This is a genomic window from Pararhizobium mangrovi, from assembly GCF_006516965.1.
Lineage (GTDB): Bacteria > Pseudomonadota > Alphaproteobacteria > Rhizobiales > Rhizobiaceae > Pararhizobium_B > Pararhizobium_B mangrovi.
Map to the genome: position 1 here is coordinate 281,778 of NZ_VHLH01000001.1, position 56,488 is coordinate 338,265.

General features: G+C 64.8%; 55 protein-coding genes, 1 other RNA gene and 1 pseudogene (2 of these 57 only partly in view). 42 read left to right on the forward strand and 15 right to left on the reverse strand.

The features are described from left to right. Window positions 1–195, forward strand: the final stretch of a protein-coding gene (gene lon / locus FJU11_RS01325) for an endopeptidase La (RefSeq protein WP_141165194.1). 2,229 nt of this gene lie to the left of the window's left edge; only the last 195 of its 2,424 coding nucleotides appear in the window; its start codon lies beyond the left edge, outside the window; the stop codon is at window positions 193–195. 199 nt (window positions 196–394) lie between these two features. Continuing rightward, window positions 395–667, forward strand: a complete 273-nt coding sequence (gene hupB / locus FJU11_RS01330; RefSeq protein ID WP_141165195.1) for a DNA-binding protein HupB — start codon at window positions 395–397, stop codon at window positions 665–667. Between the two features lie 229 nt (window positions 668–896). Here the strand turns inward: hupB and FJU11_RS01335 are convergent, their stop codons facing one another. After that, window positions 897–2,087 carry a cystathionine beta-lyase gene (locus FJU11_RS01335; protein ID WP_235890722.1) on the reverse strand — a complete coding sequence of 397 codons (1,191 nt, stop codon included), beginning with the start codon at window positions 2,085–2,087 and terminating at the stop codon, window positions 897–899. 311 nt (window positions 2,088–2,398) lie between these two features. Here FJU11_RS01335 and FJU11_RS01340 point away from each other — a divergent pair, with 311 nt between their 5' ends. The 4 genes from FJU11_RS01340 to FJU11_RS01355 all read left to right on the forward strand — a co-directional run bounded on the left by FJU11_RS01340 (window position 2,399) and on the right by FJU11_RS01355 (window position 7,035). Next, complete coding sequence (locus tag FJU11_RS01340) at window positions 2,399–3,421, forward strand: amino acid ABC transporter substrate-binding protein (RefSeq protein ID WP_141165197.1); 1,023 nt, start codon at window positions 2,399–2,401, stop codon at window positions 3,419–3,421. Between the two features lie 202 nt (window positions 3,422–3,623). Beyond that, a complete protein-coding gene (locus FJU11_RS01345) occupies window positions 3,624–4,820 on the forward strand; it encodes an amino acid ABC transporter permease (RefSeq protein WP_141165198.1) in 1,197 nt (398 codons plus the stop codon). Between the two features lie 4 nt (window positions 4,821–4,824). Continuing rightward, a complete protein-coding gene (locus FJU11_RS01350) occupies window positions 4,825–6,204 on the forward strand; it encodes an amino acid ABC transporter permease (RefSeq protein WP_210242820.1) in 1,380 nt (459 codons plus the stop codon). An 81-nt stretch (window positions 6,205–6,285) separates the two neighbouring features. Further along, entirely contained in the window at window positions 6,286–7,035 is a 750-nt protein-coding gene (locus FJU11_RS01355; RefSeq protein WP_210242824.1) for an amino acid ABC transporter ATP-binding protein, read from the forward strand. Between the two features lie 35 nt (window positions 7,036–7,070). Here FJU11_RS01355 and FJU11_RS01360 read toward each other — a convergent pair whose 3' ends face one another. Together FJU11_RS01360 and FJU11_RS01365 are read right to left on the reverse strand one after the other, a co-directional pair. Then, the gene (locus FJU11_RS01360) at window positions 7,071–8,255 is read right to left on the reverse strand and encodes an FAD-dependent monooxygenase (RefSeq protein WP_141165200.1); all 1,185 of its coding nucleotides are present in this window, start codon (window positions 8,253–8,255) and stop codon (window positions 7,071–7,073) included. Window positions 8,256–8,278: 23 nt separating this feature from the next. Then, complete coding sequence (locus FJU11_RS01365) at window positions 8,279–8,524, reverse strand: zinc-finger domain-containing protein (protein WP_141165201.1); 246 nt, start codon at window positions 8,522–8,524, stop codon at window positions 8,279–8,281. A 119-nt stretch (window positions 8,525–8,643) separates the two neighbouring features. Between FJU11_RS01365 and FJU11_RS01370 the strand changes: the two genes are divergently transcribed. From FJU11_RS01370 to FJU11_RS01380, 3 genes are all read left to right on the forward strand, one after another. Then, on the forward strand, window positions 8,644–9,417 hold the full coding sequence (locus FJU11_RS01370) for an alpha/beta fold hydrolase (protein WP_141165202.1): 774 nt from the start codon (window positions 8,644–8,646) through the stop codon (window positions 9,415–9,417). Window positions 9,418–9,526: 109 nt separating this feature from the next. Further along, the gene (gene cysE, locus FJU11_RS01375; protein ID WP_141165203.1) at window positions 9,527–10,366 is read left to right on the forward strand and encodes a serine O-acetyltransferase; all 840 of its coding nucleotides are present in this window, start codon (window positions 9,527–9,529) and stop codon (window positions 10,364–10,366) included. Between the two features lie 81 nt (window positions 10,367–10,447). Further along, the gene (locus FJU11_RS01380; protein ID WP_141165204.1) at window positions 10,448–10,651 is read left to right on the forward strand and encodes a DUF3126 family protein; all 204 of its coding nucleotides are present in this window, start codon (window positions 10,448–10,450) and stop codon (window positions 10,649–10,651) included. A 38-nt stretch (window positions 10,652–10,689) separates the two neighbouring features. On the opposite strand, the gene FJU11_RS01385 is transcribed toward FJU11_RS01380, so the two are convergent. From FJU11_RS01385 to ssrA, 3 genes are all read right to left on the reverse strand, one after another. Continuing rightward, the gene (locus tag FJU11_RS01385) at window positions 10,690–10,911 is read right to left on the reverse strand and encodes a ribbon-helix-helix domain-containing protein (RefSeq protein WP_141165205.1); all 222 of its coding nucleotides are present in this window, start codon (window positions 10,909–10,911) and stop codon (window positions 10,690–10,692) included. Between the two features lie 60 nt (window positions 10,912–10,971). After that, window positions 10,972–11,493: an SspB family protein gene (locus tag FJU11_RS01390; RefSeq protein ID WP_141165206.1), complete on the reverse strand. Its 522-nt coding sequence runs from the start codon at window positions 11,491–11,493 to the stop codon at window positions 10,972–10,974. Window positions 11,494–11,567: 74 nt separating this feature from the next. Next, window positions 11,568–11,934: a transfer-messenger RNA gene (gene ssrA / locus FJU11_RS01395) on the reverse strand. 157 nt (window positions 11,935–12,091) lie between these two features. On the opposite strand from ssrA, the gene FJU11_RS01400 reads away from it, so the two are divergent. The 7 genes and pseudogenes from FJU11_RS01400 (at window position 12,092) to FJU11_RS01430 (ending at window position 18,537) form a co-directional block, all read left to right on the forward strand. Next, window positions 12,092–12,592 carry a YciE/YciF ferroxidase family protein gene (locus FJU11_RS01400; RefSeq protein WP_141165207.1) on the forward strand — a complete coding sequence of 167 codons (501 nt, stop codon included), beginning with the start codon at window positions 12,092–12,094 and terminating at the stop codon, window positions 12,590–12,592. A gap of 156 nt (window positions 12,593–12,748) precedes the next feature. Next, window positions 12,749–13,543: a thymidylate synthase gene (locus FJU11_RS01405; RefSeq protein WP_141165208.1), complete on the forward strand. Its 795-nt coding sequence runs from the start codon at window positions 12,749–12,751 to the stop codon at window positions 13,541–13,543. A 14-nt stretch (window positions 13,544–13,557) separates the two neighbouring features. Continuing rightward, complete coding sequence (locus FJU11_RS01410; RefSeq protein WP_141165288.1) at window positions 13,558–14,079, forward strand: dihydrofolate reductase; 522 nt, start codon at window positions 13,558–13,560, stop codon at window positions 14,077–14,079. Window positions 14,080–14,252: 173 nt separating this feature from the next. Beyond that, a complete protein-coding gene (gene hflK / locus FJU11_RS01415) occupies window positions 14,253–15,407 on the forward strand; it encodes an FtsH protease activity modulator HflK (RefSeq protein ID WP_141165209.1) in 1,155 nt (384 codons plus the stop codon). Further along, window positions 15,404–16,270, forward strand: a pseudogene (gene hflC / locus FJU11_RS01420) (protease modulator HflC); the annotation flags it as partial. The gene hflK and the pseudogene hflC, both read left to right, overlap by 4 nt. Window positions 16,271–16,618: 348 nt before the next feature. Next, window positions 16,619–16,804, forward strand: a complete 186-nt coding sequence (locus tag FJU11_RS01425) for a DUF2065 domain-containing protein (RefSeq protein ID WP_141165210.1) — start codon at window positions 16,619–16,621, stop codon at window positions 16,802–16,804. 134 nt (window positions 16,805–16,938) lie between these two features. After that, entirely contained in the window at window positions 16,939–18,537 is a 1,599-nt protein-coding gene (locus FJU11_RS01430) for a DegQ family serine endoprotease (RefSeq protein ID WP_141165211.1), read from the forward strand. Between the two features lie 68 nt (window positions 18,538–18,605). Here the strand turns inward: FJU11_RS01430 and serB are convergent, their stop codons facing one another. Continuing rightward, window positions 18,606–19,493 carry a phosphoserine phosphatase SerB gene (gene serB / locus FJU11_RS01435; protein ID WP_141165212.1) on the reverse strand — a complete coding sequence of 296 codons (888 nt, stop codon included), beginning with the start codon at window positions 19,491–19,493 and terminating at the stop codon, window positions 18,606–18,608. A gap of 40 nt (window positions 19,494–19,533) precedes the next feature. Between serB and miaA the strand changes: the two genes are divergently transcribed. Beyond that, window positions 19,534–20,445: a tRNA (adenosine(37)-N6)-dimethylallyltransferase MiaA gene (miaA, locus tag FJU11_RS01440; protein ID WP_235890726.1), complete on the forward strand. Its 912-nt coding sequence runs from the start codon at window positions 19,534–19,536 to the stop codon at window positions 20,443–20,445. A 56-nt stretch (window positions 20,446–20,501) separates the two neighbouring features. Then, window positions 20,502–21,275, forward strand: a complete 774-nt coding sequence (locus FJU11_RS01445; RefSeq protein WP_141165214.1) for a GGDEF domain-containing protein — start codon at window positions 20,502–20,504, stop codon at window positions 21,273–21,275. Between the two features lie 135 nt (window positions 21,276–21,410). Here the strand turns inward: FJU11_RS01445 and FJU11_RS01450 are convergent, their stop codons facing one another. Continuing rightward, window positions 21,411–23,369, reverse strand: coding sequence for an ATP-binding protein (locus tag FJU11_RS01450; RefSeq protein ID WP_235890728.1), 1,959 nt, complete (start codon window positions 23,367–23,369; stop codon window positions 21,411–21,413). A gap of 304 nt (window positions 23,370–23,673) precedes the next feature. On the opposite strand from FJU11_RS01450, the gene FJU11_RS01455 reads away from it, so the two are divergent. The 4 genes from FJU11_RS01455 (at window position 23,674) to FJU11_RS01470 (ending at window position 27,712) form a co-directional block, all read left to right on the forward strand. After that, window positions 23,674–25,431 (forward strand): acetolactate synthase 3 large subunit, encoded by a 1,758-nt coding sequence (locus FJU11_RS01455; protein WP_141165289.1) that lies wholly within the window; start codon window positions 23,674–23,676, stop codon window positions 25,429–25,431. 41 nt (window positions 25,432–25,472) lie between these two features. Next, the gene (ilvN, locus tag FJU11_RS01460) at window positions 25,473–26,045 is read left to right on the forward strand and encodes an acetolactate synthase small subunit (protein ID WP_141165216.1); all 573 of its coding nucleotides are present in this window, start codon (window positions 25,473–25,475) and stop codon (window positions 26,043–26,045) included. A gap of 45 nt (window positions 26,046–26,090) precedes the next feature. Further along, on the forward strand, window positions 26,091–26,684 hold the full coding sequence (locus FJU11_RS01465; protein ID WP_141165217.1) for a LysE family translocator: 594 nt from the start codon (window positions 26,091–26,093) through the stop codon (window positions 26,682–26,684). A 65-nt stretch (window positions 26,685–26,749) separates the two neighbouring features. Next, window positions 26,750–27,712, forward strand: a complete 963-nt coding sequence (locus FJU11_RS01470; RefSeq protein ID WP_210242821.1) for a threo-3-hydroxy-L-aspartate ammonia-lyase — start codon at window positions 26,750–26,752, stop codon at window positions 27,710–27,712. Between the two features lie 45 nt (window positions 27,713–27,757). Here FJU11_RS01470 and FJU11_RS01475 read toward each other — a convergent pair whose 3' ends face one another. After that, a complete protein-coding gene (locus FJU11_RS01475) occupies window positions 27,758–28,705 on the reverse strand; it encodes a 5'-nucleotidase, lipoprotein e(P4) family (RefSeq protein WP_141165219.1) in 948 nt (315 codons plus the stop codon). A 182-nt stretch (window positions 28,706–28,887) separates the two neighbouring features. Here FJU11_RS01475 and FJU11_RS01480 point away from each other — a divergent pair, with 182 nt between their 5' ends. From FJU11_RS01480 to FJU11_RS01510, 7 genes are all read left to right on the forward strand, one after another. Then, entirely contained in the window at window positions 28,888–30,015 is a 1,128-nt protein-coding gene (locus FJU11_RS01480; RefSeq protein WP_141165220.1) for an ATP-dependent DNA helicase, read from the forward strand. A gap of 145 nt (window positions 30,016–30,160) precedes the next feature. Next, window positions 30,161–30,910: a pyridoxine 5'-phosphate synthase gene (locus tag FJU11_RS01485; RefSeq protein ID WP_141165221.1), complete on the forward strand. Its 750-nt coding sequence runs from the start codon at window positions 30,161–30,163 to the stop codon at window positions 30,908–30,910. Window positions 30,911–31,086: 176 nt separating this feature from the next. Further along, entirely contained in the window at window positions 31,087–32,301 is a 1,215-nt protein-coding gene (locus FJU11_RS01490; RefSeq protein ID WP_141165222.1) for a multidrug effflux MFS transporter, read from the forward strand. A gap of 134 nt (window positions 32,302–32,435) precedes the next feature. Then, window positions 32,436–33,773 carry an NAD(P)/FAD-dependent oxidoreductase gene (locus tag FJU11_RS01495; protein WP_141165223.1) on the forward strand — a complete coding sequence of 446 codons (1,338 nt, stop codon included), beginning with the start codon at window positions 32,436–32,438 and terminating at the stop codon, window positions 33,771–33,773. Window positions 33,774–33,963: 190 nt separating this feature from the next. Next, complete coding sequence (locus tag FJU11_RS01500; RefSeq protein WP_141165224.1) at window positions 33,964–34,644, forward strand: TetR/AcrR family transcriptional regulator; 681 nt, start codon at window positions 33,964–33,966, stop codon at window positions 34,642–34,644. Window positions 34,645–34,661: 17 nt separating this feature from the next. After that, on the forward strand, window positions 34,662–35,681 hold the full coding sequence (gene ilvC, locus FJU11_RS01505) for a ketol-acid reductoisomerase (RefSeq protein ID WP_141165225.1): 1,020 nt from the start codon (window positions 34,662–34,664) through the stop codon (window positions 35,679–35,681). Window positions 35,682–35,763: 82 nt separating this feature from the next. Then, window positions 35,764–36,468, forward strand: a complete 705-nt coding sequence (locus tag FJU11_RS01510; protein WP_141165226.1) for an NUDIX hydrolase — start codon at window positions 35,764–35,766, stop codon at window positions 36,466–36,468. Window positions 36,469–36,484: 16 nt separating this feature from the next. Here FJU11_RS01510 and FJU11_RS01515 read toward each other — a convergent pair whose 3' ends face one another. From FJU11_RS01515 to FJU11_RS01525, 3 genes are all read right to left on the reverse strand, one after another. Further along, entirely contained in the window at window positions 36,485–37,546 is a 1,062-nt protein-coding gene (locus tag FJU11_RS01515) for a phytoene/squalene synthase family protein (protein WP_141165227.1), read from the reverse strand. Further along, the gene (locus tag FJU11_RS01520; protein WP_141165228.1) at window positions 37,546–39,042 is read right to left on the reverse strand and encodes a phytoene desaturase; all 1,497 of its coding nucleotides are present in this window, start codon (window positions 39,040–39,042) and stop codon (window positions 37,546–37,548) included. The genes FJU11_RS01515 and FJU11_RS01520 overlap by 1 nt, the downstream gene beginning before the upstream one ends. Before the next feature lie 292 nt (window positions 39,043–39,334). Next, on the reverse strand, window positions 39,335–39,544 hold the full coding sequence (locus FJU11_RS01525; RefSeq protein WP_141165229.1) for a hypothetical protein: 210 nt from the start codon (window positions 39,542–39,544) through the stop codon (window positions 39,335–39,337). Between the two features lie 159 nt (window positions 39,545–39,703). Between FJU11_RS01525 and FJU11_RS01530 the strand changes: the two genes are divergently transcribed. From FJU11_RS01530 to FJU11_RS01545, 4 genes are all read left to right on the forward strand, one after another. Beyond that, window positions 39,704–41,146: a phospholipase D-like domain-containing protein gene (locus FJU11_RS01530; protein WP_235890729.1), complete on the forward strand. Its 1,443-nt coding sequence runs from the start codon at window positions 39,704–39,706 to the stop codon at window positions 41,144–41,146. 311 nt (window positions 41,147–41,457) lie between these two features. Continuing rightward, window positions 41,458–43,569, forward strand: a complete 2,112-nt coding sequence (locus tag FJU11_RS01535) for an FUSC family protein (protein WP_141165230.1) — start codon at window positions 41,458–41,460, stop codon at window positions 43,567–43,569. Next, window positions 43,566–43,769 carry a DUF1656 domain-containing protein gene (locus FJU11_RS01540; RefSeq protein WP_141165231.1) on the forward strand — a complete coding sequence of 68 codons (204 nt, stop codon included), beginning with the start codon at window positions 43,566–43,568 and terminating at the stop codon, window positions 43,767–43,769. The genes FJU11_RS01535 and FJU11_RS01540 overlap by 4 nt, the downstream gene beginning before the upstream one ends. Window positions 43,770–43,799: 30 nt before the next feature. After that, complete coding sequence (locus FJU11_RS01545; protein ID WP_181407998.1) at window positions 43,800–44,705, forward strand: efflux RND transporter periplasmic adaptor subunit; 906 nt, start codon at window positions 43,800–43,802, stop codon at window positions 44,703–44,705. A gap of 28 nt (window positions 44,706–44,733) precedes the next feature. Here FJU11_RS01545 and FJU11_RS01550 read toward each other — a convergent pair whose 3' ends face one another. Next, window positions 44,734–45,864, reverse strand: a complete 1,131-nt coding sequence (locus FJU11_RS01550) for an AI-2E family transporter (protein ID WP_181407999.1) — start codon at window positions 45,862–45,864, stop codon at window positions 44,734–44,736. A 121-nt stretch (window positions 45,865–45,985) separates the two neighbouring features. After that, entirely contained in the window at window positions 45,986–46,888 is a 903-nt protein-coding gene (locus FJU11_RS01555) for a sugar kinase (RefSeq protein WP_141165234.1), read from the reverse strand. A gap of 136 nt (window positions 46,889–47,024) precedes the next feature. On the opposite strand from FJU11_RS01555, the gene FJU11_RS01560 reads away from it, so the two are divergent. Together FJU11_RS01560 and FJU11_RS01565 are read left to right on the forward strand one after the other, a co-directional pair. Next, a complete protein-coding gene (locus FJU11_RS01560; RefSeq protein ID WP_141165235.1) occupies window positions 47,025–48,032 on the forward strand; it encodes a cation diffusion facilitator family transporter in 1,008 nt (335 codons plus the stop codon). Window positions 48,033–48,153: 121 nt separating this feature from the next. Continuing rightward, entirely contained in the window at window positions 48,154–48,531 is a 378-nt protein-coding gene (locus FJU11_RS01565) for a hypothetical protein (protein ID WP_235890730.1), read from the forward strand. A gap of 58 nt (window positions 48,532–48,589) precedes the next feature. On the opposite strand, the gene FJU11_RS01570 is transcribed toward FJU11_RS01565, so the two are convergent. Beyond that, window positions 48,590–49,036 carry a BLUF domain-containing protein gene (locus tag FJU11_RS01570; RefSeq protein ID WP_181408000.1) on the reverse strand — a complete coding sequence of 149 codons (447 nt, stop codon included), beginning with the start codon at window positions 49,034–49,036 and terminating at the stop codon, window positions 48,590–48,592. 156 nt (window positions 49,037–49,192) lie between these two features. Here FJU11_RS01570 and FJU11_RS01575 point away from each other — a divergent pair, with 156 nt between their 5' ends. The 7 genes from FJU11_RS01575 to FJU11_RS01605 all read left to right on the forward strand — a co-directional run. Then, on the forward strand, window positions 49,193–50,041 hold the full coding sequence (locus FJU11_RS01575) for an IclR family transcriptional regulator (RefSeq protein ID WP_141165237.1): 849 nt from the start codon (window positions 49,193–49,195) through the stop codon (window positions 50,039–50,041). A 38-nt stretch (window positions 50,042–50,079) separates the two neighbouring features. Then, a complete protein-coding gene (locus FJU11_RS01580; RefSeq protein WP_235890731.1) occupies window positions 50,080–51,237 on the forward strand; it encodes a zinc-dependent alcohol dehydrogenase in 1,158 nt (385 codons plus the stop codon). Between the two features lie 147 nt (window positions 51,238–51,384). Continuing rightward, on the forward strand, window positions 51,385–52,278 hold the full coding sequence (locus FJU11_RS01585; RefSeq protein WP_268935180.1) for an FAD binding domain-containing protein: 894 nt from the start codon (window positions 51,385–51,387) through the stop codon (window positions 52,276–52,278). Then, window positions 52,271–54,157, forward strand: a complete 1,887-nt coding sequence (locus FJU11_RS18500) for a molybdopterin-dependent oxidoreductase (RefSeq protein ID WP_141165239.1) — start codon at window positions 52,271–52,273, stop codon at window positions 54,155–54,157. The genes FJU11_RS01585 and FJU11_RS18500 overlap by 8 nt, the downstream gene beginning before the upstream one ends. Beyond that, a complete protein-coding gene (locus FJU11_RS18710) occupies window positions 54,154–55,161 on the forward strand; it encodes a xanthine dehydrogenase family protein molybdopterin-binding subunit (RefSeq protein WP_141165240.1) in 1,008 nt (335 codons plus the stop codon). The genes FJU11_RS18500 and FJU11_RS18710 overlap by 4 nt, the downstream gene beginning before the upstream one ends. Before the next feature lie 126 nt (window positions 55,162–55,287). Beyond that, complete coding sequence (locus FJU11_RS01600; RefSeq protein ID WP_141165241.1) at window positions 55,288–56,256, forward strand: tripartite tricarboxylate transporter substrate binding protein; 969 nt, start codon at window positions 55,288–55,290, stop codon at window positions 56,254–56,256. Window positions 56,257–56,315: 59 nt separating this feature from the next. After that, window positions 56,316–56,488, forward strand: the beginning of a protein-coding gene (locus tag FJU11_RS01605) for a tripartite tricarboxylate transporter TctB family protein (protein WP_141165242.1). It continues 319 nt past the right edge of the window; 173 of the gene's 492 nt are visible here — the first part of the coding sequence; its start codon is at window positions 56,316–56,318; the stop codon falls past the right edge of the window.

The following is a 56,488-nucleotide window of genomic DNA, read 5'->3' on the forward strand; positions in this document are numbered from 1 at the left end:
GCCAAGGACCTTCCGGAGATCCCCGACAACGTCAAGAACAGCCTCGAGATCGTGCCGGTCGCGCGGATGGGCGAAGTGCTCCAGAACGCGCTCGTACGCATGCCACAGCCGATCGAATGGGAGCCGACCCTGGACGAGAAGCCCCGGCTTTCCGGCGGTGAGTCGGTCGAGGACGGGCCCTCCGTCGCTCACTGAGAGGCGGATGCAGGCACTTTTTTCGCATTGGAAGGCCGGCGCGGCATCGCGCCGGCCTTCATTTTTGCCACACCATAGTGGAAAGCCGCGAAAACTGCGGTTGTCACCTCTTTACGTGCGTTGAGCTTTGGGTAACTCCAATTAAACTCGCGTGCACCTTCTCGGAGAGTGTTCAAACCAAGCAGGAAAGGTGGGATTGATGAACAAGAACGAACTCGTTTCGACCGTCGCCGACAAGGCGGGGATCGCCAAGACAGAGGCTGGCTCGGCCGTCGACGCCGTATTCGAGGCGATCACCTCGGAGCTGAAGAACGGCGGCGACGTGCGTCTCGTCGGCTTCGGCAACTTCAGCGTTTCGCGCCGGGAGGCTTCCAAGGGCCGCAACCCGAGCACGGGTGCCGCGGTCGACATTCCGGCACGCAACGTCCCGAAGTTCACGGCAGGCAAAGGCCTCAAGGACGCCGTCAACTGATTACACGTTGAGGATTGGCGAGGAGGGGCGCCCCTCATCCGGCAGCAGCGACCACGTGGAGGATCGTCGGCCATCGAGAAAGACCGGTGACCGACGCCTCGCGGATCGTGAAGCAACGACGCGACTGCCCGCGTTGCAGAGCCCATGCATCGCTTGAAGTATGCCGCCGGCCATAAAACGTGGCCGGCCTGCCTTTCATGAAGGCCGTCGGGCCGCAGAAGTTGCGCGCTCAGACGCTCGCCGTGGCTTCGAGCGCGCGGTCGAGATCGCGCATCAGGTCGTCGGGATCTTCCAGTCCGATCTGCAGGCGCATGACCGGACCCTCTTCCGGCGGCTTGGCGACCGTCCGGTCGTCGAGGCTCGCATGGACGGCGAGGCTTTCAAAGCCGCCCCAGGAATAGCCGAGACCGAAGATTTCCAGTGCGTCGAGGAAGGCGTGCGCCTTGGCCCGGTGCGTTTCGGGGTCCGGGGCGTCGAGGACGATCGAAAAGATGCCGGAGGATCCGGAAAAGTCCCGCTTGAAGATCGCGTGGTCGGGGTGGCTCGCCAAACCCGGATGAAGCACACGCGCTACGCCCTCGGCCTTTTCCAGCCGTTCGGCGAGATCGAGCGCGCTCAGGCGGTGACGCTCGAGCCGCACGCCCATGGAACGAAGACCCCGCATGACGAGGTAGCAATCGTCCGGCCCCGCGCATACGCCGAGGGTCAGCTGCGACTGGCGAAGGTCCGCCCAGGCCGCTTCGTTGGCCGAGACGGTGCCGAGCAGGACGTCCGACGCGCCGGAGGGGTATTTCGTGGCGGCGTCGATCGACAGGTCGACGCCGAAGTCGAGGGCGCGGAAATAAAGCGGCGTCGCCCAGGTGTTGTCCATCGACACGAGCACGCCGCGCGCGTGCGCGGCGTCGACAATCGCGGGAATATCCTGCATCTCGAACGTGTTGGAGCCGGGCGCTTCGGTGTGGACGAGCTTCGTGTTGTCGCGGATCAGCTCCGCGATGCTGGAGCCGATGCGCGGGTCGTAATAGGTCGTCTCGACACCCATGCGCTTCAGCATCGTGTCGCAGAAATTGCGCGTCGGGGAATAGACCGAATCGACCACGAGCACATGGTCGCCTGCCGAAAGCACGCCGAGGAAGGGCACGGTGATCGCCGCCAGCCCCGAGGGCACGATGATGGTGCCTGCCGAACCTTCCAGTTCGTCGATCGCGCTCGCGAGCGCTTCGGTCGTCGGCGTGCCGCGCAGGCCGTAGGTATATTTCTGGTCGCGCGCCTCCATGGTGCGCGCATCGGGATAAAGCACGGTCGAGGCGTGGACGACCGGCGGGTTCACGAAGCCGTGGAAGCCGCGCGGCTCGTAGCCGGCATGCGCGAGACGCGTATTGGCGCCCTTCTTTTCTGTCGTTTTCGCCGTGTCGGCCATTCTGTTCCCCGATGTTCGTCTCTTGAACTGATGTGGCATGAAAGCGACCGCTCATGCGCTCGCTCGAACATTAAGCAGGTGCAGCAAAAATGAAAGGCGGGACGCTGTTTTACACGGCAGAAACGCGAATTTCGGCGTTTATCGGGTGATTTCTGTCTGTGTGAACTTGACGTTCAGGGGGCTTTCGTCCTGTGATCCCCATTCGGAATGCAACGGCGGCGAGGCTTTCTCCCCGCCGTCCGTTCGTTCCGCAGGAGCACGTGCACCTCGACGAAGGTGCGCGGACAGGGGAACAGGAGAGGTTCTATCGTATGAAAAAAACGCTTCTTACGGCAGTCGTCAGTGCGGCGGTTGTCTTCGGTTACGGCCTGCAGGCCGCGACGGCCGCCACGCTCGACGACGTCAAGAAGAAGGGCTACCTGCAGTGTGGCGTGAGCCAGGGCCTGCCCGGCTTCTCGAGCACGGACGACAAGGGCAACTGGTCGGGCATCGACGTCGCGTTCTGCCGGGCGGTGGCTTCGGCGATCTTCAACGATCCGCAGAAGGTCAAGTTCACGCCGCTTTCGGCCAAGGAGCGCTTCACCGCCCTTCAGTCCGGCGACATCGACCTGCTCGCACGGAACACGACCTGGACGATGAGCCGCGACACGCAGCTCGGCCTGAACTTCTCGGTGGTCAACTACTTCGACGGCCAGGGCTTCATGGTCCGCAAGGACATGAACATCTCGTCGGCCAAGCAGCTTTCGGGCGCCTCGGTCTGCGTCAACACCGGCACGACCACCGAACTCAACCTCGCGGACTATTTCCGCTCCAACAACATGGACTACGAACTCGTCGCCTTCGAGAAGTCCGACGAGGTCGTGAAGGCCTATGATGCGGGGCGTTGCGACGTCTACACGACGGACAAGTCCGGCCTTTACGCCCAGCGGCTGAAGATGAAGGACCCCGACAACAACGTCATCCTGCCGGAAACGATCTCGCAGGAGCCGCTCGGTCCGGTCGTGCGCCAGGGTGACGACCAGTGGCTGAACATCGTCAAGTGGACGCACTACGCGCAGCTCGAGGCCGAACTCTACGGCGTCAACAGCAAGAACGTCGACAAGATGAAGAGTTCCGACAATCCGAAGATCCAGCGCATTCTCGGCCAGGAAGGCGATTTCGGAACGGATATCGGCCTCGACAAGGACTGGGCGTACAACATCATCAAGGACGTCGGTAACTACGGCGAGGTCTTCGCGGAGAATCTCGGTCCGAAGACGGAGCTGAAGATCGACCGCGGCCAGAACGCGCTGTGGACGAACGGCGGCCTGCAGTACGGCATGCCGATCCGCTAGGAACGTGCAGGGACCGGCAGCGCGCCGGTTCGAGACGGGGCCCGGGCGGGATAATTCCGCCCGGGCCTGCCAACCAAGGAAGATCCGCTCCGGGACGAGCGGGCGGGGAACACCAGCCGCTGTCGACAGGTGCATGGGAACACGAAGGGCCGAACAATGGCCCGACGCACCCGGCGAGCGGTTCGAAACAAAGTGAGGCTGCATGGCGCTGCAGGACGTTTCGCGGAACGCCGGGCCGCCCAAGGTCGCGTTCTTCAACGACCCGAAGATCCGCGGCTGGGCGTACCAGATCGTTCTTCTGGCCATCGTCGTCTATATCGTCGTCGTCGGCCTGGAAAACATGTTCGCCAACCTTCGGGCGGCGCACATCGCTTCGGGCTTCGGCTTTCTGGAAGATACGGCCGGCTTCAGTGTCAGTCAGGCGCTGATCCCTTACACCCAGGGTGATTCCACCTATCTCGACGTCTATCTCGTCGGTCTCCTGAACACGCTGCTCGTGTCGATCATCGGCATCGTCTGCGCGACGATCCTCGGCTTCATCGTCGGCGTCTGCCGGCTGTCGCGAAACTTCCTGGTGCGCGGCGTTGCCTCGGTCTATGTCGAGGTGTTCCGCAACATTCCGCTGCTTCTGCATATCTTCATCTGGTATTTCGGCGTGCTGCGGCTCCTGCCGAGCCCACGGGACAGCGTTTCCCTCGGGGTATTCGGCCTTCTGAACAATCGCGGCATGTTCGTGCCGAGACCGGTGTTCGGCGCGCTGTCCTGGATCCCGATCCTCGCCTTCGTCGTCGGCATCGTCGCGTCGATGGTGCTTTTGCGCCGGGCGAAGGCGCATCAAATGCGCACCGGCGAGCGCCGTCCGATCGGCAAATGGGTCGCCGCCCTCGTGCTCGGCCTGCCGATCGTCGCCTTCTTCATCGCCGGCCTGCCGCTGAGCTTCGATCTGCCCAAGCTCGGCACGTTCCGACCGACCGGTGGCACGACGGTGCTTCCCGAGCTGATCTCGCTCTTCCTGGCGCTTGCGAGCTACACGGCCGCCTTCATCGCGGAAATCGTGCGCGCCGGCATTCTCTCGGTCTCGACGGGCCAGACGGAAGCGGCCTATTCGCTCGGCCTGCGGCCGCGCACGACGCTGCGGCTCGTCGTCATTCCGCAGGCGCTCAGGGTCATCATCCCACCCCTGACGAGCCAGTATCTGAACCTGACGAAGAATTCCTCGCTGGCCGTCGCCATCGCCTATCCGGACCTCGTCTCCGTCTTCGCCGGCACCGCGCTCAACCAGACGGGGCAGGCGGTCGAGATCCTGATGATGACGATGCTGACCTATCTCGCCATCTCGCTGATCACGTCGGCGGGCATGAACTGGTACAACGCGAAGATGTCGCTGGCGGAGCGCTGAGATCATGAGCGGCATCGAGGAACACACCGATATGAGCTTCGTGCGCGGCGAGATGCTTTCCGAGGCAGCGCCGCCGCGAAGCGGCGACGGCATGCTGCATTGGGTGCGCCGAAACCTCTTTTCGAGCTGGATCAACGCGATCGCTACCCTGATCGCCATATATATCGTCATCAGCATCCTCATTCCGGCGGTCGACTTCGTGTTGATCGACGGGGTCTGGCAGGGGGGCGGGCGCAAGGTCTGCCTTACCCAGGCGCAGGGCGGCGCGCAGCCGAACGGCTGGTTCGGGGGGTGCTTCGCCTATGTGCGAACCTATTTCCCGCAGTTTATCTACGGGCTCTATCCGATCCCGCAGCGCTGGCGGGTGGACGTCGTCTTCGTCCTCTTCTTCGCGAGTCTTGCGCCGCTTCTCGTGCCGGCCGCGCCCTTCAAGCGCGCGAACATCATCTTCATGCTGGTGGTCTTCCCGGTCACGGCCTTCGTCCTCCTGACCGGCGGCCATGTCGGCTGGAACGGCTTCCTGATCGCCGGTTCCGCGCTCGGCCGGTCCTTTCCGGCCTTCGTCGTCGACTATCTGATCCTCACCGCCGTGATCATGGGCATCGCCTATGCCATCGTGCGCGGCACCCAGGGCAATCCGAAACCGGTGCTGCTTTCGATCGGCGTCGTCATGGCGGTGCTTCTCGTCCTCGTCGCGATCACCGCAATCGATTTTGGGCTGCCCTATGTCGAAACCGCGCGTTGGGGCGGGCTGCTCGTCACGCTGGTGATCGCCGTGACCGGCATCGCCGTCTCGCTTCCGCTCGGCATCGTGCTCGCTCTCGGGCGCCGATCGGTCATGCCCATCGTGCGCCTCTTTTCGATCATCTTCATCGAGTTCTGGCGCGGCATCCCGCTCGTTACGGTACTCTTCATGGCCTCGGTCGTGCTGCCGCTCTTCCTGCCGGACGGCGTCAATTTCGACAAGCTGGTGCGTGCGCTGGTGGGCGTGGCGATGTTCTCGTCCGCCTATATGGCCGAGGTCATCCGCGGCGGGCTTCAGGCGATCCCCAAGGGCCAGTACGAGGGTGCGAAGGCGCTCGGCCTGAGCTTTTGGCAGATGATGGGCAACGTCGTCCTGCCGCAGGCGCTGAAGATCGTCATTCCCGGCATCGTCAACACCTTCATCGGCCTCTTCAAGGACACGACGCTGGTGCTCATCATCGGCCTGTTCGACTTCCTCGGGCAAATTCAGGCGAGCTTTTCGGACTCCGACTGGGCGACCCCCGTTCAGGCGATCACCGCCTACAGCTTCGCTGCCGCAGTTTATTTCGTCTTCTGCTTCTCGATGGGGCAGTATTCACGCTACATGGAGCGTCGCCTGGATACGGGCCATCGCTCCTGAAACCGGCCTCGCTCGAAGAAAATCGGGAAAGAACGCACCATGTCAGACGCCGCCGTCGAAACCCGCGCCGAACCCACGCAGATGGAGGTTTCCGATACCGAAGTCGCCATCGATATCGTCGGCATGAACAAGTGGTTCGGCGATTTCCATGTGCTGCGCGACATCAATCTGCGCGTCATGCGTGGCGAGCGCATCGTCATCGCGGGGCCGTCCGGTTCGGGCAAGTCGACGATGATCCGCTGCATCAACCGTCTCGAAGAGCACCAGAAGGGGCGCATCGTCGTCGATAACATCGAACTTACCGACGACCTGAAGAAGATCGACGAGGTGCGCCGCGAGGTCGGCATGGTGTTCCAGCACTTCAACCTGTTTCCGCATCTGACGATCATGGAAAACTGCACGCTGGCGCCGATCTGGGTGCGCAAGCTCTCCCGCAAGCAGGCGGAGGAAACGGCGATGCATTTCCTCGAGCGCGTGCGCATTCCCGAACAGGCGAACAAGTATCCGGGCCAGCTTTCCGGCGGCCAGCAGCAGCGCGTGGCGATCGCCCGGGCCTTGTGCATGAACCCGAAGGTCATGCTCTTCGACGAGCCGACGTCGGCGCTCGATCCGGAGATGATCAAGGAAGTGCTCGACACGATGGTCGGCCTTGCCGAGGAAGGCATGACCATGCTGTGCGTCTCGCACGAGATGGGTTTCGCGCGGCAGGTCGCCAACCGCGTCATCTTCATGGATCAGGGCCAGATCGTCGAGCAGAACGCGCCAGCGGAATTCTTCGACAACCCGCAGCACGAGCGCACGAAGCTCTTCCTGAGCCAGATCCTGCACTGATCGCGATCCTGCACTGATCCCGGGGCGATCACCTTTCAGGAAAATCCGGGAGGGCGGTAGCCGTAAAGCCAGTCGAGATCGCCGGCGAGCCGTTCGGCCGGCCGGCCGGCGAGCACGAGGTTGCGACCGAAGCGGAAGGGGCCGCGTGCGTGATAGGCGAAGCGGTTGAAGGCCGTGCGGGCCCGTACGCGCCGCACCCGTTCGCGACGGCGCTGGACGAAATCCCCCAGGGCATCGACACCGGATCGCTCGAATGTCGCGGCGAGGTCGTAGGCGTCCTCGATCGCCATCGCCGTACCCTGCGCTGCGAAGGGCATCATGGCGTGCGCCGCATCGCCGATTGGGATGACCCTGCCGGCCGCCCGCCACGGCGTCTCGTCTACCTCATAAAGGGGCCAGGCGGTGGGCTCGCGTGCCGTTTCGAGAAGCGTACGGATCGAAGGATGCCAGCGGGCGAAGGCTTTCGCGACGGCGTCGCGATCGGCGGTCGTGCCGGCGGCCGCATGCCGGCCGTTTGCCGGTGCATTGCCGGGAACGAGTGCCACGACGTTGATCGTGTCGAGCCCGTCCACCGGATAGGCGACGAGATGGCTGCCGGGTCCGAGAAGGGCCGTGGTCGTGCCGTGCTCGACGATGCCGGGCGGCAGTGCCCGCGCGTGCGCGAGCAGACGCCACGCGACCATGCCTGCGTACCGCGCCGGCGCGCCGCGCGGCATCGATCCGCGCACGGCCGACCAGACCCCGTCGGCGGCGACGACGAGATCGGGCTCGATGCCGATCGTCGATCGTATGGCGCGGCAGAGCGCCGGCGGCGAGGCGGCCTCGACATGGCTGTCCGTCAAGATCCGGCAATCCGGCATCGATCGGGCTGCATCGAGCAGCACCGTCTGGAGGGCTGCCCGGTGGATCACCCCGTAAGGCGCACCCCAGCGGTCTCTGGCGAAGGCGCCGGCCGGCACCTGCGCAAGCGGACGCAGCGACAGGCCCGAGACGAGCGAGACGTGATCGATCTCCTGCCAGCGTGCAGCCACCGCTTCGAGCAGGCCGAGCCGGTCGAGGATCGCCGCCGCGTTCGGAGAAAGCTGAACGCCGGCGCCGACTTCGCTCAGCGCCGGGGCCTGCTCGAGGACGGTGACGGCGAAACCACGCAGCGCGAATGCGATCGCCGCCGTCAATCCGGCGATGCCGGCACCGACGACGGCGATGTGCCGTTTGGTCATGAAATCGTGCCCGACCTCCGGGATCAGGCGGCCTGGTCGATGTATTCGCAGCCCTCGGGGCGCGTTTCGTCCCACTTCAGCGACGCATCGTACCGGTAGAGCGTCGAGCAGTACGGACAGACCTTCTCGACATCGTCGCCCATGTCGAGGAATTCGTGCGGATGGTCGAAGGGGGGACGTGCGCCGACGCACATGAATTCCTTCACGCCGATCTCGACGGCATCGTGTCCGGCGTCGTTCTGGTAGTGGGGTATCGAATGGCCGGCCATGGCGCGCACTCCCGTTTGCCGTTTGTTTTTCGTGCCGGAGCATATAGATGGCGATGGGGAATGTGTAGACGTTTCGCCGCAATCGCGCCGCGACAAGCCGGCTCACTGAGGGGCAAGCCATGAACCTCGACCGCGTACCGATGGACCGCTTCGGCCATGACGGGCTCGATCTCGCCTATTTCGACGCGGGCGACCCGGCCGGTCCGCCCGTCCTCCTCATCCACGGTTTCGCCTCGACGGCCAACGTCAACTGGGTCTTTCCGGGCTGGCTGAAGACGCTCGGCGAGGCGGGGTACCGGGTCGTGGCGATCGACAATCGCGGACACGGCGAAAGCGACAAGCCGCACGTTTCCTCGGCCTACGAGACGGCGACGATGGCCGGCGACGCCTTTGCTCTGCTCGACCATCTCGAAATCGGTTCGGCGCACGTCATGGGCTATTCGATGGGCGCACGGATCACCGCGACGATGATGCTCGAGGATCTCGCCCGCGTCCGCTCGGCGGTCTTCGGCGGGCTCGGCATCGGCCTCGTCGAGGGCGTCGGCGACTGGGATCCGATCGCCGAGGCGTTGCTTGCCGAGGATCCGGGAGCGATCACGGACGAGACGGGGCGCATGTTCCGCAGCTTCGCCGACCAGACGAAGAGCGATCGCAAGGCGCTCGCCGCATGCATTCGCGCCGCGCGCACGACGATCAGCGCCGAAGAGGTCGGGCGGCTCGATGCGCCGGTCCTGATCGGCGTCGGCACGAAGGACGAGATCGCCGGCTCGCCGGAGGCCCTGGCCGAACTCATGCCGCAGGCGCGCGCGCTGGAGATCCCGCGCCGCGACCACATGCTGGCCGTCGGCGACAAGGTCTTCAAGGCGGCGGTCGTCGACTTTCTGGCGCAATGAACCCTTAACCGGCCGGCCTTCGATCTGGCGCCGATTTGCCGCCCGGCATTTAACTGACGGTCCGGCTGGCCTATCTTATCGCGCAAGCGAGTTGACGAGGAGAGCGGCGATGCACGCCGAGTACGAACGGACCCCGAGCGAGACGGTCCAGACGATGGACCCGATCTGGAACGCGGTTCGCCAGGAGGCCGAGACCGCGGTCGCGCACGATCCGGTCCTGTCGACCTTTCTCTACGGCAGCGTGCTGAACCACGCTTCGCTGGAGGACGTGATCATCCATCGCGTCAGCGAACGGCTCGATCATCCAGAAGTGCCGGCCTGCCTGATCGCCAAGGCTTTCCACGAGATGGCCGAAAGCGATCCCGGCTGGGGTTCCGTCCTTCGCGTCGACATTCAGGTCGTCTACGACCGCGACGCGGCGTGCGAACGGTTCATCGAACCGGTTCTCTACTTCAAGGGATTCCACGCGCTGCAGACGCACCGCCTCGCGGCCTGGCTGCACGGGCAGGGACGCAAGGATTTCGCGCTCTACCTGCAGTCGCGGTCCTCGGCCGTCTTCCAGGTCGACGTCAATCCGGCGGCAAAGCTCGGCAAGGGCATCTTCATCGATCATGCGACCGGCGTCGTCATCGGCGCGACCGCAAGGGTCGGCGACAACGTCTCGATCCTTCAGGGCGTCACGCTCGGCGGTACCGGCAAGCAGGGCGGCGACCGGCACCCCAAGATCGGCAACGGCGTGCTGATCGGTGCCGGCGCGAAAGTGCTCGGCAACATCGAGATCGGCCATTGTTCGCGCATCGCCTCCGGCTCCGTCGTGCTGAAGCCGGTGCCGGCCAATACCACGGTCGCCGGCGTGCCGGCGCGCGTCGTGGGCACGGCCGGGTGCGAGGAGCCGTCCCGCGCGATGGACCATCTGCTTGCTTCCTCTTCCGAGGCGGAAAAGGGCTGATTTAGCCCGTCGGCGCGTTTGCTTTCGCCACGGTGGCATGCGAGAAGCGCGAGCCATTGCCCGACCATACGGAGAACCGATTTGAAGCCCGACGAACTCAAGAAGCTCGACGCCTATTTCAAGAAAACGTTCAATCCGAACATGGCGGTCCGGGCACGTCCGAAGAAGGACGATTCCGCCGAGGTCTATATCGGCGAGGAGTTTCTCGGCGTGATCTTCCGCGACGAGGAGGACGGCGACCTGTCCTTCAATTTCTCGATGGCGATCCTCGAAATCGATCTGTGAAAAACGCCCGCCGGCACGGCTCGGCGGTCACCCCGACATCATGCCTTGCCGGCAGCCGTCGCCTCGGCCGCTTCGAGGACATGGACGCGCACGGCCGACGACAGATTGTCCGTCGGCGCGCGTGCCGCGTCGATCTCGGCGATGAGGCCGGCGGTCGAAAGTCCGCGTTCGGCCGCAAGCCGCGTCAGCGCACTCCAGAACGCATCCTCGAGCGACAGGCTGGTGCGGTGGCCGTTGATCGTGACGGATCGCTTGTGCATGGCGTGGTGAAGCGCGTTCGCGCGCACTGACCCGCGGATCGGCTTCGCGTATCCTGCGGCTCAGTTCTTCTTTCGGAAGGAATCGAGCGAGACGACGTCGGCGCTGGCGTTGTCGTCGGCCGCCTTTTCGCCCTTGTCGTTCTCCTTCGCCTCGCCGGGTTCGGTCCCGGCGGCGACGGGCAGGGTCGCGATCTCTTCCGGAACGCTTTCCTCGTCGGCACCGGCCGTCGGATCGAACTCGAGTTCGAAATTGACCGACGGGTCGTAGAAACCGCGCACGGCCGAAAACGGCACGATCAGGCGTTCGGGAATGTCGGAGAAGGAAAGGCCCACCTCGAACTGGGTCTCGCTGACCTTCAGTTCCCAGAACTGGTGCTGGATGACGATCGTCATCTGCTCGGCGTACTTCTCCTTGAGCTGCGGAGAGATGCGCACGCCCGGCGCGTTCGTCAGGAAGGTGATGAAGAAATGATGGTCGCCGGGAAGGTGGCCCGTCGACGCGACCTCGGAAAGAACCTTCCGGATTACGCCGCGCAACGCTTCCTGAGCCAGAATGTCGTAACGGATATGGTCCTGTGACATGCGCGTCCCGTTCTCGCCTTCGTTCCCTGACCGGCGCCGCGATCATAAAGCAGGTATAGACCATACCGGCAATTAGTGGAGGCTTCTGTTGCCAGGTGCCTCCGAACCCCGCCTGACAGTGCGACCCGTCAGGACTTCATTTGAAGCGTTCGCACCGCTTACGCGGCGAGACGTGCTTCCGCATAGTTGTCGTTAGCAACTACTAGTTTGACCCGATAACGGTGGTATCATGCCGGGCAAAAAGTCGATCTTTACACCCTCGTCGATCCTGGTTCGCCCCCATCACAAGCCGGCCGCGGCCGCTCTGCTTTCGCCGGTTTGTGGTGGAGGCGCCGGGTACTGCCCCCGGGTCCGATAGGTTTATTGCATCGCCCGTTTATTGCCATAGTCGCCGAAGCGACGCCTCCGCATATAAGGGTTTCCCGCGCCCGTGAAAAGGGGCCGTTTCGGTACGATGCGCGCATTGCGCATGAGGGCGAAGAACCGCATTGCGCATGGCTACGAAGAAACCGGCCGATCGCGCGCCGAAACGCGGAACCGAACGGATCGACGGCTGTTTCCATCGTGTGGCTGGGGTTGCCTGTCAGGAGACCTAACGATGGCAAGTCACAACACACTGGACGATCTTTTCCTCGATACGCTCAAGGACATCTACTACGCCGAGCGGCAGATCCTGAAAGCGCTGCCGAAGATGGCCAAGGCCGCCCATTCGGAGGAGCTCAGGATGGCCTTCGAGGAGCACCGTCACGAGACCGAGGGCCAGGTCGAACGGCTGCAGAAGGTGTTCGACGTCCTCGGCAAGCCTGCCCGCGGCAAGACCTGCGAGGCGATCCAGGGCATCATCGAGGAAGGCGAGGAGATCATGTCCGATTTCAAGGGCACGCCCGCGATCGATGCCGGCCTCATCTCTTCCGCGCAGGCGGTCGAGCATTACGAGATGGCGCGCTACGGCACGCTCAAGCGCTGGGCGAAGATCCTGAAGATGACCGAGGCGGTCGAGCTGCTCGACGCGACGCTGAAGGAAGAGGCCGCCGCCGACGAAAAGCTGACGAAGCTTGCCGACGCCTCCGCGAACGAAACGGCGAAGGCTGCCGCCTAGGGCGTTTGCGACCCGTCGGGAAGCGCTGCGAGCGGTGTAGCGAGGTCGCAACGCAAAGGGCCCGCGAGCCGACCTATCCACAGGGTTGATGGCCGCTCCGCCTTTCGCACGATGGCGGAGCGGCTATCTTCCGCGCGCAATCGCGGGGGCGAAACGATGCAGCAATATCTCGATCTGATGCGATGCGTGCTCGATCGCGGAACCGACCGCGGCGACCGCACCGGCACCGGCACGCGCTCGATCTTCGGGCATCAGATGCGTTTCGATCTCGAAGACGGCTTTCCCCTCGTCACGACGAAGAAGCTGCACATGCGCTCGATCGTGCACGAGCTTCTGTGGTTCCTGCGCGGCGAGACGAACATCGCCTACCTTACCGAGAACGGCGTGCGGATCTGGGACGAGTGGGCCGACGAAAACGGCGATCTCGGGCCGGTCTACGGCGCGCAGTGGCGCTCGTGGCCGGCACCGGACGGCCGGCAGATCGATCAGATCGCGGCGGTCGTCGAAGGTATCCGCACCAACCCGTATTCGCGCCGGCACATCGTTTCGGCCTGGAACCCGGCGCTCGTCGACGCGATGGCGCTGCCGCCGTGCCATTGCCTCTTTCAGTTCTACGTCGCCGACGGCCGGCTTTCCTGCCAGCTCTACCAGCGTTCCGGCGACATCTTTCTCGGCGTGCCCTTCAACATCGCCTCCTACGCGCTGCTGACGATGATGGTCGCGCAGGTGACGGGGCTGAAGCCGGGGGACTTCGTGCACACGCTCGGCGACGCGCATCTCTACGCGAACCATTTCGAGCAGGCGCGCGCGCAGCTCGAACGGCAACCGCGGCACCTGCCGACGATGCACATCGATGCGAACGTCACGGACCTCTTCGCCTTCCGCTACGAGCATTTCACGCTGGAAGGCTACGATCCGCATCCGCACATCAAGGCGAAGGTCGCCGTTTGAGCCGGTCGTCGACGATGCAGGGCGGAATACGCATCGAGATCGTGCTGGCGATGGCGCAAAACGGCGTCATCGGGAGAGACAACGCGCTGCCGTGGCGTCTTTCGGCGGATCTGAAGCGCTTCAAGGCGCTGACGATGGAAAAGCCGCTGATCATGGGGCGGCGCACCTTCGAATCGCTGCCCGGCATCCTGCCCGGCCGTCCGCACATCGTGCTTACGCGCGATGCGGACTACGTGGCGGAAAAGGCCGAAGTCGTGCACGATTTCGACGCGGCGGTCCGTCTCGCGGCGAAACTCGCCCGGGAGCAAGGTGCGGAGGCCATGTGCGTGATCGGCGGGCGCGCACTCTTCGAACGGGCGATCGGAGAGGCGGATAGCGTTCATCTCACCCATGTTCAGGCCGATGTCGAAGGCGATACGCGCATGGCGGATCTCGATCTTTCGGCCTTCGATCGGGTAAGCGAGACGTGCGTGCCCGCCGACGAGAAGAACGAATTTCCTACGCGCTACGTCGAATATCGCTGCCGGCTGACGTGAAATTTACCCATTCGACTGGAATTCGACCAAGATGAAACCGGCGCTCGTTGAAAGCGCCCGGTCGCGTCCTTATAACCGCCGCAACGCAAATTGCGGGTTCACGGGGCCGATGACGTTCGGGCATGCCGTGTGCGCGTCTCGCGTGCCGACAGGAACGAAGGGTGAGGTTGTGAATGCCCTGGAGCAGTCAGAACGGCGGCGGTGGCCCATGGGGCGGCGGCGGTAACAAGGGCCCCTGGGGGCAGGGACCACAGCCGCCACGTGGCGGCGGAGGCGGTGGCGGCAAGCCGCCGGACCTCGACGAGATCATCCGTCGCGGCCAGGATATGCTGCGCCGTGCCACGCCCGGTGGCGGAAGCGGCGGAGGGGCGCTGATCGGCCTGATCGTCGTCGTCTTCCTCCTCGTCATCTGGCTTTCGCAGGCGATCTACACGGTTCAGCCCGACCAGCGCGGCGTCGAACTTCGCTTCGGTGCTCCGAAGCAGGAGATCGCCATGCCCGGGCTGCACTTCCTGTGGTGGCCGTTCGAAACGGTGGATCGCGTGCCGATCGTCGAGCAACAGATGGCGATCGGTTCTGCGGGCGGCGGTACGAGCTCGGGGCTGATGCTGACCGGCGACCAGAACATCGTCGAGGTGCAGTTCAACGTGCTCTACGCCGTCACCGATCCGAAGAAGTATCTCTTCAATATCGCGACGCCCGACAGCACGCTGCGTCAGGTTTCCGAAAGCGCCATGCGCGAGGTCGTCGGACGGCGTCCGGCGCAGGACATCTTCCGCGACAACCGTGCGGCGATCGCCCAGGAGGTCAAGTCGATCATCCAGAGCACCATGAACGACTACAATGCCGGCTTGAACATCAATGCCGTCTCGATCGAGGACGCCGCGCCACCGCAGCAGGTGGCCGATGCCTTCGACGAGGTGCAGCGTGCCGAGCAGGACGAGGACCGCTTCAAGCAGGAGGCGAACCAGTACGCCAACAAGAAGCTCGGCCAGGCACGCGGCGAGGCGGCGCAGCTTCGCGAGGCGGCCGACGCCTACCGGCAGAAGGTCGTCAACCAGGCGCAGGGTGAATCGCAGCGCTTCACGGCCGTGCTCGGGGCCTACCAGAAGGCACCGGAAGTGACCCGCCGCCGTCTCTACCTCGACACGATGCAGCAGGTCCTCGGCGGCAGCAACAAGGTGATCCTCGACAAGAACGCCGAAGGTGGCGGGCAGGGCGTCGTGCCGTATCTGCCGCTGCCGGAGGTCAGGGCCGGACAGGACCGTAACCAGTCCGGTTCGTCCAATACGAACCAGAGCACGCAGGGCCAGGGAGGCAACCAATGAGCAATCGTCTCCCCATCTTCCTCGGGGCGATCGTCGTCGTCCTGATCGTGCTGTATTCCTGCTTCTTCGTCGTCAACGCGCGCGAGCAGGCGATCGTGGTGCGCTTCGGCGAGATCCAGCGCGTAGAGGCCCAACCGGGGCTCTACTTCAAGCTGCCCTTCGGCTTCCTCGATGCCGATCGCGTGCAGTTCATCGACGATCGTGCGCGCCGTTTCGATCTCAACAACATCCGCGTGCAGGTCTCGGGCGGCAAGTTCTACGTGGTGGACGCCTTCGTCGTCTATCGGGTGACGGATGCCCGCAAGTTCCGCCAGACCGTCTCGGCCGACTTCGAAGCGGCCGAATCACGCCTGCGTACCCGTCTCGATTCGGCGTTGCGCCGGGTCTACGGCCTGCGCAATTTCGAGGCGGCACTTTCGGACGAGCGTGCTTCGATGATGCGCGAGGTGCGGGATCAGCTTCGCCCGGCGGCGCAGTCGCTCGGCATCACCATCGAGGACGTGCGCATCCAGCGTACCGACCTGACCGACGAGGTCTCGCAACAGACCTACGAACGGATGAAGTCGGAGCGTCTCGCCGAAGCCGCGCTCATCCGTGCCCGCGGCAACGAGGCCGCGCAGCGCATCCGCGCGGTGGCCGACCGTCAGGTCGTCGAGATCGTCTCGCAAGCCCAGCGCGATGCCGACATCTCCCGCGGTCAGGGCGACCAGCAGGCGACGCAGATCTACGGCAAGGCCTATTCGGCCGATCCGAAGTTCTACGATTTCTATCGCTCGATGGACGCCTATCGCCAGGCGCTGCCCTCGTCGAACACGACGATGGTGCTTTCGCCGGACTCCCAGTTCTTCCAGTACTTCGACAGCCCGTCTTCGGAAGGTGGCGGACCGAGCACGCTGCAGGAGGACCAGAATTCGCTGTCGCGTCTTCTCAACAGGAAGCCGAACGGCGGCAGCGGACCGAACGCTTCGAACGGCGCTGCGGGAAGCGGCGCCGCGGTGGCGGGCGATGGCACGAACGAAAACGGCTCGGGCAATGGCGGCGGCGCTTCGGCGTCCGGCTCCAGCTCGGCCGGGCAGGGCAGCGGTGGTTCGAATGCGGCCGCCGGCGGCAGCGGTAATGGCGGATCGGCCGGGGCTGCGCCGCAGACGCCGGATTCGGACGGAACGACGGGCAGCACGTCGGGCTCGTCTTCCCCGAACTGACGGCGGACCGTGACGGCGCTCTTCATCGGACTGGGCCTCTTCTTCGTGATCGAGGGGCTCGTCTACGCGCTCGCGCCGTCATTGCTGCGCGCGGCCGCGAGCCGGCTTCCCGACGTCAGCGACACGCAGATGCGCATGATGGGCGTGATTTCGCTGGCGATCGGCGTCGGCATCGTCTGGCTCGTCCGCGGCTGAGGGCGATCGCCGACGCGCTGCGCAGGCACGCCGGCCTGCTCGCGGTGGCGCAAATGTGATTGGCCAGGGCGCGATTGCGTCATATCCTTTCCCTATAGTCGTTTCTCACGCCCTACCGAGGGAGAACCGGGATCATGGCATCGAACCCTTTGTCCCGCACGTTCGCGAGACGTCTGACACTGGCATTGGCGATCGGCGGGCTGGCGTTCGCCCCGGCCGGCGCGACAAGCGCTCAGGATGCCAACAATAGCCAGGGTGGCCAATCCAACCAGGGGCAAACCGGTTCAGGGAGCGCGCAGACCGCGCCGGATACGGCGAAGAAGGTCCCGCAACCCGGCACCAACAAGCCGAGCGCACTGCAGCAGAACGGGCCGGCATCGGTCGCCGACCTTTCGGCGAAGCTCCTCGACGCGGTCGTGAACATCTCCTCCTCGCAGAACGTGGAGACGGGCGACGGCGGCAAGGTCGCGCCGCCGAAATTGCCGGAAGGCTCGCCGTTCCAGGATTTCTTCAACAAGTTCTTCGACGGCGAGGGCGGTCAGATGCCGCCGTCCGGCAAGGTCGATTCGCTGGGCTCGGGCTTCGTCATCGATCCGAGCGGCCTGATCGTGACGAACAACCACGTCATCGAGAACGCCGACGACGTCGAGGTCACGTTCACCGACGGCACGACGCGCCGCGCAAAGGTTCTCGGCATCGACGACAAGACCGACCTGGCGCTCCTCAAGGTCGATGCGAAGACGAAGCTGCCCTACGTCTCTTTCGGCGATTCCGATAGCGCACGCATCGGCGATTGGGTGATGGCGATCGGCAATCCGTTCGGCCTCGGCGGTTCGGTCACGCTCGGCATCATTTCCGCGCGCGGGCGCAACATCAACGCCGGGCCCTACGACAACTTCATCCAGACGGATGCGGCCATCAATCGCGGCAACTCCGGCGGTCCGCTCTTCAACATGAAGGGCGACGTCATCGGCATCAACACCGCCATCATCTCGCCGAGCGGCGGCTCGATCGGCATCGGCTTCTCCATCCCTTCAGAGATCGCGAGCAGCGTGATCGGCCAGCTTCGCCAATACGGCGAGACCCGCCGCGGCTGGCTCGGCGTGCGCATCCAGCCGGTGACGGACGAGATTTCCGAAAGCCTCGACATGGACCATGCCGAAGGCGCTCTCGTCGCGGGTGTGGTGAAGGGCGGTCCGGTCGACAACGGTTCGCTCGAGGCGGGCGACGTGATCGTCAGCTTCGACGGAAAGCCGGTGAAGGAAATGCGCGACCTGCCGCGCATGGTCGCCGAGACCGCCGTCGGCCAGACGGTGGACATGGTGGTGCTGCACGACGGCAAGCGCAAGACCGTCTCCGTCAAGCTCGGTCGGCTGGAAAGCGACGATGCCTCCGCGAAGGACAAGAAAAGCGACGATACGAAGAAGCAGAGCGACAATCGCATTCTCGGCATGAGCCTCGCAAAGCTCGATCCGCAGGCGCGCAAGCGTTTCGGCATCGCCGAGGACGTCGAAGGCGTGGTCGTCACCGATGTCGACCCGAATTCAGCCGCGGCCGACAAGCGGATTGCGCCCGGCAACGTCATCGTCGAGGTCGCTCAGGAACAGGTGAAGAGCCCGGACGACGTACGCAAGAGGGTCGCTTCGCTGAAGAAGGACGGCCGCCGCAACGCCCTCGTCATGATGGCCGACAAGTCCGGCGAACTGCGCTTCCTGACCGTCCAGATGGATTGAAGACGGAAGCCGTTGCGCATCCTGCGATCGCCGTCCGCGAACCGGCGACGGGATACGTCGTGTGGATTCTATTCGGCGAAGTCGGCGCGGCTGTAGCCCTGAAGATAGAGAAGCGCGGTCAAGTCGCCGTGGTCTATGCGCACCGGTGCGGCTTCTGCGACCGACGGCTTGGCATGGAGGGCGACGCCGGTGCCGGCACGCTCGATCATGCCAAGGTCATTGGCGCCGTCGCCGACGACGATCGCATCTTCGTGCGACAGGCCGTGCCGGGCGACGATGTCGTCGAGCGTGTCGATCTTCGCCTGCCGGCCGAGGATCGGCTCGGCGACCTCGCCGGTAAGCACGTCGTCGGCGACGATCAGCCGGTTCGCCCGGTGTTCGTCGAACCCGATGCGTTCTGCGATCGGCCCGGAAAAGAGCGTAAAGCCGCCGGAGACGAGGGCCGTATAGGCGCCGTTGGCGCGCATCGTCTGCACCAGTTCCCGTCCGCCCGGCGCAAGCGTGATGCGCGTTTGCAGGACGCGCGCGACGACGGAAACCGGCAATCCCTTGAGCAGGCCGACACGCTCGCGCAGGGCGGGCTCGAACGCGATCTCGCCGTTCATGGCGCGTGCGGTGATCGCCGAAACCCGATCCCTGACGCCGATCTCGTCGGCCAGTTCGTCGATGCATTCCTGGCCGATCATGGTGGAGTCCATGTCGGCGAGCAGGAAGCGCTTGCGGCGCGCATCCCCGGGCTGGACCACGACGTCGACGGCGAGGTCGCCGAGCGCGTTTTGCAGTGCTTCGCGCACCTGTGGCGCCCCGGCGTCGCTATCGAGTTCCAGATCGAGCGCGACGCCTTCGGCGAGCCATCGCCGATCCTTCGCGGAGACCGTGGCGGCTGCCGTTGCGGCGACCTCTTCGGTCAGCAGCGGGTTTGACGGGTTTGCAATGAGCGTGGCAACCAGAGCCATCGGGCGAAAGCTCCCGGGAAACGTGAAAGAGACGAGGGCGATGGAAGCCATCGTGATAGCCGGGCCGACCGCCGGCGGCAAGTCGGGTCTCGCCATGGCGCTCGCACGACGCCATGGCGGGACGATCGTCAACGCCGATTCCATGCAGGTCTACGAAGGCCTGCATATTCTGACCGCTCGCCCGGGCGAGGCCCAGATGGGCGAGGTTCCGCACCGTCTCTACGGGCACGTTCCATCGGAAGAAAGCTACTCGGTCGGCGCTTGGTATCGCGATGCGCAGGTGGTGCTTGCCGATCTGCGCACGGCCGGCCGCATACCCATCGTCGTCGGCGGAACGGGGCTTTACCTGAAGGCGCTGACGGGTGGACTTTCGGCGATGCCGCCGATTCCGACCGAACTGCGCGAAGTCCTACGCGGGCGATTGAAAAGCGAAGGACCGGAAGCACTGCACCGCGAACTGGCGCGCGAGGATCCGCAGGCTGCAGCCGGCCTCGATCCGGCCGACGGCCAGCGCATCGTGCGTGCGCTCGAAGTCGTCCGTGCGACGGGACGATCGATCGCCAGTTTCAGGGCCGAGGCAGGGTCGCCCCTCGTCGATCCCGCACGCACGCGGCGTATCCTCGTCCTGCCAGAACGTACGCGACTGCGTGCCATGATCGCTTCGCGGTTTCGCGCGATGATGGAAGCCGGCGCGATGCAGGAAGTCGCGCAGTTGCGTTCGCGCCGGCTTTCGCAGGATCTGCCGGTGATGAAGGCGATCGGCGTGCGCGAACTTTCCGCCGTTCTCGACGGCCGGATGAGCCCTGGGGAGGCCGAAGAGCGGGCCGTTACCGCCTCGCGGCAATATGCGAAGCGGCAGACGACATGGTTCCGCAACCAGCTCCCGGACGGTTGGGAAGTCTTCGAGGAGGCCAGTGCTGCCCTCGAACCGGGGATCGTCCGTGTAGATTAAGGGTATTCTAACGCGTGGGTACCTAGGATTGTCCGGAGAAAAACGGGCGAGGCACCATGCGAATCCACAAGGCGGAAGTCTTCTTCATCTTCCTGATGGCTTTCATCGCGCTCGCCGGAACCTTCAGCTTCATGGCTCACAATTCGATCGTCGCAGCGGCGACGTCGGGTCAGCCGAGCTTCTTCCCCGCCCGCAGCCTTTCCTTTCTGGGCACGATATTCTGCGGGCTCGCCGCGGTGTGCGGCATGTTCCTCGTCTATCCCGTGGTACGCCGCGGCCTGACCGAACAGGGCGAATTGCAGCAACTGACGGAACGCCTCAGCGCGCGCTCTACCAACCTCGAACACGCCGCGACGACCGACGCGCTGACGGGCACCTTCAACCGCCGCTATTTCGACCGGGCGCTCGCCGAATATCTGAAGGCGTTTCGCGATGTCGGCAAGCCGGTGGGGATGATGATCCTCGACCTCGATCACTTCAAGGCGATCAACGACACCCACGGCCACGATGTCGGCGACGACGCGCTTCGTCACGTTGCCGCCTGCCTGCTCGAGTTCGCGCGCTATCACGACGTCGTCGCGCGGTACGGCGGCGAGGAGTTCGCCGTGCTTTCGCCGAATACGACGGAACGCCAGCTCTTCGCACTCGCCGAGCGCATACGCGCGGCGATCGCCGGTCTGCGCATCGTGCACGGCGACGACCATCTTCGTCTGACGGCAAGCATCGGCATCGCCGTCTGGGACGGCTCCGAGAGCTGCGAGGATCTCTACCGGCGTACCGACAAGCAGCTCTACGAAGCCAAGCGACGCGGCCGCGACCGCGTCTGCTGATCCGGCCGGCAGCCCCGACGGAAGCGAGCGGGTTTCGTCATTCAGGCAGCGAGAATTGTCATCCGGCGTTGCTTGCGCAGCGGCGGCGTTCGGGCGTTTGCCAATGTTCGGCGGCCGTCAGATCTGCAGTGGTGATCAGCGGCGACGGGACTTACTCATCAGCCGGGCGCGAAGCTCCGCGCCGCTGAGCGGTGCGGGTTTGACCGGGGTGTCCGTCGGCGCCGTTGCTCCCGCGGGCTCGGGACGCTGGCGCGCCGGTTCGAAGCCCGGCTGGCGGGCCGGGCGCGCTTCGACCCGCGGCGCTTCGCGTTCCGGGCGTTCGGTCGGCGCTGGCGAAGCCGGCAACGAGGCCTTGGGGTTCGCAGGGCCTGCCATATAGGGATCGGCGGTGCCCGCCGGTGCGCTCGGCGCAGGCGCGGCGGCTTCCTCGGCGGCAGGCAGGGCACGCATGCGCCGCACGAGAGACTGCACGTCGATCGTGCCTGCGGTTCCAGAAGCTTCCGCGGCGTGTTCCGTCGAATGCGGCAGCTTGTGCGGCGGCAATTCGGAAAACCGCAGGCGCATCGGCACGGGAACCGCTTCGCCGAAGGCGATGGCCTCGCAATTGCCGATCGAGGACAGGAAGCTCGTCGTCGAGATCGACGAATCGGGCAGTGCCGAGCGGATGATCGCCTGGTCTTCCTCGTTGCTCAGCCGCATGGCGAAGACCGTCGAGCACTGCGACAGGATGGTCGGGTCGAGTTCGCCGGGGCGCTGGGTGATGACGGCGAGGCTTGCGCCGTATTTGCGCCCCTCCTTGGCGATGCGCGCGATCGCCTGGCGTGTCGGCAGGAAGCCGCGTGCGGGATCGGCCGGAACGTAGCGGTGCGCTTCTTCGCATACGGTGAGGATGCGCATCGCGCCGCGGCTCCAAAGCGCCACCTCGAAGGCGAGGCGGCACAGTACCGATGCGACGGAATCGACGACTTCGGACGGAATGCCCGAGAGCTGCACGGTCGTGATCGGCTTTGCGGCGTCGTCCGGGCGGAACAGCGTGGTAACGATTTCGGCGAGCGAATCCGAGATCGATGTCGACGAGAACATGAAGCGGAAGCGCGTGTCGTTCAAAAGGTTGAGCAACCGGTTCCTGATCTGGCGCAGATACGGCTTTTCCTCGCGCCCCTCGAGGCGGCCGATGCGCTCGTCGACGAGGGCGAGCAAATCGGCCATGCGATAGGGAAGGGGCGTGTCCGCCGTGAGGGACGCGCGATCGGCGCTCTTCCGGAAGAGGTTGGACTCTCCCTCGCCGTTGAAGGCGCGCTTGGCTTCGGGAATGAGTTCGCGAAGGACGTCCACCTCCTCGGCGACCGGCACCCGGCCGTGGAAGATGACGTCGACGAGTTCTTCCATGCGGAAGAGCCAGAAGGGAAGATCCAGCGTTTCGGTATCGAGCACCGCCGAAGCGTCCGGAAAGGCGGCGGCGAACTCGTTGTGGGGATCGAGGATCATGACGCGCAGCCGCTCGTCCGAACGAACGAGCTTGTCGAGGATCAGCGTCACCGCGCTCGACTTGCCGACGCCCGTCGTGCCGACGACGGCGAAATGGCGCTGCAGGAGCGAGGGGATGTGGATCGTCGCATCCATCGTCTCGTCCTGGGTGAGCTTGCCGACCACGGCGACGTCGCTCATGTCGAGGTCGTGGATCGCCTTGAGATCCTCGCTGCGCATGGCGTGGACGACGGCGCCGAGATAGGGATAGCTCGAAATGCCGGCGGAAAAGCGCGCGTGCCCTGCGTCGTCGCTACGCAGTTCGCCGACGAGCTCGACCTCGAAGCGCATGACGTTGTCGCTGCCCTCGTTCCACACGCGCTCGTCCGTCTGCATGCCGTAGACGAGGCCGGCGATGCGGTTTTCGCCGACCTGGATGGTGACGAGGCGGCCGACCGACCAGAGCTGAGAAAGCGAGGTGTCGCCTTGGGAAGCGGAGGCGGAGACGATGGCGCGCGCGCCGTTGCAGGCGATGACGCGGCCGAGCAGCCGGTTGCCGCGTTGGAACTGATCGCGTCGTTCGCGGCTGGCGTTCACCTCGGCGGCTTGTGTATCGAAATGTTCCACTGGCCGGTCTCTGCTTGCTCGAAGCCGGAGCCTACCGGCCCAAACCTTAACAGGGCCTTCAGCATGCCGGCAAAAGCCATTGACGTCGGTTGGCGATCGGGAGTACGACTGAACGATGATGAACGGACACGATGTCATTCTCGTAGTAGACGTGCGCATGGGCAGGGTGGCGTAGCCACCCGGCGACAGTACCCATGCGCAACCCAAGGCTCCTCGAAGGGGCCTTTTTTTATGCCTTGAAACGAGCGGACGGTTTGAAGCGATGACGGATGAAAAAGCGGGCACGGACGAAGGGGCAAACCGGATGACGGGTGCGGAGATGGTCGTGCGTGCGCTCGTCGACAACGGCGTGCAGCATGTCTTCGGCTATCCGGGCGGCGCCGTGCTGCCGATCTACGACGAGCTTTTCCAGCAGGAGGAGGTCGAGCACATCCTCGTTCGCCACGAGCAGGGCGCGGGCCACGCGGCCGAAGGCTACGCCCGCTCGACCGGCAAGGCAGGCGTCATGCTGGTGACCTCGGGCCCGGGCGCGACGAACGCCGTGACGGCGCTGCAGGATGCGCTGATGGATTCGATCCCGCTCGTGTGCATCTCCGGTCAGGTGCCGACGACGCTGATCGGCTCCGACGCCTTTCAGGAGTGCGATACGGTCGGCATCACGCGGCCGTGCACCAAGCACAACTGGCTGGTGAAGAACGCCGACGACCTGCCGCGCATCATCCACGAGGCGTTCCGCATCGCAACGACCGGACGGCCCGGCCCGGTCGTCGTCGACATTCCGAAGGACGTCCAGTTCGCCGAGGGGACCTATGCGCCGCCTTCGCCGGTCTTCGAACAGAAGAGCTACCATCCGCGCACCAAGGGAGACGGCGACCAGATCCGTCGGGCCGTCGAACTCCTCGCGAATGCCGAACGGCCGGTGATCTACGCCGGCGGCGGTGTGATCAATGCCGGCCCGCGCGGCAGCGAACGCCTGCGCGAGCTGGCCGCGCTCGGCGGCATTCCCGTGACGTCGACACTGATGGCGCTCGGCGCCTATCCGGCATCCGGCGAGAACTGGCTCGGCATGCTCGGCATGCACGGCACCTACGAGGCCAACATGACGATGCATGGCTGCGACGTCATGTTGTGTCTCGGCGCGCGCTTCGACGACCGGATCACCGGCCGCCTCGACGCGTTCTCGCCGGGGTCGAAGAAGATCCACGTCGACATCGATCCGTCCTCGATCAACAAGACCGTGCGCGTCGACGTGCCGATCATCGGCGACTGCGCGTCCGTGCTCGACGACATGGTTCGTCTCTGGCGGGCCGGTCCCGGCGAGCGCGGGCGGACCGATGTCGGCCCGTGGTGGGAGAAGATCGACGGCTGGCGGGCGCGCAAATCGCTCGCCTACAAGCCGAACCGCGACGTCATCATGCCGCAATATGCGCTCGAAAGACTGCATGCGGCAACGAAGGACCGCGACACCTACATCACCACCGAGGTCGGTCAGCATCAGATGTGGGCGGCGCAGTTCTACGGCTTCGAGAAGCCGAACCGTTGGATGACCTCGGGCGGGCTCGGCACGATGGGCTATGGCCTGCCGGCGGCCCTCGGCGTGCAGATCGCCCACCGCGACAGCCTCGTCATCGATATCGCCGGCGATGCCTCGGTGCTCATGACGATGCAGGAGATGTCGGCGGCCGTGCAGCACGAGGCGCCGATCAAGATCTTCATCATGAACAACCAGTACATGGGCATGGTGCGCCAGTGGCAGCAGCTCTTGCACGGCAACCGGCTCTCGCACTCCTACAACGAATCGATCCCCGATTTCGTCAAGCTCGCCGAGGCTTTCGGCGGCGTCGGCATCCGCGCGGAAAAGCCGGACGAGCTCGACGACGCCATTGCCGAGATGCTTGCCGTGGACAAGCCGGTGCTGTTCGACTGCCGGGTGGCGAACCTCGCCAACTGCTTCCCGATGATCCCGTCGGGCAGGGCGCATAACGAGATGCTGCTTCCCGACGAGGCGAGCGAGCAGGCGATCGAACAGGCAATCGAGGCGGACAACCGCTCGCTCGTTTGAGCGTCGACGAAGAAACGGCCAGGCGAAGGACGGAAGAACGAATGAACGCGCAACAGCAGCCGACCGGCTCGGCCTATTTCATCACCCGCGAGACCGAGAGCGCGGAGCGGCATACGCTTTCCGTGCTCGTCGACAACGAACCGGGCGTTCTCGCCCGGGTGATCGGCCTGTTCTCCGGGCGCGGCTACAACATCGACAGCCTGACGGTTTCGGAGACCGAGCACGACGCGCACCTTTCGCGCATAACCATCGTCACGCGCGGCACGCCGCAGGTGCTCTACCAGATCCATTCGCAGCTCGAACGCATCGTGCCGGTGCACCGGGTGGTCGACCTGACGGTCGTCGCCAAGGATCTCGGACACGAAAAGCCGCTCGAGCGCGAACTGGCGATGGTGAAGGTGCGCGGTGCCGGCGACGATCGCGTCGAGGCGCTGCGACTTGCCGACGCCTTCCGCGCGCAGGTGATCGACGCCAACAAGGACCACTTCATCTTCGAGATCACCGGTCGGGTTTCCAAGATCGAGCAGTTCATTGCGATCATGCAGCCGCTCGGTCTCGTCGAGGTCTGTCGAACAGGCGTCGCGGCGATGAACCGCGGCCCCGAAGCCATGTGACGCCCCGGTTCGACCCGCCTGCCGGTCCCTCTTCGGACGAAATCGATGACCATCGACACGCTGCTTGCCCTCTTCACCTTCGCGCTGGTCGGTGCCATCACGCCCGGCCCGAACAACGTCATGCTGCTTGCCTCCGGCGCCAATTTCGGGTTCCGGCGCACGCTGCCGCACATCCTCGGCATTCAGGTGGGGTTCGTTTCGCTCTCGGCCTGCATCGGGCTCGGCCTCGGCACGCTGCTGGCGACGTTTCCGGCCCTGCATCTTGTGCTGAAGGTCGCCGGTGGGGCCTATCTTCTCTATCTCGCCTGGCGCATCGCGACGAGCCGGTCGGCCGCCAAGGGGGAAGGTGCGGCGCGTCCCATCAGCTTCACGCAGGCGGCCCTCTTCCAGTGGATCAACCCGAAGGCGTGGGTCGTCAGCATTTCCGCCGTGGCGATCTATCTGACGCCGGAGCACCTGAGCGCGAGCATCGTCGGCCTCGTCGCCTGCTTCTTCCTCGCCGGCAGTATCGCCTCGCCGGTCTGGACCGCCTTCGGGCAGAGCCTGCGGGTCTTTCTCAGCGATGCCACGCGCCTCAAATGGTTCAACCTTGTTATGGGGCTGCTTCTCGTGCTGACGCTGGTGCCGATGCTGGACTGATCGCGGACCGATGGCGGTTGCCCGCGAAGGTGCCGTTCGGTCCGGTAACCGAGGGAAGGGTGGTCGTGAGCGAGATCCCGACATTCGACGACGTTGCGGCGGCGAGCCGGCGCATCGAGGGCCATGCCGCACATACGCCGGTACTGACGTCGCGCACGGCCGATGCGATGCTCGGCGCCCGGCTCTTCTTCAAGTGCGAAAATTTCCAGCGCACCGGCGCCTTCAAGTTCCGTGGCGCCTTCAACGCGCTTTCGAACCTCGACGCGGCGGCGCGCGCTGCCGGGGTCGTGACGTTTTCCTCCGGCAACCATGCGCAGGCGATCGCCCGTTCCGCGGCGATGCTCGGCATGGCGGCGACGATCGTCATGCCCGAGGACGCACCGGCCTCGAAGGTGGCCGCGACACGCGGCTACGGTGCGCGGATCGTCACCTACGACCGGTATGCCGAGGATCGCGAGGCCATCGGCCTGAAGCTTTCGCAGGAGGAAGGGCTGACGCTCGTGCCGCCCTACGATCATGCGGACATCGTGGCGGGGCAGGGCACGGCGGCAAAGGAACTCTTCGAGGAGGTCGGCGAGCTCGATGCGCTCTTCGTGTGCCTCGGGGGAGGCGGGCTGCTTTCCGGTTCGCTGCTTTCCGCCTGTGCGCTTTCACCTGCCTGCAAGGTCTTCGGCGTCGAGCCGGAAGCCGGCAATGACGGCCAGCGCTCGCTTCAGTCCGGCGAGATCGTCAGGATCGAGGCGCCGCGCACCATCGCCGACGGGGCGCAGACGCTCGCGCTCGGCCGGATCCCGTTCGCGATCATCCGCGAGCGCTGCGCCGGCATCACGACCGTGACGGATGCGGCGCTGGTCGAGGCCATGCGCTTCTTCGCCGCGCGCATGAAGATCGTCGTCGAGCCGACCGGGTGCCTGAGCTTCTGCGGCGCCGAGCGCATGGCGGACGAATGGCGCGATGCGCGCATCGGCATCCTCGTCAGCGGCGGTAATGTCGACGTGGCACGGCTTTCGACATTGCTGTCGGAATGAGCGCCTGACGATCCCCTTTACGGGAGATCGCCCGATTGCGCGAGGTTACTTCGTGGTTGCCGAATCACCGCTCGACGAATCGCTCGAGCCGGACGGCTGCCAGGGGCTGAGCCGGTCGATCTTTTCCTTGCGCCGCTCGTCTTCGGACTTCGACCAGTCGCCACCGAAGGAGGTCGATTCCCAGGAACCGTAGGAGGGGTTGGGCAGCATGATCCAGTCATGGCCCCAATGGTTCATGGCGTCCTTGTAGACCTGCATGCGCTGGTCGACCGAGCCGTCGGCCTTGTCGGTGAAGTCGCCGAGATTGTCGCCCATCACGAGAAGGACGCGGTAATCCTTGGCGACGACCTTGTGGCGGCTGTCCTTGTCCGAGCCCCAGTCCTTCTTCTCGTTCTTGGCGAGCACCGTGTCGACGTTGCCTCCCATGGGAAAGCCGAGCTTCTTCAGGTTGGCGCGGGTGGCCTCCTCGTTGTCGGCGCTCCGGTTGGAGATGTAGAAGATCTTCACGCCCTTGGAATCGGCGTATTTCAGGAAGTCGACGACGCCGGGCATCGCCTTCGCCTTTTCATCCTGCACCCACTTCGTCCAGTCCTTGCTCGAATAGCTCGTGCCGCGGGTGATGAGGGACGCTTCGTAGGCGGAGTTGTCGATGAACGTCTCGTCGAGATCGGCGATGATGGCGGTCGGCTCGTCCTTGAAATTGTCGCCCTGCATGTCGGGAAGAGCGGTCCAGCTCTTGTCCTTCAGCGCCTCGTCGAGCCGTATCTTCGCGAGATCGTAGATCCCTTCGACCGTCGCCTTGTATTCCACGGCGTGCTGCATCCACAGCGTCGCGTTGAGCAGGTCGTTCTGCTGGACGCTGCCCGTCTTGGCGGTATCGCCGGTCTTCGCGGTCGAGCCGGTATCGGCGGCGCCGGCCGTCAGAGTGCCGGCGAGAAGCGCCGACGCCGCGACGCAGGCGGCCAGGGTGCGGCGGGAACGGGTATCGGTCATGGCGTGATCATCTCCTTCGTGGGTGCGGATGCGCACCGGCACGAACGGTAGCCACCACGGGCATGCGGCGTCAAATGAGCGATCGAGATCGTCGTTGCGTAACGGGCCGCATTTCGCCGGCGCCCGCACGTCACCATGCGAACGCGCTTGCGCCCTGCGGGCGAATCCTGCGAGGTGCCGCCATGGAATTTTCGCCGCAACAGGACGAAGCGCTGAAGGCCGTCTCGAAATGGCTGAAGGAAGGTCGTCAGCCGATCTTTCGCCTGTTCGGTTATGCGGGCACCGGCAAGACGACGCTCGCGCGATACTTCGCCGAGCATGTCGACGGCGACGTGCAGTTCGCCGCCTTTACCGGCAAGGCGGCGCAGGTGCTGAGGCACCACGGGGCGCCGAATGCCAAGACCATCCATTCGCTGATCTACCGCCCGCGCGGCGAGGAGGCCGTGGAGGACGAGGAAACCGGGAAGACGTCCGTCTCGCCGATGTTCTCGCTGAACCGGTCGAGCCCGGTCGCCAAGGCCGCGCTCATCGTCGTCGACGAGTGCTCCATGGTCGACGAGGAACTCGGCCGCGATCTCCTGAGCTTCGGCACGCCGATCCTCGTGCTCGGCGATCCCGGCCAGCTTCCGCCGGTTTCCGGCGGCGGCTTCTTCACCGATGCCGAACCCGATTGCCTGCTGACCGAGATCCACCGGCAGGCGAGGGGCAACCCCATCATCGAACTCGCCATGCAGGTGCGCGAGGGTCGGGAGATCGCGCACGGCGACTACGGCACGGCGCGGGTGATCGACCGGCGGGACGTCGACGCCGATCTGGTGCTCGCCGCCGACCAGGTGCTCGTCGGCACCAACCGCACGCGCCGGCGCTACAACCAGCGCCTGCGCGAACTGAAGGGTTTCGACGCGATCTATCCGCAGTTCGGCGACAAGCTCGTATGCCTGCGCAACGACCAGTCGAAGGGCCTGCTTAACGGCTCGCTCTGGCAGGTGATGACGGCAGGACGCGAAACGAGCCGGCCCGGCATCAATCTCGTCGTGCGTCCGGAAGTCGACGACATGAACCGCGGCGCACAGAAGGTGAAGCTCCTGAAGGCGGCCTTCGAACCCGAAACGGGCGAGATCCCGTGGGCGCAGAAAAAGCGCTTCGACGATTTCGACTACGGCTACGCGCTGACCGTCCACAAGGCGCAAGGCTCGCAATGGGACGAGGTCGTGCTCTTCGACGAGAGCTTCGCGTTTCGCGACACGCGCGAACGCTGGCTCTATACCGCCGTCACCCGCGCTGCCGAACGGCTGACTATCGTTCGCTAGGCGGGGCTGCGAAGACGGCCGCCTTTCCATATCTTTCCGGCAGTCCGTCCGCACAATCTTTGTGCGGTCGCGGCGAACCTCTTCTCGCCTGGATCGTTCCCGGCTATGAACGATTTCCGCCCGCCCAATCAGGACCGGCCCGACGATGCCCGCTCAGCTTTCCGTCAATCTTAATGCCGTCGCCATGCTGCGCAACCGTCGCGATCTGCCCTGGCCGAACCTCGTCCATCTCGGGCGGATCGCGCTTCGATCCGGCGCGCACGGCCTGACCGTCCATCCCAGGCCGGATCAAAGGCACGTGCGCTTTTCCGACCTGCCGGACCTGCGCGCGCTGATCGACGACGAATTTCCCGAGGCCGAGTTCAATATCGAGGGCTACCCCTCCGAACCGTTCATCGAACTCGTCGAGCGGATCGAGCCCGACCAGGTCACGCTGGTGCCGGACGATCCCTCGCAGGCGACATCGGACCATGGCTGGGACTTCTGGGAAAACCACGATTTCCTGAAGCCCGTCGTCGCCCGCCTGAAGCGCGCCGGCATGCGCGTTTCGCTGTTTGCCGATGCCGGGCTCGACGAAAAGGGCATGCGGCTGGCGAGCGAGACCGGAACGGACCGTATCGAGCTCTATACGGGACCCTACGGCGCCACGCACGACGATCCTGCCGCCGCCGAGGCCGAGATCGAAAGGCTCGGCATCACGGCGGACGCCGCCGCCGGGCTCGGTCTCGGGGTCAACGCCGGCCATGACCTGACGGTCGAGAACCTGCCGCCGCTTGCAGCCCGCATCGCCAATCTCGCGGAGGTTTCGATCGGCCACGGGCTGACGGCGGACGCGCTGGAGTTCGGCATGGCGAAAAGCGTTCGCCGTTTCGTCGAGGCGTGCCGGCCCGCCTGAACGGCTTTTACCACCGTTCGACGGTGTGTCGTCGAAGCGTGACTTGACCCGCGTCGCGAACGGGTCGAAGACCGCTGCATTGTCATGCCGAGCCGAGACCCGCCGATCCTCGCGATCGATCGTTCTCGCGTCGCGCGCGCCGCGTATTTTCGCACGCTTTCCAACGAGCCTTCACGATGACCCAGAGTCTGTTCAAGACCGCACTCATTCTTGGCCTGCTCACGGCCATCGGTCCCTTCGCGATCGATATGTACGTGCCGGCGCTGCCGGCGATCGGTGAGAAACTGAACGCGGACGTGCCGCATGTTCAGGCGAGCCTGATGGTGTTCCTGGGCGCCGTGGCGCTCTGCCAGGTCTTCTACGGGCCGGTGAGTGACATGATCGGACGCAAGCCGCCGCTTTATTTCGGGCTCGTCCTCTTCATCGTCGCCTCGATCGGCGCCGCCATGGCGCCGACGATCGGCTGGCTGATCACGGCACGCATCGTCCAGGGCATCGGTGCCTGCGCGATGATGTCCCTGCCGCGCGCGATCGTGCGCGATTTCCACACCGGCCCGGAAGCCGCACGGCTGATGACGCTGCTGATGCTCGTGCTCAGCGTCTCGCCGATCCTCGCGCCGCTGACGGGCAGCCTCATCATCAAGGCGTGGAGCTGGCGCGGCGTCTTCGTCTTCATGATGCTCGCCGCCGTTCTCGGCATCTTCCTTCTCGCCTTCGCACTGCCTGAAACGCGGCCGCCCGAAAAACGGGTCGAAAGCGGCATCTCCCACGCGCTGGCAAGCTACGCCATGCTGCTGCGCGATCGCCGCTTCATGGGGCTGAGCTTCATCGGCGGCTTCGGCATCTCGAGCTTCTTCGGCTTCATCGCCAATTCGTCATTCGTCTATATCGACCATTACGGGCTCGGGCCGACGTCCTACGCGTTGTCGTTTTCCGTCAACGCCATCGCCTTCATCGGCATGGCGCAGACGACGTCCTATCTCGCCCAGCGCTACGGCTTTTCCCGCATCGTCGCGACGGCGGCGGCGGGCTTCTGCATCGTGGCAATGATCCTCTTCGGCCTGTTCGTCGCCGGGATCGACGGGTTGCCGGTGCTGATGGTCTTCCTCTTCGTCGCGTTCGGGTTCCTCGGCATCATCATTCCTTCGTCGGCGGTGATGGCGCTCGACGACCATGGCGAGATCGCGGGCAGCGCTTCGGCGCTGATGGGAACCGTGCAGATGGTCACGGCGGCGATCGTCATGGCCGTCGTCAGCGCCTTCTTCAACGGTACGGCGCTGCCGATGGTCGGTGGTATTGCCGCCTGTTCGCTCGTCGTGCTCGCGCTGTCGCTCGCCATCGTGCGTATTCCGTCGGCGAACGAATCCGTTTCCCAGGCCGCTTCCGGCTGACACGGCGAGCGCATGCGGCGAACGGGCGGATCATCCGCGCGTTCCGTGCGTTGACGCGTCGGGATGGCAGCGGTGGTGGAGCGCGACGCGTGCGCCATCGCGTCGCCATCGCCGAATGCGGAAGGGACGGGTCCATGGACGAGCGCCATCGCGTGATCATCGTCGGTTGCGGTTTCGGCGGACTTTCGGCCGCGCAGCGCCTGAAGGACGTCGACGCCGGGGTGACGCTGATCGACCGGCGCAACCACCATCTGTTCCAGCCGTTGCTCTATCAGGTGGCGATGTCGGTGCTTTCGACCGCGGATATCGCCTGGCCGATCCGGCACCTCTTCAAGGACCGGAAGAACATTCGCACGATCCTCGGCGAGGTCGTCGGTGTCGATACGCAACGCCGCGAGGTCGATCTCGCGAGCGGTGCCACGCTCGGCTACGATACGCTCGTCCTCGCCACCGGCTCGACCCACGCCTATTTCGGACACGACGAATGGGCTGTGCACGCGCCGGGCCTCAAGACGCTCGAGGATGCGACGACGATCCGCCGGCGCATCCTTCTCGCCTTCGAACAGGCGGAACTCGATCCCGATCCCGACCGCCGCCGTGCGCTGCTCACCTTCACCATCATCGGCGGCGGCCCGACGGGCGTGGAACTTGCCGGAACGATCGCCGAACTGGCGCGCGAGACGCTGCGCGGCGAGTTCTCCCGCTTTTCCGTCGACGAGGTTCGCGTCGTGCTCGTCGAGGCGGCACCGCGCATCCTTTCGGGCTTTTCCGAAAAGATGGCCGGCTACGCCGAACGCAAGCTCGAAAGTCTCGGCGTGGAGGTGTGGAAGGGACAGCCCGTCAGTGAGTGCGGGCCGAAGGGCGTCACGGTCGGCGAGAAGATGCTCGAAAGCCGCACGCTCGTATGGGCGGCCGGCGTCGAGGCGTCGCCGGCGGCGAAATGGATCTCCGCGCCGGCCGACAAGGCCGGTCGCGTCGAGGTCGAGCCGGATCTTTCCGTGCCGGGCCATCCCGAAATCTTCGTGATCGGCGACACGGCTTCCGTCAGCATGCCGAACGGCGATCCCGTTCCGGGCCTGGCGCCGGCCGCCAAGCAGCAGGGCACTTTCGTCGGCGACCTGCTGCGCGCCCGGCTGACGGGCGGCACGGAGCCGGAGCGCTTCGTCTACCATCACCGCGGCAGCCTGGCGACGGTCGGCGAGCGCGACGCCGTCGTCGAGATGGGCTGGTTCAAGCTGAAGGGCCGGCTTGCCTGGCTCCTTTGGGGCGTTGCGCATATCTATTTCCTGATCGGCACGCGCAGCCGCTTCACCGTCGCGCTCAGCTGGTTCTGGACCTACCTCTTCAGCCGCCGCAGCGCACGCCTCATCACCCAGCGCGACGCGCTGTCCGGCAAGCCGCCGGAAGGGGAGGAGACCCGCGCCGTCGACGAAGCACCACCGGGTGCTCAGGTTTCCGAAGTGACGCGATAAAGCGCCCGGCAAACCTCGGTCGTCACCCGATACGCTTGACAGCGATTCGACGCGGCTTTACTGGAGAACCGTACCGTACGGTACGCAAATTTCGGGGTATGCTGCGTATGGTGGTGTTCCGGCAAAAGCCGGACCGTTCCTTCCCGCTCAGGCAGGCGCGGCGATACCCGGTTCGCGATGGACGATCGGTTTGGATACGCAGGTCAGGGACGAGACGGGGGAAGGCACCCCGCGCTGGGGCGAACGCCAGACGGCGGTTCTCGAAGCGGCGCTCTCGCTGCTCGTCGAAGGCGGCGAGCGGGCGCTGACGACCGCCGGCCTCGCGCGGCGCGCCAACTGCTCGAAGGAGAGTATCTACAAATGGTTCGACGACCGGGACGGCCTTCTTGCCGCGATGGTCGCGTTCCAGGCCGGCAAGGTTCGTGCGCCATCGGCCGGTGAGCGACCGATGGGACGCGAAGCTTTCCGCGGCAATCTCGTCACTTTCGCCCACGATCTTCTCGACGTTTTGGCCGGCGAGGTTTCGCTTGCCATGAACCGGCTGGCGATCGGCACGGCGAGCCGCGAGGACGCGCGTCTCGGCAGGCTCGTGCTCGAACGCGGCCGGCGTCTGATCGGCATCCGCGCGGGCGCGCTCATCGAGGCCGGACGCAGCCAGGGCTTCATCGCCTATGAAAACCGGGACGACGCGTTCCGCACGCTTTACGGCCTGATCGTGCAGGACATGCACGTACGCCTGCTGCTCGGCGAAACGCTCGGCGCCGACGAGCGCGACTTCGCGCGCCGGGCGAGCAAGGCTGTCGACCGCTTCATGCACCTCTACGGCAGCGATGCCGCACGGGGGCAGACCGAAGAAACCGAAGGAAACTGAAAAGAGAGGAAATGCCAATGCGTGTCTATTACGATCGCGACGCCGATCTCAATCTCATCAAGGGCAAGAAGGTCGTCGTCGTCGGCTACGGCTCGCAGGGTCGTGCCCATGCGCTGAACCTCAAGGATTCCGGCGTGAAGGAAGTCATCGTCGCGCTGCGCGAAGGATCTTCCACCGCCCGCAAGGCCGAGGCCGATGGCCTCGGTGTCATGACGGTCGCGCAGGCGGCGAAGGAAGCCGACCTCATCATGATGGCGACGCCGGACGAATTGCAGGCCGGCATCTATACCGACGAGATCGCTCCGCATATCCGCGACGGTGCCGCCATCGCGTTCGCCCACGGGCTCAACGTGCATTTCGGCCTGATCGAGCCGAAGGATACGGTCGACGTCCTGATGGTCGCGCCGAAGGGGCCGGGCCATACGGTGCGCAGCGAGTACCAGCGCGGCGGCGGTGTGCCCTGCCTCGTCGCGGTCCAGCAGGACCCCTCCGGCAACGCGCTCGACGTCGGCCTTTCCTATGCCTGTGCGATCGGCGGCGGCCGCTCCGGCGTCATCGAGACGAGCTTCCGCGAAGAATGCGAGACCGATCTCTTCGGCGAGCAGGTCGTGCTGTGCGGCGGCCTCGTCGAACTGATCCGTAGCGGCTTCGAAACGCTGGTCGAAGGCGGGTATGCGCCCGAAATGGCCTATTTCGAGTGCCTGCACGAGGTGAAGCTGATCGTCGACCTCATCTACGAGGGCGGCATCGCCAACATGAACTACTCGATCTCCAACACGGCCGAATGGGGCGAGTACGTCTCCGGTCCGCGCATCATCACCGAGGATACGAAGGCGGAGATGAAGCGCGTGCTGAAGGACATCCAGTCCGGCCGGTTCACCTCCGAGTGGATGCAGGAGTGGCATTCGGGTGCCGCACGCTTCAAGGCGACGCGCCGCCTGAACGACAGCCACCAGATCGAGGAGGTCGGCGAGAAGCTGCGCGGCATGATGCCGTGGATCAAGTCGAACGCGATCGTCGACAAGGAACGCAACTGAGGCGTTATCGGTTGAATTAAGAGGCGGTCGGGGAGCATCGGCTTCCCGGCCGCCTTTTTTCGCGTAAGGGGCAGGAAAGCGCATGGGACAGAACGGCGAATTGCGCGCGATCGAGCGCACGCATCTGGTGCACGTTGCCGCCGGGCACCCCTTCCATGCCGCCAATCACGAAGCGGCGGAGCGGAGCTGGCGGGAGGAAATTGCCCGCAAGCCGGCGCTCTTCAATGGTCCGGTGATGCTCGCCAGTGCGGTCGATCTCGCCGAGGGGACGGTGCATGCGACCTGCCACACCGTGCCCTATTCCACCTTTCTCTACTGGCGACGGTGCCGGCCCGTAACGGGTGCCCTGCATCTCTTCGCCATGGCCGTGCCCGTCTCGTCCGACGGCGCAGTGATCGTCGGACGCATGGGACCGCAGACGGTCAACGCGGGAACGGTCTACTGCCCGTCCGGATCCTTCGATCCGGACGACCTCACGCCCGAAGGCACGTTCGACCCGGACACGAACATGCACCGCGAAGTCGCCGAGGAGACCGGCCTGGACCTCGCGCAGGCGACACCGGAGGCCGGTTACGACCTTGTCGAACTCGGCGATTTCGTCGTTATTGCGCGCCGTTTCCGCTTTGTCGAAACGGCGGACGTGCTGCTCGAACGGGCGCGTGCCCATATCGCCGAAGAAGACCAGCCGGAGCTGGCAGAGGTCATGGCCGTTCATTCCGGCGAGGCGATCACCGCGGATTTCGCTGATCATATGCATCCCGTTCTCAAGGCCCATTTCGGCGATTGAGCGGGACGGTTCCTTGTCAGGAAGCCGACGATACCGTGAAGGACGGGGAGGCAGTGCCGAAACTCGTCGAGGGTTCGTCGTAGCTTACGCTCTTGTCGTTCGGGCGCGGTCGCTTCCAAAGTTGCGGGTCGCGTTCCGGGCGCGTGGCGATCCGCGAACCGAACGCCGTTCCAGCACTCCGGGCAGCAAGGGCGACCTTGCGGAAGGCACCCGTAGTCGTACGCGTGTCCCACGCCCGGGCGCCGCGGGCGTTGACCGCGAGCCCGATCGCACGATAGGCGCCGAGCGCCGTTGCCACGGCCCATGCGGAGCGCATCGGCAGATCTCCGAGGCCGATGCGTGCCGAGGCATAGAACGGTTCGGCCGCTTCGAGGAGACGGGTCGCGAGCGCTGCGAGCGCCGCGCGATTCTCGGGTTCGGCAAGCGTGCCGGGCCGCAGGCCGGCCTCGGCGATCCAGCGTTCGGGCACGTAGACGCGACCGCGATGCGCGTCGTCGACGAGGTCCCGGGCGATGTTGGTGAGCTGGAAGGCGATGCCGAGATCGCAGGCCCGGTCGAGCGTATTCTCATGCTCGGCACCCATGATCCGCGCCATCAGGATGCCGACGATGCCCGCCACGCGATAGCAGTAGGTCAGCGTATCGTCGAACGTTTCGAAGCGCTGGCCCTCGACGTCCATCGTAAAGCCGGCGAGGTGTTCCGTCGCGAGTGCCTCGGAAAGGTTTCGCCGGCGCGCGAGCAGGCGAAGCGCCTCGAATGCGTCGTTGCCGGTCGGCCGGTCGGCGAAAGCCTCGTGCGTCAGGTGGCGCAAACGCTTCAGCTTGGCTCTGGCCTCGTTCGCGCTCGGCAGGGCGTGCATGCCGTGGCCGAGCGCCTGACCGTCGATCTGGTCGTCGCAATACCGGCACCACGCATAGAGCAGGCGAACGTCGGTTCGCGTATGCCGGTCGAAGAGGCAGGCTGCCGCCGCGAAGCTTTTCGAACCTGCGGAGATGCTGAGTGCCGCAGCGGCCTCGACACGCCGGGCGCCCGCGGGCAGGGCGGGTCCGACGCTGTCTTCGGCGAAGCTCGACACCATTACGCCAGACCCGCGTCGGCGAGCATCAACGCCGCGGTCGCCTTGGCCGAGGCCACGACGCCCGGCACGCCGGCACCCGGATGCGTTCCCGCACCGACGAGATAGAAGTTTTCGAGGACGCGGTCCCGGTTGTGCGGTCGGAACCATGCGCTCTGCGTCAGCACCGGATCGAGCGAAAAGGCCGAGCCGAGATGCGCGTTCAGCGTGTCGCGGAAATCCAGCGGGGTGAAGACCCGGCTCGTTACGAGGTCGCGGCGCAGATCCGGCATGTAATGCGCTTCGAGATAGGCGAGGATCCGGTCACGATAGGCCGGCGCCTCGGCGTTCCAGTCGATGTTAGCGTTGCCGAGATGGGGCACCGGTGCAAGCACGTAATGCGCCGACTGTCCCGCCGGCGCAAGGGACGGATCGGTCGCCCCCGGCGAGTGGAGGTAAAGCGAGAAGTCGTGCGGCAGGTTCGGCCCGCGGAAGATCTCGTCGATCAGGTCGCGGTAGCGCGTGCCGAAACACACCGTGTGATGGGCAAGCCGATGCCGGTCCGTGTTCAGGCCGAAATAGACCACGAAGAGCGACATGGAAAAGCGCTTGGCAGAAAGGCGTTTCGCCTCGCGCGCACCGCGCCGCGTATGGGCGAGCAGATCGCCGTAGCTGTGGACGACATCGGCGTTGGAAGCGACGAGATCGGCGGCAAACCGCCTGCCGTCGCGGCAGAGCGCGGCCGTGATCCGCCCGTCGGTCACGTCGAGCTTTTCGACGTCGCACGAAAGCTCGATGCGCCCGCCGATATCCCTAAACAGCCGGACGAGGCCTTCGATCAGCGCACCCGTGCCGCCGCGCGGGAACCAGATGCCCCATTTGCGTTCCAGCGCGTGGATGAGCGCATAGATCGAGGGGGTGGAGAAGGGATTGCCGCCGACCAGCAGCGAGTGGAAAGAGAAGACCTGCCTGAGCTTCTCGTCGGCGATGTGGCGGGCGACACGCTGGTAGACGCTCTGCCAGGCGGCGAGCCCGGCAAGCTTCGGCCCGACCCGCACCATGTCCCGAAAATGCAGGAAGGGATGGGCCCCGAGGCGCACATAGCCTTCGTCGAAGACGTCGCGCGAATAGGCCAGAAAGTCGCGATAGCCGGCGACGTCGTCCGGGTTGAAGGCGGCGATCTGCCGGTCGATCGCCTCCTGATCGCCATTGTAGTCGAAGGACGTGCCGTCTTCCCAGCAGAGCCGGTAGAACGGGTCGACGGGCATCAGGTCGACGTAATCGGCGAGTTTGCGCCCTGCGGCGGCGAAGATCTCCTCGAGGGCGGAAGGATCGGTCATCACCGTCGGGCCGGCGTCGAACACGAAGCCCTCGTCCTCGTAGACGTAGGCGCGCCCGCCCGGCTTGTCGCGGCGTTCGAGGACGGTGGTCGCAATGCCGGCCGCCTGAAGGCGCACGGCAAGGGCAAGGCCGCCGAACCCCGATCCGACGACGACGGCGGTCTTTGGCTTGATGCTCAACGGCCCTCCCGTCCGTACGCCGATCGAAGCGAGCGAGGCGCGTTGGCCGGCATCGCTCGAATGAAGACGGATTTCGCGGCGCCGGGCGGCGGCGCGAGAATACCCGACCTGGAAGCGATCATAGCTGGCGTATCCGATCGAAGGAAGACGGCGCCGGCTGCGCCGCACCGTTACCGGCGCGCCGTTTCAGCGCACGCCACCGGGCATGAAGGAGAAAGGTCCGAACGAAGACGGCCACGCGCGTCGCGGTGTCGCCTTCCGCCGTCTTCGAAGCGCGATGGCGCGCGGGCGATCACGGGTGGTCGCGTCTTTCGCTACGCCAACCGTCGCGGTCGCGAAACGGCGCGTTCGCCCGTCTCGGCAACTCTTTTTCCACCGCCTCGCGGGAACCGAAATCCCTGCCGCAGACTGGACAGATCACCCGGGCGTCCGCGCCACCCTCGGCCTCGACGCGGGCTTCCACGTCGCAACGGTTGCAGATGATGCTGAAATCCCCGTCCATGGCTTGCTCCTGACCCTCGAAGGGGCGGGTAGCCACCCACGGTCCATGCTGTCATGCTCATATGTTAATCGGAAGACGTCGCTGCCCTGGACCTTAGGACGGCAACGCTTTTGACAGAATCGGCTCGCTGGGGTAACCGCTGAACATCACGTCCCGCCTTTGTCGCCTTCCCCGGGAGTTTGCGCGATTTCCCTGTCTCCGATTCTCGAACCGGGCAACACCTGCTGGCGCGTCGAGCGGGCGAACCGCTTCGCCGTCATCATCGACGGCCAGGAATACTACCGGGCGGTCAAACGCGCCGTGCTCAATGCCAAACGGCAGGTCGTCCTCATCGGCTGGGATTTTGATACGCGCATCGAGATCGAGCCGGACGAGCAGACGCTCGAGGGTCCGAACCGGCTCGGCGCCTTCCTGAACTGGATCGCCAAGCGGCGCGATGGCCTGCAGATCAACATCCTCAAATGGAATCTCGGCCTGCTGGAATCGCTGAAGCGCGGGGAGACGCCGCTCTTCATCCTGCGCTGGATGGTTTCGAACAACGTCCAGCTCAAACTCGACGCGGCCCATCCGGCAGCGGCCAGCCACCACCAGAAGATCATCGTCATCGACGACAAGCTGGCGTTCTGCGGCGGCATCGACATCACCAAGGGCCGCTGGGACACGCGCGAGCATCTGGATCACGATCCGAACCGGCGCTCGGGCAGGGGCAAGCTCCTGGGGCCGTGGCACGACGCCACGACCTGCGTGGACGGCGACGCGGCCAAGGCGCTCGGCGAACTCGCGCGCATGCGCTGGTTCCGGGGAACGGGCGAGCAGATCGAGGCGCCGGAGGTCGACGAGGATCCCTGGCCGGACATGATCGAACCCTTCGTGCGCGACGTCGATATCGGCATCGCGCGCACGATGGGCGCCTTCGGCGAGTACGAGGGCGTCGTCGAGATCGAGCGCGCGACGCTGGCGGCGATCGAGAGTGCCGAGCGGTCGCTTTACATCGAGAGCCAGTATTTCGCCTCGCGCAAGATCGCCGAGACGATGGTCCGCCGGCTCGCCGAGCCGGACGGCCCGGAGATCGTGCTTCTCAACCCGCGTTCGCAGGACGGCTGGCTGGAAGAAAAGACGATGGGCTCGGCACGGGCGAAGCTCCTGAGCTACGTCAGGCGTCAGGATGTGCACGACCGCTTCCGCATCTTCTATCCCGTCGCGGCGAAGGACACGCCGATCTACGTGCACGCGAAGATCATGGTCGTCGACGACCGGCTCCTGAAGATCGGTTCCTCGAACCTCAACAATCGCTCGATGGGCTTCGACACGGAGTGCGATCTGGCGCTCGAGGCGAACGGCGAGGAATGGCTGCGGGAGCGCATCGTCTCCGTGCGCGACAGCCTGCTCGGCGAGCATCTCGGCGTATCGGCCGAAACCGTCGCCGAGCATATGCGCGAAACCGGTTCGCTGATCGCCACGATCGACGCGTTGAACCAGGACGGCCCGCATCTGGCACCGCTTCAGGTGCGCGCGCTCGATCCGGCCGACGAAACGTTGTCGGAAATGGAGATCGTCGATCCGATCCGCCCGCCGGGAGTGCGCGGAAGCTTCGGCTTCTGAGTGAACGGTCCGTTCACGGCCGTCGCGTCGCAAACGGGTTCACGCGTCGGCGCCTTTCGGGGTTATACGGAAGCGCCGGGCGGCAGTTCAGCCGATCGTGAGCGTATCGGCTCTTCCCAACCGTTCCGTTCGTGCCGTATAGCACGCTGAGCCTGCCCCCCATGGCGAAAGCGCCTCGCGCCTTTGCGCTTGCCGGTGCCTCCCGCAACGACAAGGCCGCTAGTCGCTTTCGAAACGTTCTCCCGTCGTTCGCAAGGCCGCGGTCCGCAATGGTGCCGTCGGCCGTTCCTTGAAGGAAATGTTCGCCCGCAATGTCTGCCGCCGGATCCGCTCGCTCACGAGATGCGGCAACCACGCTCGTCCGCCGGCTTGCTGCGTGCGTGCGTGACGCCGGCTTCGATCCGGAACGGTTCCGCTTCGCGAGCGCCATCACCCTTGCGGCGATCGGGGCGCTTTATTTCGCGTTTCTCGTCAACCTGCCGAACACCTACTGGGCGCTGCTGACCATACCGCTCGTCATGCGCCAGCAGTCCGGCGCCACGGTCTGGCGCAGCAGCGCAAGGCTGATCGGGACGCTGAGCGGCATGGTCGTCGGCCTCGTGATCGTCGCGTTCTTCGACCAGAACGTCTTCGCGATCGTCGCCGTTCTTTCGCTCTGGCTTTTCGCGATGGGTGTGCTCGCCCGCTTCGAAATGGGCAGCGACGCCTATGCCTACGGCGTCGCCGGCCTCACCGCGCTCATCATCGTGCTCGATACCCGTTCCGATGGCGGGCAGGCGTTTTCCTACGCGGTTTCGCGATCGACCGAGACGGTGATCGCCATCATCGCCGGTTTCGTCGTCGGCCTCGTCCTTCTTCCGCGCTCCACCCTGCCACTCGTGCGTTCGAGCCTCGGCGAAGCGAGGGCCAAGGTCTTCGAGACGATACGCCTTGCGATCGATCGCGAGAGCGAACCGAGCGCCGAGATGCAGCGCGGCTTCACCGCCGACCTTCGCACGGTCTTTTCGAACATGCGGTCGGCCTCCTTCGAGCGCACTTCGCCGAACGGTTCGCTGCCCCGCATGCGCGCGCAGGCCAACGCCCTGATCGAGACGCTGGCGACCGCCGAGGCGTTTTCGTTCGCGCTCGCCCACGCCGAGCGCGGCGACGCGGTGCCGCAGCCCGTCGAGGAGGCACGCCGTCGACTCGCAAAGCTCTTCGACGATCTCGGAGAAGGCGAACCCGACGCCGAGGAAGCCGAGGAACGATCGGGCAGGTTCGCCGCGCTGCGCGACGAACTCGGCGAAACCATCTCCGCCTATGCATTCGCGGAGGAGCCGGACGCGGACAAGCTCGACACCGTTTCCGGCCTCTATCGCGTTCGACAACTCGCCGCACGGCTCGCCGATCTCTACGCCGCCGATGCGGCCGTGCTCGATCCGAAGCGCACCTTCAAGACCGTGAAGCCGACACAGACGCGCTACCGCGACCTCGTGGCCGCCCTGGAGATCGGCTCTCGCCCGGCGATCGCCTTCGCGCTCGTCGCGACGTTCTGGCTCTTTTCCGGCTGGGCGAACGGGCGCGTCCTGGCGCTCATCACCGGTGCGCTTTCGCTGCTGGTACCCACCATCGCTCCCCGCGCAGCCCTTGCCGCCGCCGGGCGCAACATCGCCACCGGCTTCCTGACGATGGTCCCGGTGGCGCTTCTGCTGATGGTCCTCCTGCCGCACGTGCAGACGTTCTGGGAATTCGCGGTGCTGATCGGCGCGCCGATCTTCGTGCTCTTCTACCTCTTCGCCGGCGGTCCGCAGCTTCCCATCGCCATCGGCGGCACCATCATGCTGGCGATCGGGCTGCAGCCGGCGAACACGCCGAGTTACGATGCGGCACGTCTGATCAATACCGGCGTGACGCTTTCCATCATGCCGGTGCTCTTCGTCTCGGCCGTCACCATCCTCTTCCCGAACACGACGGCCCACGTACGCCGGCATCTGAAACGCGGAACCGACAAGCTCTTCCGCAAGGCGATACGCCGCCGGCTCGACGAGCCGGGCTTCTTCGGCCAGTTCGTGGACCTGCTCGGCGACTACGGCGGCGACCTCGACGTCGACGACGAGACGAACCGCCGGCTGATCGGACGCAGCCGCGGCGTCGCGCTGGTCGTCCACGAGATCTGCGGCATCCGCAACAGCAAGGGGACGATCCCCGAGCACGCCGACCGCCGCTTGGGCGAGATCGCCGAGGAGGCCGCCCGCGCCGGGCCGCAGGCCGATCTTTCCTCCCTGCTCGATCGGGTGGAAGCGGTCGGCCACGACGCGCGACGAAGGCTTGCCACGACCGACGATGCCGGCAATTCGGCCGCGTTTCGTACCGTCATGGCCGCCGAGCTGCTGCACGCGATGATCCACCAGCGACGGCTGTGCCTGCCCGGGAAGACGACATGACCCAAGAGATCTCGATCTTCGGCTTCTATTTCCCCGCCATCGTGCTTTGCGCGCTGGTCGCCGGTGCCATCTGGTACGCGCTCGACTACGCGGCGATCCGTCTATCCGCCTGGCAGTTCTTTCTCCATCCGCCGCTTGCGCGCCTTGCGCTCTATCTCGTCCTGTTCGCCCTGGTCTGCGCGTTCTATCCGAACTTCTAGCGCATACGCCAAACCGGAGACCTCTTCGCCTTGACCGTCATCCGCCTGCTCCTCACCGCGATCATCGTCGTGCTCGCCGTCTTCGGCATCGTCTATATCTGGAACACCTATTTCGAGGCACCGTGGACGCGCGATGCCGACATCCGTGCCGATATCGTCGAAATCGCGAGCTATGTCAGTGGTCAGGTCGTTTCGGTGAACGTGCACGACAATCAGCACGTGGAGAAGGGCCAGGTGCTCGTCCAGATCGACCGGACCGACTATTGCGTCGCCGTGGAGCAGGCGAAGGCGAGCGTCGCGCAGGACAAGGCGAAGGTCGCAAAGCTGGAACAGCAGGCCGCGCGCCTGACCAGCCTCGACAAGAAGGACAGTGCGGCGGTTTCGACAGTAAAGGTACGCAACGCGCAGCTCGAGGCCGAGGCGGCAAAGGCGGCGCTCGACGCCGCAAAGGCCAAGCTCGACAGTGCGAAGGTCAAGCTTGGCCGGACGACCATCACGGCGCCGACCTCCGGCTACATCGCGAACCTTACGGTCGATACCGGCGATTACGCCAATGCCGGCAAGGCGCTGCTCGCCGTGATCGACGAGGATTCCTATCGCGTCCAGGCCTTCTTCATGGAAACGCAGATCCCGCAGGTGAAAATCGGCGCGCACGCCCGCATCAAGCTGATGGCTGGTGGCCAAACGCTCGAAGGGACCGTCAAGGGCATCGCCCACGCGGTTCATTCGAGCCAGAACACCTCATCCAACCTGCTCGCCAATCCGAGTTCGACCTTCCAGTGGATCCGTCTCGCACAGCGCATCCCCGTCGAGATCGAGCTGTCGGGCAAGCCGAACTTTCCACTCGTCTCCGGCATGTCGGCCACCGTCGTTCTCGACGAGGCTTCGTCGTCTTCGGCGTTCGACCGGCTGATACCGGGCTGGTTCGACGACTGACGTCCAGCCTGATCGAGTACGGCGGCTGTCAGCTTCTCGAGAAGGAATGCTTGACGCGCCGCATCAGGTAGCGCGTGCCGACGGCGAGACGGCTCGGACGGCTGTCGTGTTTGTCCTGCCACGGACCGCCGAGGCAATCGGTGACGTAGAGTTCCTCGATCAGGTGCTGGATCGCAGCGGAGAGGGGAACGACGAAGGCGACCCCGAGCAGGCCGAAGAGGAACCCCGCGGCAAGCTGCAGCGTCAGCGTCGCGGCAGGCGGCATCTTGATCGTGTTTTCCTGCACGATCGGGGTGACAAGGTTCGATTCGACGAACTGGATCAGCAGGTAGACCACAAGCCCCCAGAGCGCCATCGACGCGCTCTGCGAAAAGCCCGCCAGCACGATGATGCAACCGGCGATGAACGGCCCGAGCGTGGGGATGAAGGTCAGGAGGCCCGCCTGAAGCGAGAGCAGGGTGGCGTAGGGCATGCCGATCGCCATCAGCAGGATGATGCTGAGCACGAAGATGACGAGCATGCTGACGCTCTGACCGAGAAGCCATCGCCGCATGGCGGCCCCCGCGCCATCGAGCACTTCGTCGACGCGCTCGCGCCGGCTCGGAACGACTAGGCTGAGCACGATCGTCTTGTAGGCGCTCGGCTCCCAGGCGAGGAACGGACCGATGAAGACGATGGCGAAGAGAATCGAGAACCAGTTCAACGCCGCCGGCAGCACCGTCGTCGCACCGCCGAGAACCGTCTGGATGCCAGGAAGCAGCGATTTCATCGTGTCGCCACTACCGAAGAAGCGGGAATGCTGAAGCGTGGTCATGCCTTGCTGGGCGAGCTGGCGCACGCTGGAGGCGAATTCGTTGAACTGGCCGACGAGGGTACTGCCGCCCCACGTGATCGCCCCGGCGACGACGGCGGTCGCCAGAAAGATGACGAGGGCGAGGCGGCTTGCCCGGCTCCACGACACGAGATGGGAGAGCCCGCGCGTGCCGGCATCGAGAACGACGGCAAGCACGATGCCAACGCCGAGCGTCAGGAAGGCGGTGGACGCGTACCACAGCGTGAGCGCGGCGATGACGAAGGCCATGGTGACGGCGACGACGATCGCCGTTTGGCGTGCGATACGGGCACTGGCGCCGCCGTGCTCATGCTGATTTTCGGCCATGGAGGTCTTTCGCCGCGAGAGGTGCCGAATGAACGCTTCGGATGGCCGCATGGTTCGACCGGCGAAACGAATCGAGGCGTATCCGGCGAAGGCAAGCCGGGCGGGACGTGCGCCGCTTCGCTCAGGGCACGAGCGCGCCGTATCCGGCAATGGTGTTCGCCGCGGTGGCGTGTGCCGCTTTCAGCGCGTCGCCGAGCGGGGCGCCGGATAGCCGGCTCGCGAGGAACGCCGCGTTGAAGGAATCCCCTGCGCCCGTGGTGTCGACGGGTGCCGCAACGCGGACTGCCGGTTCTTCGGTCGTCGTTTCGCCTTCGACCGCGAGGCACGGTTCGGCACCGTTCTTGACGATCACCGTTTCGGCCCCCCGGTCTCGGTAGCGCCGCGCGCATGCGGCCGGGTTCGCGTCGCCGAACGCGGCCGCATCGTCCTCGAACGTCGGGAAGACGATCGTCGAGACCGCGGCCGCCGCGTCGATCGCCTCCGTCATCGCCGCCGTGCCCGGCCAAAGCCGGGGCCGCAAATTGGGGTCGAACGCGACGGTGGTGCCGGCTTCGCGTGCGCGGGCCAGTTCATCGATGAAGACCGCGCGGTCCGCCTCCGGCAGGATCGCCAGCGTGATGCCCGAGAAATACGCGATGCCGCTCGCTGCGAGCGCGTTCGCGAGATGCTCGCGATCGGCGGCGAGCCGGCGGGCGGCGGAAGCTTCGCGCCAGTAGGAAAAGTGCCGCTCCGCGTTTTCGAGCTCGATCAGGTAGAGACCCGGCGAGGCGTTGGCGACGCGGCGAACGAATTCGGTCGAGATGCCGTTTGCAGCGATGAACCGTTCGAGATCGCGCGAGGGCGCGTCGTCGCCGACCGCCGTGAAATAGGCCGTCTTCCAGCCATCCGGCGCCAGGCGGCTGAAGTACCATGCGGTATTGAAGGTGTCGCCGGCGAAGTTGCGCCGCCAGACATCGTCTTCGGCCGTTCGCGAGAACTCGATCATGCATTCGCCGATCGAAGTCAGGGTTGTGCCTCGGCTCATCGGTCGATCCTTCTCGCACGGAAATCACTTCGCTGGCGGGATAGTCTGCCGAAAGCGATGCCGCAAGCACCGGCCCGGGGGATCAAAACGGGCGCCCGGGCGTTGCCGGTTACAACGACACGAGAGGGCGAACGCGATGAGCGACAAGGAAGCGGACGGTTCCGACGAACACGGGGAGTCCAAGGTCGCGGTCTACGCGGCACTGTGCGGCAATCTCGCCATCGCCATCTCCAAGTTCGGCGCCGCGATCTATACCGGCTCGTCCGCCATGCTCTCCGAAGCGATCCACTCCGTCGTCGACACGGGAAACCAGGGCCTCGTCCTGCTCGGCATCAGCCGTTCGAAAAAACCGCCGGACGAAACGCATCCCTTCGGCTACGGCATGGAAATCTATTTCTGGAGCTTCGTCGTCGCGATTCTCATTTTCGGGCTCGGCGCCGGCGTCTCCTTCATCGAAGGCGTGGAAAAGCTTTCCCACCCGGAACCGATATCGAGCTTCCTGACGAACTACATCGTCATCGCGCTCGCGATCGTCTTCGAGGGGGCGTCGTGGATCATCGGACTTCGCCAGTTCAATCGGCAGCGCGGCGATGTCGGCCTGATCCGCGCCGTGCGGCGATCGAAGGACCCGACGATCTTCACCGTGCTCTTCGAGGATACGGCGGCCCTGCTCGGTCTGCTCGCAGCACTGCTCGGCATTCTCGCCGTCCAGTTCTTCGGCTGGACCTGGGCGGACGGGGCGTCGTCGATCGTCATCTCCGTCATCCTCGCGCTTGCCGCGACGGGGCTCGCGCTCGAGACCAAGGGTCTTCTGACCGGCGAGGCGACGAGCGGGGCGACCGTGCGTGACATCCGCAAGCTTGCGCTCGAGGAAGACCTTGTCGCCGGCGTGAACGAACTTCGTACCATGCATTTTGGCCCGAACGACGTTCTCGTCGCCATCAGCCTCGACTTCAAGGACAGCGCCAGCCACGACGAGATCGAACGCGTGACGAGCGAACTCGAGGTGCGTATCCGCGAACGCTTTCAAGGCATGGGCCAGATCTTCATCGAGACCCAGGCGAACGAGGACCACGAACGTTTGCGCAGGGGCGAATGGCCGAAGAGCGACGTCACCACGAAAGGCAGCGCCGCCCCGGCCTGATTACCGCCTTTCGACCGCATGACCTGGCGCCCGGAACGCGAGCGCTCGTCTCGGTGCTCGAAGGAACGATCGCCCGCCGTATCGGTTAACGCGGCGTATCGAAGACGCTGGAGAACCCACGATGCCCGATCCGAACCCGAAGCGCGACACCATTCCGACGGATCGCCCGGAAACGCTCGCGCTCTACCGTCTCGTCCCGCTCGCGGCCGCCAACGATCCACGTTGGGACGGGGCAACGTCGCAAGGCGAAGTCGTGGTGCGCGCCTATTCTCCGGCGGACGCCCGCCTCGTCGCCACCGCCGCGGAAACCGACTTCCGCCAGACCAACGCCAAGCCCGGCGACGGCAACTCGACCGCCATCGCCAGCGCATTCCGCGACGACAAGCTCTATACGGTCGTGGACGAACCGGAAGGCCGCTTCTCTGCAAAGGGCGAACGCGCGTTCGTCGCCGGCTCGATCGACGAGAACGTGATCATGCCGCTTACGGACGACGAGTAACCATTTCGCCGATCTGCCACGAGAGCGTGCCTTCTGCGATGGCCGACATCGGCACGGCTCAAAGCGGATCGGCATCCCAGAACGTGCGGAGGAACGCCCGGGCATCTCCGACTTCCTGGCGGCGGCAACGGTCCATGAATGCAGGTTCGGACAGATCTGCGAACTTCGGGTGCGCGGCCAGGACCGAAGGCGACACGTTTCGGAACGCCATAGACCATTCTGAAAAGTTGCGTGCTGCCAGAGGTCCACGTTGCAGCACCACCTTGGTATGGTGACGAGCATCGCGAAAAATCCGGGCGCGAAGCGTTTCCAATTCTTCGTCGGGGCCTTCGAGAAGTTGCATGAAACTCCCGCTGCGACCTCCACGACCCTCGACGAAAAGCAGTGCTCCCGTAATATCGTGTTGGGCGTTGTACCGGCGGCTTTCCTTTAAAATCGCACCGAGCCCGTCGCTGTCCAGACTATCCCTGGCCTGGCTGACATAGACCAAGTGCTCCAAGCCCATAACTCCCTCCTCCATCTTGCGATGGTCGGGATATATTGGCGGCGTGGTGACCGTCAATCATATGCATTTTCACCATGTGCAATTGCTTTTAATTATTTCTAAATTGATTGACCGGTTGCGGGCATCGTCTCATTCTTGCTCCAGGAGGAGGGACGAATGAGCATCGGTACCCGAGATCTCGACGAAGTAACCGGGCGCATGGCTCTGGAAAGCCCTGATCGCATCGAGTTTCGCGACGATCGCGGGCGAACGATCCAGTCGGTCGGTCGTGCGTTGACGATCATCGAGATACTGGCAGATGCCAACGAACCGCTCGCGCTGAACGAGATCGCCGCACTGGCGCAGCTGAACGTTTCCACCTGCCATCATCTCGTCGCGACCCTGGTCGGACGCGGTTACGTGCTGCACGCGGGTCGAAACCGTGGCTACATGCTGTCCTCGCGACTGAACGAACTGGTGGACATGAATTCGCGGGAGATCGATCTCGGCGAATTCGTGCGCCCGAAGCTGACCGCTCTCGCCGAGCAACTCGTCGAGAGTGCCCAGATGGCCGTTCTGCGCGGTACCAACCTCGTGACGCAGTTGCGTGCCGATTACGCTACCAATGTGCGCGAAGCGGACGAGTTCAAGAAGATGACGGCGCTGCATGCGACGGCGACCGGCAAAGCGATCCTCGCCTGGTTGCCGGAGACGGAAATGGTGCGGGTCATCTCGCAGAACGGGCTGACTGCCTACACCGAGCGAACGATCACTTCTCTTTCCGGTCTGATCGAGGAACTAAGGAATGTTCGGCGCAACGGCTTCTCGGTCGACGACCAGGAATTGGAAAAAGGCGTCGTGTGCTGTGGCAGCGTCGTTCGGGATGAAAAGGGCGCAGTTATCGCCTCGATCTCGGTAACCTTCGCTGCCGAGAAGAACTCCGACGCCTATCGAAGCCACGTGATCAAGCGGGTCGTCCAATGCGGTCGATCCCTCTCGGACCAACTCAAGGTAAGCCGAGCCTAACGACTTTCGTGCTGTAGTGGAGGAATAGACCCATGCCGATGAGCGAGACGGTAACGACCCATTCGGACTATCCGGTACCGGAAACGATGAAGGCTTGGGTTCTGGGCGATCCAGGCGAACTGACCTTCGTCGACAAGCCCGTTCCGGAGCCGAAGAAGGCCGAGGTACTCGTGCGTATCGACGCGGTAGCGATCTGCGCGACGGATCTTGAGATCATCCATCACGGCCCGCCGGCCATGATCGAGGGCGGACTGCCGTTCAACAAGAACTTCACGCCGGGTCATGAATACATGGGTACCGTCGTCGCTCTCGGACCGAGCGTCGATGAATACAGGATCGGCGAACGCGTGACGGTGGAGATCCATGCCGGCTGCGGTCAGTGCAAGCGCTGCCGCGAGGGCATGTACACTTCGTGCCATAACTACGGAAAGAACTACGGCGACGTCGACAAGGGCCATCGCGCCAACGGTTTCACGACCGATGGCGGTTTCTGCGAGTATCAGGTGAACCACGTCAACACGCTTGTCCATGTCGACGACACCATGTCCGACGAAGAAGCGACATTGGTCGTGACTGCGGGGACGGCGATGTACGGCCTGACCGAACTCGGTGGACTGGTCGCCGGCGAAAGCGTGGTTGTCACGGGGCCGGGCCCGATCGGTTTGCTGGGTGCTGCGGTCGCCAAAGCGCTCGGTGCGCAGCCGGTCATTCTGACCGGCACGCGCGACAACCGATTGGAGATCGGCTCGAAGCTCGGTGCCGACCACGTCATCAACGTGCGCAACGAAGATGCTGTCGAAAAGGTGCGCGAATATACGGGTGGCAAGGGAGCCGATTACGTCGTCGAATGTTCCGGCGCGCCGAACTCGCTCAACGAGGCGGCGCAGATGCTCAACCGTGGTGGCAAGATCTGCCTTGCGGCCTTCCCCGGTAATTCGCCCGAAGTCGACGTGGCCTATCTGGTGCGAAACAACATCTATCTGTTCGGAATTCGTGGCGAGGGGAAGACGGCGACCCATCGCGCCGAAGCCTTCATGCGGCAGAAGCGCTTCGATGCGACGTTGATCCATACCCATACCTTCGACATCGCCGAACTGCCGGAAGCACTGCGTTACGCCAAGGACAGGGTCGAGGACGCGATCAAGGTGGTCGTGCGGAACAAGCGGGCGCAACAACAGCAGATCGCCGCCGAATAGGCAGCGTCCCGTCGCTTCGCTTTTCGCGTGGAGATCGAAGCGAAGGCTCGGCTTTACCGGCCCGTACGAAGAGACACGCTCCCACGCGCTGTAGTGATCTGGAATCCGGGAGGAACAGGTCTGATGCTTACCTGTGACACGTATTTGATGCCCACGAGCTTGAAGGAAGCGCTCGAAGCATGGGCGGCCGCCCCGAAGGGCAGCCGTCTCGTGGCCGGCGCGACCGACATCCTGCCGTGGGCACGCGAGGGGCGAGGCGGCGATGTGCATCTGCCAAGCATGATCGACCTTAGCCGCGTAACCGAGCTTTGCGGATACGAGGTTCAGGGCGATCGTGTCCGGCTGAACGCCAACGTCGTCTATCAGGTGTTCCTGGAAGACAAGACGCTCATCCGGCTTCTGCCGAACATGCCCTATTGCGCCGCCTGGTTCGCCGATGATCAGATCCGCCAGCAAGCCACGCTGGTCGGTAATATCGTCAACGCTTCGCCGGCGGGCGACGGCATTCCACCAGTGTTGACCCTGAACGGGGAGATCGAACTGGCAAGGCTCGATCATGGCGCCGTCGCTTCGCGTCGAATGCCGGTTTCCGACTTCATCACCGGTCCCGGCCGGACCGAAATGGCGCCGGGCGAAATTGCCACCGCGGTCATACTCGACGCGATGGAAGGCTACGGCGGTTCGTTCCAGAAAGTCGGTTTGCGGCGATCCCTGGTCATTTCGGCCGTATGCTGCACCGCTCTGATCAAGACCGGTGACGATGGCCGTATCATCGAGGATGTGCGTCTGGCCCTCGGTGGCATCGGGCCACGCCCGATACGCTTGCGCGACATCGAGGAGATGCTTCGCGGCAGGCAGATGACCAGCGAATTGGTGGCCGAGGCAAGCCTCAAACCGGCGGAGATGGTCGCGTCGCGCAGTCGGGTCGAGTACCGGCGCGCGGTGACAAGCGGCTTTGTCGAGGCGGCGATCGAAGACGCTCTCGTGACGCTTGGTGCCCCCAAGCCGGAACCCGATCAAAGGGAGACCCTCCATGCCTGAACTCGAGCTCGACTTGACCGTGAATGGCCGAAGGATCACGCGTCACGTGGATCCGTCATACCGGTTGCTCGATCTGTTGCGGGACGATCTGGCTCTGACGGGCACCAAAGAGGGCTGCGGGGCCGGCGAATGCGGCACCTGCTCGGTCTTCGTCGACGGCAAGCTGTTCAAATCGTGCCTGATGCCGGCCAGCAAGGCGCAAGGCACGACGATCGAGACAATCGAGGGCCTGTCTCGGCCGGGCGAGCTTACCCCGGTCCAAAGAGCTTTTCACAAGACCGGCGCCAGTCAATGCGGTTACTGCATCCCCGGGATGGTGATGGCGGCCACGTCGGCCTTGCGCGAAAACCCCGCCGCCGGGATCGAGGAGATCAAGGAACGCATGGGCGGCAACATCTGCCGCTGCACCGGCTACACCAAGATCTTCGAAGCGGTCGAGATCGCCCGCGACGTGATCGCCGGTACCCTGCCGGAAACCGCGCTCAATCCCGAGCTTACGAAGACAAGCTACATCGGACACAATACGCGACGTCTCGATGCTCCGTCGAAGGTGTCGGGTCGGCTGAAATATGCAGGCGACATGGAGATGCAGGGCATGCTGCACATGCAGGTGCTGCGTTCTCCTCATGCCCATGCCCGTATCAGCCGGATCGACACGTCGAAGGCCGAAGCGTTGCCGGGCGTGCATTGCGTGATCACCTGCGACGATGTGCCGGGTGAGGATGGCTTCGGTGTCTTTGTCCACGACCAGCCGATCATGGCGCGTGGCAAGGTGCGCCATGTCGGCGAAGCGGTGGCCGCCGTAGCCGCGGATACCGTGCGCATCGCGCGTGAGGCAACCAAGCTGATCGCCGTCGAATACGAACCGCTCCCGGGCCTCTACGACCCCGAGGAAGCGCTTCGACCCGGTGCGCCGGTCATCCACGATTATGCAGCCGACAACGTCGTGAAACACATCCCCCTGCGCAAGGGCGATATCGAGACGGGTTTCGCCGCGGCGGAACTGATCATCGAGGAGCGCTTCTCGACCCAGCAGGTCGAACACGCCTATCTCGAGCCCGAAGCCGGAATTGCCTATGTCGACCATGACGATGTCGTCACGGTGATCTCTCCCAGCCAGAACATCACCCATCACCGCCATATGCTTTCGACCATCATCGACAAGCCGATCAACAAGGTGCGCTTCATCATGTCGCCGGTCGGCGGTGGCTTCGGCGGCAAGGAAGACATGATCTACCAGGGCATGCTGGCGCTGTCCGCGATGAAGTCCGGACGTCCCGTTCGCCTGGTCTTTACCCGCGAGGAGTCGATCATGGCTTCGGCCAAGCGACATCCCTCGCGCACGAGCTATCGGATGGGGCTGACGAAGGAAGGGCGCATCACCGCCGTCGAATTCTCCATGCTTTCCGACGGCGGCGCCTACGGAATGTCTTCGGAGGGCGTCATGCGCAAGGCTGCGATCCTGTCCTGCGGGCCTTACGAGGTCGAGAATATCAAGGTCGACACGACGGTGGTCTACACCAACAACACCCCGTCGGGTGCTTTCCGCACCTTCGGTGGAATGCAGGCGCAGTTCGCCACCGAATCGATGATGGACATGGCGGCCGAGAAGCTGGGTCTGGATCCCTTCGAGATCCGCCGGCGCAACATGATGAAAGCGGGTTCCAGGACACACACGCAGCAGACGCTGAACTCGGCTTCCATCGACCGGGTGCTCGAGGCGGCCGAAACGGCCAGCCGATGGGAAGCCGGACCACCCAACGTGCGCGGTGCGAACCGCAGCGACCTCGACGGACCGGATACGCGCCAGCCCTGCACGCTCGGCGCACGGTTCAACGAAGCGCGGCATCAGATCGAAAAAGCGAAGGTGGCGTCATGAAGCGCAAGATGCGTGGCCGCGGCGTCGCCGCTTCCTGGTATGGTATCGCGCGCACGGCTACGATCGATCGTGCGGGAGCCTGGGCGGAACTCGACGACGGCGGCACGGCCAAGGTGCTGACCGGCGTGACGGAGATCGGCGAGGGGATCCTGACACTTCTCAGTCAGGTCGCTGCCGAAGAGCTCGGCGTCAAGCCCGAACAGGTAACGATCGGCGACAACGATACCGCCCGATCTCCCGAGGCCGCTCATGCCGGCGCGACGCGGCAGACCTACATGATCGGGAATTCGGTTGCGCTCGCTTGCCGGGAGGCGAAGGCACGTCTCTTCGACGAGATCGCCCAAGCATGGGAAGTGCCGGTCGAGGATCTACGCAGCTTCGACGGCTTTCTCTGGGCCGAAAGCACCAACAAGCGCATCACGATGGAAGAAGCGGTAGCGCTATGCAAGAAGCGCGGGGTCGTTCCCGTCGGCTCCGGCAGTTTCACGGCTCACGGCACCGGCCTCGATCCGGTGGACGGACACGGCAGCCCCTGGCAAGCGTACGTTTTCGGTACGCAGGTGGCCGAAGTGGAAGTCGATACGATCACCGGCGAGGTGCAGGTTCTGGGCATCTGGGCCGCCCACGATGTCGGTCGCGCGATCAATCCGCGCGGCGTCGAAGGTCAGATCGAAGGCGGCGTCGTGCAGGGCCTCGGCCAGGCGTTGATGGAAGACTACCAGACGAGCGAGGGCCATCCCGTCACCCATGGTTTCGCCAAGTATATTCTGCCGACTTCGCTGGATGTCCCCCAGATCAATTCCGTGATCGTCGAGGACCCGGATCCGCTGAGCCCGCTTGGTGCGAAGGGCATCGGGGAACCGTCCCTGATACCGACCGCGCCAGCGGTCATGAACGCGATCTACGATGCCATCGGTGCGCGCATTCGCGACCTTCCCGCAACGCCTGAACGTGTACTGGCTGCGCTTCATGAAAAGCGCCGTGCCGACGCACAGACAGCCTGATGCAGATGCCGTGCGGGAGGATGCTCGGCACGATCTCTTGAGCAGCAAGACGAGGAAAGGAGCGGCCTCGGTCGATGACCGACCAAACGCCGGCTCCGATGGACCGCAACCACAAGGGAGGAAGTCATGGCAGGATTCTTGAAACGCTGGATCGTCGGGTCACTTGCAGTGGTCTGGCTCGCGCTGGGGGGAGGGCAGGCTGCCGGCGCCGCGGATTTCCCGACGAAGCCGGTGGAGATGACCGTGCTCTTCGGCGGCACCGCCAACACGATCGCGCAGGTGCTGTCCAAGCTGATGACCGACAAGCTCGGCGAACCGGTCGTGCCGGTCAGTCGACCAGGCGGTGGCGGAGCGGTGGGCTACGCTTTCGTTCAGGGTTCGCGTCCGGACGGCTACAACATCGTATGGAACTCGAATTCCATCAACACGTCCTATCACACCGGCAAGATTCCGTTCGATTACTCTGCGTTCGAACCGATCGCTCAGGTTTCCAAGGAGACGCCGGCCCTTGCCGTGCCAGCGGACAAGAACTGGAAGACGCTCGGCGACATGGCCAAGGCCGTCAAGGCGATGAAGGGCACGCTGAAAGTCGGAATTTCCGGCAAGGGCTCGTTCACGCATCTGACCTCGGCCGCGCTGTTCGACGCTATGGGGATCGGCGACAAGGTTCGCTATATTTCCTACGGCGACGGAAAGGCACCGATCGAGTTGCTCGGCGGTCGTATCGATGCGGCCATCCAGTGGCCCGGACAGTTCGAGTCCTACGCCGCAGCGGGAAAGCTCAAGGTGCTCGCCGTAACCGGCAAGGAACGGGTCAACCTCCTCCCGGACGTGCCGACCGCCACTGAACAGGGTTTCGATATCGACATCACCATGTGGCGAGGATTGGCCGCTCCGAAGGGCACGCCCGCGAACGTCATCAAGACGCTGCAGGACGCTGCCAAGGCCGCGACCGAATCCCCGGAGTTCAAGAGCGCTGCAGAAAAGCTCGGATTTACGCCTGCTTACCTGGATGCCCAGGCCTTCGGTCAGGAAATCGCGAAGGACGACACCTTCTACAAGAAGCTGCTCGGCTCGCTCAGCATGACGAACTGACATCATGCTCGGCGACGGACGCCGTCGTCGGGCATCGACCATGCTGGAGGGACCTTCCCATGATCCGCAATCGCAAGGATGTCGCGACAGGAAGCGTGTTCACGCTGCTGGCGGTCGTATGGTGCAGCTACGTGTGGATGACCATTCCACCCGGCGCTGGCGACGGCGACATCGGACCAAGAGCTTTCCCCTTGCTGCTGGGGGCGGTTCTGGGGCTCCTATCCGCCGGTTT

Coding starts and splice junctions, on each gene's coding strand:
- hupB (WP_141165195.1), top strand. CDS start 395: ATGAACAAGAACGAACTCGTTTCGACCGTCGCCGACAAGGCGGGGATC.
- FJU11_RS01335 (WP_235890722.1), bottom strand. CDS start 2,087: ATGGCCGACACGGCGAAAACGACAGAAAAGAAGGGCGCCAATACGCGT.
- FJU11_RS01340 (WP_141165197.1), top strand. CDS start 2,399: ATGAAAAAAACGCTTCTTACGGCAGTCGTCAGTGCGGCGGTTGTCTTC.
- FJU11_RS01345 (WP_141165198.1), top strand. CDS start 3,624: ATGGCGCTGCAGGACGTTTCGCGGAACGCCGGGCCGCCCAAGGTCGCG.
- FJU11_RS01350 (WP_210242820.1), top strand. CDS start 4,825: ATGAGCGGCATCGAGGAACACACCGATATGAGCTTCGTGCGCGGCGAG.
- FJU11_RS01355 (WP_210242824.1), top strand. CDS start 6,286: ATGGAGGTTTCCGATACCGAAGTCGCCATCGATATCGTCGGCATGAAC.
- FJU11_RS01360 (WP_141165200.1), bottom strand. CDS start 8,255: ATGACCAAACGGCACATCGCCGTCGTCGGTGCCGGCATCGCCGGATTG.
- FJU11_RS01365 (WP_141165201.1), bottom strand. CDS start 8,524: ATGGCCGGCCATTCGATACCCCACTACCAGAACGACGCCGGACACGAT.
- FJU11_RS01370 (WP_141165202.1), top strand. CDS start 8,644: ATGAACCTCGACCGCGTACCGATGGACCGCTTCGGCCATGACGGGCTC.
- cysE (WP_141165203.1), top strand. CDS start 9,527: ATGCACGCCGAGTACGAACGGACCCCGAGCGAGACGGTCCAGACGATG.
- FJU11_RS01385 (WP_141165205.1), bottom strand. CDS start 10,911: ATGCACAAGCGATCCGTCACGATCAACGGCCACCGCACCAGCCTGTCG.
- FJU11_RS01390 (WP_141165206.1), bottom strand. CDS start 11,493: ATGTCACAGGACCATATCCGTTACGACATTCTGGCTCAGGAAGCGTTG.
- FJU11_RS01400 (WP_141165207.1), top strand. CDS start 12,092: ATGGCAAGTCACAACACACTGGACGATCTTTTCCTCGATACGCTCAAG.
- FJU11_RS01405 (WP_141165208.1), top strand. CDS start 12,749: ATGCAGCAATATCTCGATCTGATGCGATGCGTGCTCGATCGCGGAACC.
- FJU11_RS01410 (WP_141165288.1), top strand. CDS start 13,558: ATGCAGGGCGGAATACGCATCGAGATCGTGCTGGCGATGGCGCAAAAC.
- hflK (WP_141165209.1), top strand. CDS start 14,253: ATGCCCTGGAGCAGTCAGAACGGCGGCGGTGGCCCATGGGGCGGCGGC.
- FJU11_RS01430 (WP_141165211.1), top strand. CDS start 16,939: ATGGCATCGAACCCTTTGTCCCGCACGTTCGCGAGACGTCTGACACTG.
- serB (WP_141165212.1), bottom strand. CDS start 19,493: ATGGCTCTGGTTGCCACGCTCATTGCAAACCCGTCAAACCCGCTGCTG.
- miaA (WP_235890726.1), top strand. CDS start 19,534: ATGGAAGCCATCGTGATAGCCGGGCCGACCGCCGGCGGCAAGTCGGGT.
- FJU11_RS01445 (WP_141165214.1), top strand. CDS start 20,502: ATGCGAATCCACAAGGCGGAAGTCTTCTTCATCTTCCTGATGGCTTTC.
- FJU11_RS01455 (WP_141165289.1), top strand. CDS start 23,674: ATGACGGGTGCGGAGATGGTCGTGCGTGCGCTCGTCGACAACGGCGTG.
- ilvN (WP_141165216.1), top strand. CDS start 25,473: ATGAACGCGCAACAGCAGCCGACCGGCTCGGCCTATTTCATCACCCGC.
- FJU11_RS01465 (WP_141165217.1), top strand. CDS start 26,091: ATGACCATCGACACGCTGCTTGCCCTCTTCACCTTCGCGCTGGTCGGT.
- FJU11_RS01475 (WP_141165219.1), bottom strand. CDS start 28,705: ATGACCGATACCCGTTCCCGCCGCACCCTGGCCGCCTGCGTCGCGGCG.
- FJU11_RS01480 (WP_141165220.1), top strand. CDS start 28,888: ATGGAATTTTCGCCGCAACAGGACGAAGCGCTGAAGGCCGTCTCGAAA.
- FJU11_RS01485 (WP_141165221.1), top strand. CDS start 30,161: ATGCCCGCTCAGCTTTCCGTCAATCTTAATGCCGTCGCCATGCTGCGC.
- FJU11_RS01490 (WP_141165222.1), top strand. CDS start 31,087: ATGACCCAGAGTCTGTTCAAGACCGCACTCATTCTTGGCCTGCTCACG.
- FJU11_RS01495 (WP_141165223.1), top strand. CDS start 32,436: ATGGACGAGCGCCATCGCGTGATCATCGTCGGTTGCGGTTTCGGCGGA.
- ilvC (WP_141165225.1), top strand. CDS start 34,662: ATGCGTGTCTATTACGATCGCGACGCCGATCTCAATCTCATCAAGGGC.
- FJU11_RS01510 (WP_141165226.1), top strand. CDS start 35,764: ATGGGACAGAACGGCGAATTGCGCGCGATCGAGCGCACGCATCTGGTG.
- FJU11_RS01515 (WP_141165227.1), bottom strand. CDS start 37,546: ATGGTGTCGAGCTTCGCCGAAGACAGCGTCGGACCCGCCCTGCCCGCG.
- FJU11_RS01525 (WP_141165229.1), bottom strand. CDS start 39,544: ATGGACGGGGATTTCAGCATCATCTGCAACCGTTGCGACGTGGAAGCC.
- FJU11_RS01535 (WP_141165230.1), top strand. CDS start 41,458: ATGTCTGCCGCCGGATCCGCTCGCTCACGAGATGCGGCAACCACGCTC.
- FJU11_RS01540 (WP_141165231.1), top strand. CDS start 43,566: ATGACCCAAGAGATCTCGATCTTCGGCTTCTATTTCCCCGCCATCGTG.
- FJU11_RS01550 (WP_181407999.1), bottom strand. CDS start 45,864: ATGGCCGAAAATCAGCATGAGCACGGCGGCGCCAGTGCCCGTATCGCA.
- FJU11_RS01555 (WP_141165234.1), bottom strand. CDS start 46,888: ATGAGCCGAGGCACAACCCTGACTTCGATCGGCGAATGCATGATCGAG.
- FJU11_RS01560 (WP_141165235.1), top strand. CDS start 47,025: ATGAGCGACAAGGAAGCGGACGGTTCCGACGAACACGGGGAGTCCAAG.
- FJU11_RS01565 (WP_235890730.1), top strand. CDS start 48,154: ATGCCCGATCCGAACCCGAAGCGCGACACCATTCCGACGGATCGCCCG.
- FJU11_RS01570 (WP_181408000.1), bottom strand. CDS start 49,036: ATGGGCTTGGAGCACTTGGTCTATGTCAGCCAGGCCAGGGATAGTCTG.
- FJU11_RS01575 (WP_141165237.1), top strand. CDS start 49,193: ATGAGCATCGGTACCCGAGATCTCGACGAAGTAACCGGGCGCATGGCT.
- FJU11_RS01580 (WP_235890731.1), top strand. CDS start 50,080: ATGAGCGAGACGGTAACGACCCATTCGGACTATCCGGTACCGGAAACG.
- FJU11_RS01585 (WP_268935180.1), top strand. CDS start 51,385: ATGCCCACGAGCTTGAAGGAAGCGCTCGAAGCATGGGCGGCCGCCCCG.
- FJU11_RS18500 (WP_141165239.1), top strand. CDS start 52,271: ATGCCTGAACTCGAGCTCGACTTGACCGTGAATGGCCGAAGGATCACG.
- FJU11_RS18710 (WP_141165240.1), top strand. CDS start 54,154: ATGAAGCGCAAGATGCGTGGCCGCGGCGTCGCCGCTTCCTGGTATGGT.
- FJU11_RS01600 (WP_141165241.1), top strand. CDS start 55,288: ATGGCAGGATTCTTGAAACGCTGGATCGTCGGGTCACTTGCAGTGGTC.